We start from the raw sequence: 57671 nt of genomic DNA, 5'->3' as shown, positions 1-57671 counted from the left end.
GCCCGCGCCCTGCGCCGCACCGACATCGGCGTCCTGACCCCCGGCGCCCGCGCCGACCTGGCCCTGCTGGAGGCCCCCAGCCACGTCCACCTCGCCTACCGGCCCGGCGTCCCGCTGGTCTCCGCCGTCTGGCAGCGGGGCGTGCGCGCCGCCTGAGGAACGGGGCGCGGCACCGCCTGAAAACCGGTGCGGCGCCCCGCTCGAACACCCTCGTCCTTTGTCTTCCCTCCATAAGGCCCCGGGCGTACCTTGAGCCACCGATCTGATGTTGCGTCAGTAACTTGTGGTCCGAGGGGAAGACGAAGGTGTCCAACCGGAAACGTTCCACCACGCTCGCACCGGTCCCCGCCCTGCTGTGCGCGGTGGCCGGATCGGCGGCCGCCCTGCTGGCGGCCGCCCCCGCGGCCCACGCCGACGTGGTCGACGTCGCGTACAACTGCCAGACCCCCATCGGGGACAAGTCGGCGGTCTCACCCATCGACGTCAAGGCCGTCAAGGACGGGGACGCCTACAAGCTGACGATGTCCTTCCAGAAGGGCGTCTCCTCCAGCCCCATCGAGCTCGGCAAGGGTGCGATGAACCCCAGCGCCGTCCTGCAGACCGACGGCGCCGAGAAGGTGTCGGTACCGGTCACCGGCCCCGCGAACTCCGAGGCCGTACCCGCCGACACCCCCATCAAGATCTCCGACCTCTCGGGCACCTACACCCCGAAGAAGAGCGGCAAGGTCACCTTCACCGCCGGTGTGCTCACCATCAAGGCGATGGGCACCACCACCACCTGCACCCCCGGCAACAGCCCCAAGCCGTCCCTGGAACTCGACGTGACGGCCGCCGGCGGGGCGCAGCAGGAGCCCGCCCCCGACACCCTCCCGCAGACCGGCCCCGCCGACTCCGCCATCGCGCTCGGCACCCTCGGCGCCACGGTGCTGCTCTCCGGCGCGGCCGGCGTGCTCTGGCTGACCCGGCGGGGCCGGCGGGTCCAGCGGACCCGGCCCTGAACGGAGCGGCCCCGCCCATGCCCGTGCCCCACGCCCGCCGGCCCCGCCGGCCGCTCCCGCCCCGGCGTCGCGCCCCCGGGCGGCTGGGCCTCGCCCTCCTGACGCTGGCCGCGCTGCTCGGCGGGGTGCCCGCGCGGGCCGCCGCCGTAGACGCCGCCGACGGACCCGGCTGGACCGCCGAGCCGGCCGCGGGCCGTGCGGGCGCCGCCGTACGCCCGTACTTCTACCTCGCCGGCGCCCCCGGCACGGTGCTGGAGGACAGCCTGGCACTGGCCAACCCCACCGACCAGGAGCACACCGTCACCCTGCGCGGGGCCGACGCCTACGACACCGCCGACGGGGCGTTCGCCGTACGGCCCGCGGCGAAACCCGGCCCGGACGGCGGCTCCGGCTCCGGCGCAGGATCCTGGATCAGCTTCGGCCGGGGCGCGGCCGTCCGGCTCCCCGCCCGTGCGCGCGCGGTCGTGCCCTTCACGGTCACCCTCCCGTCCGGCTCCCCGCCCGGCGACCACCCGGCCGCGCTGGTCGTCACCGAAGCCACCGAAGCCGGCCAGACCGCCCAAGCCGGCGAAGTCGCCCAAGCGGCCCGAGCCGGCCGCGAGGTGGCCGTACGGGTCCACCTGCGCGTCGGCGGCCCGGCCGTGGCGGCCCTGACCGTCGAGGACGTCGCCGTACGGGGCCGGGCCGGGGCCGAGGTCATCACGTACACCCTGGTCAACCGGGGCAACGTCCCCCTCACCCCCACCCTCGCGGTCCGCGCCGACGGCAGCTTCGGCGAGGTCCCCGGGCGCGCCCCGCACGCCCTCCCCGTGGAACTGCTGCCCGGCCGGCGCATCGGGCTGACCGAACCCTGGCCCGGCGCCCCGCAGTTCGACCGCGTCCGCCTCACGCTCACCGTCACCGCCCCCGGCGCCGCCCGGGCCACCGCAGCCGCCTCCGCGTGGTGCCTGCCCCGTTCCCCCGCCGCCCGAACGGGCCTCGGCCTCCTCGCCCTCGGCGGGACGACCGCGGCCGCCCTGCTCCTCGTACGGACCCGGCGCAACCGCCGGTCGCGGGACCTCCGCGAGGACCCCGCACCCCCACCCCGACCGGACGAGCGGAGCCGACAGTTGACGGGAGCGTCCAGGTGAGCGCCCACGACGGCGGGATGGCCCGCGCCCGGATCACGGCCCTGCTCACGGCGGGGCTGGCGGTGATGGCCCTGGCGCTGCTCCCTGCGGCCGCGCCGGCCGCCGTGGCCGCGGAGGGCAAGCCCGCCGCCGCGCTCTCGCTCCAGGAGGCCGCCAAGGGCGCCGGCCTCACCGTCACCGGCACCGGCTGGCGGGCCGGGACGCTGGTGATGCTGCTGATCTGCGGACAGAACATGATCGGCGGCACCAACAGCTGCGCCAATGCCGACGGGGTGGCCGTCGCGGTCGGCGACGACGGGCACTTCACCGCGCGGCTCCCCGTCGTGGGGCCGCCCAAGCCGTGTCCCTGCGTGGTGAACGTGACCTCCGTCAACGGGGACCAGTCCACCGTCGCCCTGCCGCTCAAGATCACCGACCACCCCGTGGCCGAGCTGCCCGCCGAGTCCGGCACGGGCCGCCTCGCACTGCTCACCGGGGTCCGGCTGGAGGGCGACGACGGGGTCCTGACCTGGTTCGGGGCCCCGCCCACGCGGAAGTTCACGGTCACCGTCGGCAACCTCGGCTCCGCCCCGGTCAAGGACCCGGTCTTCCAGCTCGGCACCTCGCACGGGGTGTACGCGCCCCTGTGGGAAGAGGCCCGTTGGAAGGGCACCATCGCGCCCGGCGGCAAGGCGGAGGTCCGGCTGGACGTGAGCCTGGCCGCGGGTGCGCACGGGGACTACACGGTCTCGCTCAAGTACGGGGACGAGGTGGTGGCCACGCAGCCCTGGGGCGTGGGGCGCCCGTACGGGGTGCTGCTGTTCTGGGCCCTGCTGCTGGTGGTGGTCCCGACGGCCGTCTTCCGCCTCGGCATGGCCGTCGTCGACCGGGTCCGCCCGCGCGGCACGCCGGTCCCGCGCCCCGCCCCGGCCGCCACGGCGGCGGCCGCCGAAGCCCCCACGGCGGTACTGCCGTGGTTCACCCCGGACACCGCGCCGGAAACAGACGCACCACCCGCAGCACCGACACCACACGCACCACACGCACCACGTGCACCGCAGACATCCGCACCGTCTGAGAACAGTCCGACGACGAAGGGACATTCGTGAAGACCCAACGGAGGGTGAGCGCGGCCGCTGTCGCGCTGCTGTTCGGCGGCGCGGGCATCCTGCTGGCGGCCGCCCCCGCCCAGGCGGCCGACGTCTCCTACAAGGTGGAGTGCATCCCGCCCGCGGGCGGTGGGGGCCCGGTCCAGGGCACCACCACCGTCTCCCTCACCGCGCCCGCCACCGCGAAGGTCGGCGACGAGGTCGAGGTGGTGTGGAAGACCGTCAAACCGGCCTCCAACAACACCGACCTCATGGACCTGGGCAAGGACACCGTCAAGCCCACCGGCTACGTGAAGCTCGGCGGCGCGCTCAGCGCGGAGGTCAAGCTGGAGGGGGAGCGGAAGAACCCGCCCATCCCGAAGAAGGCCCCCATGGTCATGTCCGACATGAAGGGCAAGGTCAAGCTGACCAAGGCGGGCGACGTCACCATCACGCCGGGCAAGTACGACGTGGACTTCAGCGGCTTCATCACGAAGTGCTCCCCGCAGGAGGCTGCGGGGGTCGGCGCCACCATCAAGGTCACCGAGGGCGGTGGCGGCACCACGGGCGGCTCGACCACCGGTGGCACCACGACCGGCGGTACGACCACCGGAGGCACGACGGGCGGCTCCACCGCCGGAGGCACCGGAGGTACCGGCGGCCAGACCGACTTCCCCGGCAAGCCCGTCGAAGTGGCCTTCGACTGCGGCGCCGTCGTCCCCGGCGGCATCAAGACCCCGGTCACCGTCAACGCGAAGAAGAACGGCAGCGGCTACGACCTCACCGTCAAGACCGCCAAGGGCGCGATGGCCAGCCCCATGGCCCTCCCGGCGGGCGCCCTCAAGCCCTCGATGGACATCAAGCTCGGCGGGGCCGACAGCGGCACGGTCAAGGTCACCGGCCCGGCCAACGCGGAGCCGATCCCGGACAAGGCCCCGGTCAGCCTCAGCGACATGACCGGCACCTACAAGCCCGGCAAGACCGGCAAGGTGACGCTCAGCCCGGACCAGCTGACGATCGACGTCACGATGGCCCCGGGTGCCACGCCGATCAACGTCCCCTGCAAGGCCACCAGCAGCGGCGTCTCGCTGGAGCTGGACACCACCGCCCAGCCCGGCGGCTCCGGCTCGCCGTCCACCACCGGCAGCACCACCAGCGGCTCCGCCGCCTCGGGCGGCCTCGCCGAGACGGGCGCGGAGGACGGCGGCGGCCTCAAGGCCCTCGGCCTGGTCGCCGGCACGGTCATCCTGCTCGGCGCCGCGGTCTTCACCTTCACCCCCTGGCGCCGCCTGCGCGGCAACCGCTGACCCCGCTGTCCGCCCTTCGTGTCATGCCCGACGGGATCCCTTGGGGGTGATCGTTCCTGCTTGCTAGCGTCCGGTTCGGCGGATATGCGGTTTTCATCCGCCGGACCGGCGAACGAGGGGCAGCTCATGACATTCACGTCCGTGCTCGTGGCGGTGGCCGCCGCTGCTGCGTTCGGCATCGCCGGCGCCGCGCCGGCGGTCGCCGTACCGGCCGTGGCAGCCAAGGGCGCCTGCAAGGCGACCGCCGACATGGACCGCTGGGGCCGCCCCAACGTCACATCGGCCTGCTCGGGACGGCTGCCTTCCGGCGCCCGGCACCGCGCGGTGATCATCTGTGACACGGTCCAGGGCGTCCGCGAGCACGTCGTCCGCCGCACCTACCACAGCCACTGGACCCCGACGGGAAGCAAGGCCAAGGTGGGCTGCGGGTTCAAGTCGTTCCTCGTGGGCTTCAAGTCCGAGACGCAGGGCGCCTGAGCGCCGGAGCGGTCCGGGAAGGCCGAAGGGCCCGGCACACCTTCCGGTGTGCCGGGCCCTCCACGTGCGAGGGAGGGTGCGTCAGCGCACGTCGCCCATGAGTTCCTTGACCTTCTTGCGGTACATGAACACCGCGAGGGCGGCCAGCGTGGCCAAGGTGGCCTCGATCGCCACGGCACCGGTGCCGTTGAGGTCCACGCCGAAGACGGACGGGTCCGACAGGAGGCTGGTGATCGAGTCACCCGCCGTCACCGCCAGGAACCAGACGCCCATCATCTGCGACGCGTACTTGCGCGGGGCCATCTTCGTGGTGACCGACAGGCCGACGGGGGAGATGCACAGCTCGCCGACCGTCTGGATCAGGTAGATGCCCACGAGCCACATCGGGCTGACCAGCTGGCCGTTGGAGGACATGGCGACCGGCAGCAGGAAGAAGAAGAACGAGACGCCGATGAAGAACAGGCCGGCGGCGAACTTCCCGACGGTGGTGGGCTCCTTGCCCTTGCGGTTCAGCCACAGCCAGATCCAGGCGAAGACCGGGGCCAGCGCCATGATGAAGACCGGGTTCAGCGACTGGTACCACGAGGAGGGGAACTCGAAGCCGAGCAGCGAGCCGGAGGCCTTCGTCTCACCGAACGCCTGGACCGTCGAAGCGCCCTGGTCGTAGATCATCCAGAAGGCCGCGGCAGCCACGAAGAACCAGATGTAGCCGGTCATCTTCGACTGCTCGCCGCGGTCCAGTTCCTTGTCCCGCTTGATGCGCACGAGCACGGCGGTCGGGACGATCAGACCGACCAGGGTGAGCGGGATGGTCGCCCACGCCTTGGTGAACATGCCGGCGACGCCGAGGGCGGTGTAGAAGACCGCCACGACGGCGACCGAGACCGCGACCTTGCGCAGCCACGAGGTGCGCTCCTCGGCGGACAGCGGCTTGGGGACGACCGAGCTGACGGGGTTCAGGTGCTTGGTGCCCAGCAGGAAGACGAGGAGGCCGATGCCCATACCGACGGCCGCCATCGCGAAGCCCAGGTGCCAGTTGACCTTCTGGCCCACGGTGCCGATCGCCAGCGGGGCGAAGAAGGCACCCGCGTTGATGCCCATGTAGAAGATCGTGAAGCCACCGTCGCGGCGCGGGTCGTCCGCGTCCTTGTACAGCTGACCGACCATGGTGGAGATGTTGGCCTTGAGCAGGCCCGAACCGATCGCGACGAGCGCGAGACCGGCGTAGAAGGTCGCCTGTCCGGGGAGCGCCAGGATGACGTGGCCGGACATGATCGTCACGGCGGCGACCGTCACGGTCTTGCGCGGACCCCAGACGCGGTCGCCCAGCCAGCCGCCCGGCATGGCGAGCAGGTAGACCATGGAGACGTAGATGGAGAAGACGGCGATCGCCGTGCCCTCGTCCATGCCGATGCCGCCGCCCAGGCTGCCCTTCTTGGCGTCCGGGCCACCCGAGATCAGGTAAACGAGAAGAAGGGCCTTCATGCCGTAGAAGCTGAAGCGCTCCCACATCTCGGTCATGAACAGAGTGGCCAGGCCACGGGGGTGGCCGAAGAAGGTCTTCTCGGCGGCCGGAGCCGCCGATTCCTTCGTCAGGCTGGAAGCCATGGTCGATCCTTGCTTTTGATTCGGGCGCCTGGCTTCGTGAGCTCAACAGCGTCCGGTGGGGGGTGGCCGGCACCGGCGACGGACCGCCCACCCCACGCCTCGGGGTCCCGCCCCACGAAGTGGGAGCGAAGGAAGGTCCGTAACCGGGATCCACGCCCTGCGCGCATCCTTCACGCGAGGGCCCGGCCCCTAGGTCATTCACTTCATCCGGGGCGGACGGGGCACCACTTGACACGTGTACGCATCAAGCTGCCGATCCACCCAGGACAGAAGGGGAGACCCTCGGCCGTTTTCGGCACAAAGGTCCCCTGGGTAGTGCATCAGGCGTCTCGCCACCATACGACACGACACCGCCGCATATGGAAGGACTTGAGACATGGATCACAGGCGGCCCGGGAACCGTTCGACCATATTCGAAGGCGGCCGGTAGTCCATAAGCGCAGATCGGCAGGGGTGTCCGGGCTGGCCCACGATCCGGTCGCCGCGGACTACCATCACCCACATGACGCGTGTACTGCTCGCCGAGGACGACGCATCCATCTCGGAGCCCCTGGCCCGCGCCCTGCGCCGGGAGGGGTACGAGGTCGAGGTCCGGGAGGACGGCCCCACCGCCCTGGCCGCGGGGCTGCAGGGCGGCGTCGACCTCGTCGTCCTGGACCTGGGCCTGCCCGGCATGGACGGCCTGGAGGTGGCCCGACGACTGCGCGCGGAGGGGCACGGGTTCCCGATCCTGGTGCTGACCGCCCGCGCGGACGAGGTCGACACGGTCGTCGGCCTGGACGCGGGCGCCGACGACTACGTGACGAAGCCGTTCAGGCTCGCCGAACTGCTGGCGCGCGTACGGGCCCTGCTGCGGCGCGGTGCGAACGAGGCCTCGCAGACGCCGGCCACCCACGGGGTGCGGATCGACGTCGAGTCGCACCGGGCCTGGATGGGCGAGGAGGAGCTCCAGCTCACCGCGAAGGAGTTCGACCTCCTGCGGGTCCTCGTCCGTGACGCGGGCCGGGTCGTGACCCGCGACCAGCTGATGCGCGAGGTCTGGGACACCACGTGGTGGTCCTCGACCAAGACCCTCGACATGCACATCTCCTGGCTCCGCAAGAAGCTGGGCGACGACGCCGCGAACCCCCGCTACATCGCGACCGTCCGGGGCGTCGGCTTCCGTTTCGAGAAGAGCTGAACGAAGAGCCGGAAGAAGAGCCGAGCGAGAACCGGGTGCGGACCGAGCCATGCGCCGCCGTCTGATCAACTCCACGCTCGCCGTGGTGCTCGTCGTGATCGCCGTGTTCGGGGTCTCCCTGGTCATCGTGGAGACCCGGACCATCACCAGCAGCGCCCAGGACCGCATCGGGTCGGAGGCGCTGCGGCTGGTGGGCATCGTCGAGACGGACGTCCTGGAGGGCAAGCCGGTCGACGCGGACGCGCTGGCCGACCAGCTGGACATGGGCAGGTACGCCCGCATCACCGTTCCCGGCCGGCCGCCCGTCGAGGTGGGAGAGCGGATCCCGGACAGCGTCATCCGCGGCACCGCCCGCGGGGAGCAGGGCGAGGTGGTGGTGGTCGAGGAGTCCCGCTCCACGGTCACCAAGGAGGTCGGACGGACCCTGGTGGTGGTCGGCGCGGTGGCGCTGCTGGCCGTCGTGGCGGCCGTCCTGCTCGCCGTCCGCCAGGCGAACCGGCTGGCCTCACCGCTCACCGACCTCGCCGAGACGGCGGAACGGCTCGGCTCCGGCGACCCGCGGCCCCGCCACAAGCGCTACGGGGTCCCCGAGCTGGACCGGGTGGCGGACGTACTGGACTCCAGCGCCGAGCGGATCGCCCGGATGCTCACCGCCGAGCGGCGCCTGGCCGCCGACGCCTCGCACCAGCTGCGGACCCCGCTGACGGCCCTGTCGATGCGGCTGGAGGAGATCACGGTCACCGACGACCTGGAGACCGTACGGGAAGAGGCGAGCATCGCCCTGACCCAGGTGGAGCGGCTCACGGACGTGGTGCAGCGGCTGCTGACGAACTCCCGCGACCCGCGGACCGGCTCGGCGGTCCCCTTCGACCTGGACGAGGTCGTCAAGCAGCAGGTGGAGGAGTGGCGGCCGGCCTACCGCAGCGCCGGGCGGGCCATCGTGCGCTCGGGCAAGACGGGCGTGCGGGCCGTGGGCACGCCGGGGGCGGTGTCCCAGGTGCTGGCCACGCTCGTGGAGAACGCGCTGATGCACGGTGGCGGCACGGTGGCGCTGCGTACGCGGGTCATCGGCAACCAGGCGGTGCTGGAGGTCACGGACGAGGGCCCCGGCGTTCCGCCCGACCTCGGCAACCGGATCTTCGAGCGGGCCATCAGCGGCCGCAACTCGACCGGTATCGGCCTCGCCGTCGCCCGTGACCTCGCGGAGGCGGACGGCGGCCGCCTGGAGCTGCTCCAGACGCAGCCGCCGGTGTTCGCCCTGTTCCTCAGCCGGACGGCGCCCGCGACGACGGAGCCCGAGCGTCCGGTCCGCTAGCGGATCCCGCGCAGGGCCGGTACCGCTAGCGGACCGGCGTGGCGGCCGGCTCCGGCGCGAGGGGCGCCGCCGGCGTCGCCGGCGTCGCCGTGGCGGGCTGCCCGTCGCGCTGTTCGACGACCAGCGAGGCCGCGGCGGGCGTGGGCAGCGCCTTGAACACCCACGTGCGGTAGGACCAGAACCTGAAGATCGTGGCGATGCCGATACCGGTGAACTTGAAGAAGTTCGTCGCGAGCGAGCCGTCCCAGCCGAGCCCGTAGGTGGCGGTGTACAGCACGCCGTTCTCGATGACCAGGCCGATCACGCTGAACGCGGCGAACAGCGTCAGCTCGCGCGTGCGCGTGTGGCTGCTGTTGTCGGCGCGGTCCCGGTAGGCGAAGTAGCGGAAGCCGAGGTAGTTCGACGCGATGGCCACCACGGTCGCTATGACGCTGGCGCGCACCACCTGGAGGTCGGTCGTGCTGCGGATCAGGTTGAACACGCCCATGTTCACCAGCACGCCCAGCCCGCCGACCGCCCCGAACTTGGCGACCTCCCGGGCCATACCGCGTATGCGTTCGAGGGCGGGGGCGTTCTTCGGCGTGCTCATGTGATGGATCAGTCCTGTCCGTCGTCGCCGCCCTGCGTGCGGGAGGCGTCACTCGTCGTCGACGAACCCACGTCTCGGCGCACAGTCTTCTGCGTCACACGTATCCGTCAACCGAATCTCGTCGCCCGTCCATGGTAAGTGCCGCCCCCCGGCTGCGTCCGCCCCCGGCGCCCCGTGCGACGCACGGCACACGGGGGCCCGGCGAGTCCTCGCCAGGGCTGCGTCCGGATGGCGGAATACCGACGGATACCCTGGAGGAGTGACGTTCCCGGTAGTCGGCATGGTCGGCGGCGGACAGCTCGCCCGCATGACCCACGAGGCGGGTATCCCCCTCGGCATCAGATTCAAGCTCCTCAGTGACACCCCACAGGACTCGGCGGCCCAGGTCGTGAACGATGTCGTCATCGGCGACTATCGCGACCTGGAGACGCTGCGTGCCTTCGCGCGCGGCTGTGACGTGATCACCTTCGACCACGAGCATGTACCCATCGAACACCTGCGGGCCCTGGAAGCGGACGGCATCCCCGTCCGCCCGGGGCCCGACGCGTTGATGCATGCCGCCGACAAGGGGGTGATGCGCGCCCGCCTCGACGAGATCGGCGCGCCCAGCCCCCGCCACCGGATCGTGAGCGATCCGGCGGACGCGGTGGCCTTCGCGGACGAGGTCGGCGGGTTCCCCGTCATCCTCAAGACGGTGCGCGGCGGCTACGACGGCAAGGGCGTGTGGTTCGTCCGCACACCCGAGGACGCGCAGGCCCCCTTCAAGGCGGGCGTCCCCGTCCTGGCCGAGGAGAAGGTGGACTACGTCCGCGAGCTCGCGGCCAACATCGTCCGCTCCCCGCACGGCCAGGCGGTGGCCTACCCCGTGGTGGAGTCCGTCCAGGTCGACGGCGTGTGCGACACGGTGATCGCGCCCGCCCCGAACCTGTCGGAGGAGCTGGCGGGCGAGGCGCAGGCGCTGGCCCTGCGGATCGCGAAGGAACTCGGCGTGACCGGTCACCTGGCCGTCGAACTGTTCGAGACCACCGACGGCCGGATCCTGGTCAACGAACTGGCCATGCGCCCGCACAACAGCGGCCACTGGACCCAGGACGGCGCGGTCACCTCCCAGTTCGCCAACCACGTACGGGCGGTCCTGGACCTGCCGCTGGGCGACCCGCGCCCGCGCGCCCGCTGGACGGTCATGGCGAACGTCCTGGGCGGCGATTACCCCGACATGTACGCGGCCTACCTGCACTGCATGGCCCACGACCCGCAGCTCAAGATCCACATGTACGGCAAGGACGTGAAACACGGCCGCAAGGTCGGCCACGTCAACACCTACGGCGACGACCTGGACGATGTGCTGGAGCGCGCACGTCACGCAGCCGGCTACCTCAGAGGGACGATCACCGAATGAGCACCAGCTCTACCGCAGGCCCCTCGGGCCCCGTCATCGGCATTGTCATGGGCTCCGACTCGGACTGGCCGGTCATGGAGGCCGCAGCCCAGGCGCTGGACGAGTTCGAGATCCCCTACGAGGTCGACGTCGTCTCCGCGCACCGGATGCCGCGCGAGATGATCGCGTACGGGGAGCGGGCCGACGCACGCGGCCTCAAGGCCATCATCGCGGGCGCCGGCGGCGCCGCCCACCTGCCCGGCATGCTCGCGTCGGTCACCCCGCTGCCCGTGATCGGCGTCCCGGTACCGCTCAGGTACCTCGACGGCATGGACTCCCTGCTGTCGATCGTCCAGATGCCCGCCGGGGTTCCCGTGGCCACCGTCTCCGTCGCCGGAGCGCGCAACGCGGGCCTGCTGGCCGTACGGATGCTGGCCGCGCACGACACGGAGCTGCTGGCCCGGATGCGGGACTTCCAGCAGGAGCTGAACGACCAGGCCACCGAGAAGGGCAAGCGGCTGCGTACGAAGGTCGCCGGCACGGAGTCCTTCGGGTTCGGCAAGTGAGCGCCGCGCAGCGCCTGGCCGAGGCGCGCGAGCTGCTGGCCGAGCACCCCGTGGTGGACGGCCACAACGACCTGCCCTGGGCGCTGCGCGAGCAGGCCCGCTACGACCTGGACCGGCTGGACATCGCCGGCGACCAGCGCGGCACCCTGCACACCGACATCCCCCGGCTGCGCGCCGGGGGTGTCGGTGCGCAGTTCTGGTCCGTCTTCGTACGGTCGGACTACGCGGGCGACACGGCGGTCAGCGCCACCCTCGAACAGATCGACGGCGTCGCCCAGCTGATCGCCCGTTACCCCGAGGACTTCGCCCGGGCGCTGACGGCGGACGACATGGAGACGGCCCGCGCCGAGGGCCGGATCGCCTCGCTGATGGGCGCCGAGGGCGGGCACTCCATCAACAACTCGCTCGCCACCCTGCGCGCCCTGCACCAGCTCGGCGTGCGGTACATGACGCTCACGCACAACGACACCATCGACTGGGCGGACTCGGCCACCGACGAGGCCCGGCACGGCGGCCTCACCGGCTTCGGCCGCGAGGTCGTGCGCGAGATGAACCGCATCGGCATGCTCGTCGACCTCTCGCACGTCGCCGAGACGACGATGCGGGACGCCATCGAGGTGTCCACCGCGCCGGTGATCTTCTCGCACTCCTCCGCGCGTGCCGTGTGCGACCACCCGCGCAACGTCCCGGACGACGTGCTGGCGCTGCTCCCGGCCAACGGCGGGGTGGCCATGGCCACCTTCGTGCCGAAGTTCATCCTGCCCGGGGCCGTGGAGTGGACGCTGGCCGCCGACGAGAACCTGCGCGCGCACGGCTTCCACCACCTCGACACCACGCCCGGGGCGATGGCCCTGCACCGGGCCTTCGAGGCGGAGCACCCGCGCCCGGTGGCCACGGCCGCCACCGTCGCGGACCACCTGGACCACATGCGCGAGGTGGCGGGCGTCGACCACATCGGCATCGGCGGCGACTACGACGGCACGGCCTTCACCCCGTGCGGGCTGGACGACGTGGCGGGCTACCCGAACCTGATCGCGGAGCTGCTGACCCGCGGCTGGTCCCGTGCCGACCTGGCCAAGCTGACCTGGTCCAACGCGGTACGGGCGCTGCGCGACGCCGAAGCGGTGGCGCGCGACCTGTCGGCGACCCGCGGCCCCTCCAACGCGGTGATCTAGAGCCGGGACGCCTTGGCGTTCGGGTGCCCGCCCCGCGGTGACACCCGAACGCCACACCCGCCGTGAACCCGGGCGCCCCGCGTGTCACCGTGGCCAGACGAACCCCGCTTCTCTCCCTGCTGCGCCGAGACCGGAGCGAACGCCATGGCCGACTTGCAGGACGAACCCCTTCCGAGCCCCGGCACCGACGTGGGCCCCGGCTCCTTGGGATCCGACGACCTCGCCGCCCAGGGCGCGGCACCCGGGGCCCTGGACCGGGCCATGGAGCTGCTGTCCGAGCACCCCGTCGCCGACGGCTGCAACACCCTGGTCTGGACGCTGCGCCAGAGCCCGTACCACGACATCGACACCCCGGACCTCGGTGTCGACACCGACATCCCCAGGCTGCGCGCCGGCGGGGTCGGCGCCCAGTTCTGGTCCCTGCTGACGCCGAGCGAGGCGCCGGCCTGCGACCAGGTGGTCTCCGAGACCCTGGAGCAGATCGACGTGGCGCTGTCCCTCGTGCGCCGCTACCCCGACAGCCTGTGCCTCGCGCTGACCCCCGGCGACATGGTGGACGCCCGCAACCGGGGCCGGATCGCCGCGTTCCTCGGCCCGGTGCCCGGCCGGACGCTGAGCGGCTCGCTGGGGGCGCTGCGCGCGTTCCACGCGCTGGGCGTACGCGTCCTCGCGCCCGCCGGGGCGCCCTGGGCGCGGGAGGGCCTGACGGTCTTCGGCCACGAGGTGGTCAAGGAGATGAACCGGCTGGGCATGCTGGTGGACCTGGCCGGATGCCCGTCGGCGGTGGCCTGCCAGCTCGCGGGCGCCTCCAAAGCGCCGGTCATCATCTCGAACACCGGGGCCGCGGCCCTCAACCCGCATCCGTCGAACGTGGCCGACGAGGTGCTGCTCGCGCTGCGCGCGGCGGGCGGGCTGGCGATGGTCACCTTCGACACCGAGCGGACCGGGGACTCCCTGCACGCGGTGGCGGACCACGTGGACCACGTACGGGCGCTCGCGGGCCCGAACGGCGTCGGCCTCGGCGCCGCTTTCGGGGCCGAACCCGGCAGCCCCCGCCCGGCCGGCCTGACCGACCCCTCGGGCTACCCGAGGCTGGTCGCCGAACTCCTGGAGCGCGGTTGGACGGAACCCGACCTGGCCCTGCTCACCTGGGGCAACGCCCAACGCGTCCTGCGTGACGCGGAGTTCACCGGCCGCGCGGCCCAACACCGCCGCCCGGCCTAGCCTGCCCGGCCCCGGCGGGCGCCGCGCAGCGCCCGGCCCAGCCGCGCGCTCCCACACGCGCGCCCCGGCCCCGCGCTCCGGCCCCGCGCTCCAGCCGCGCGCTCTAGCCGCGCTCGGCCCGGGCGGGTCCGGGTGTCCGGGCCGGGCCGGGCTCCACGCCTGCGGTGCTGACGGTCGCCTTCCACAGCCGGACGCCGGACCAGACGGTCGCGTAGAGCAGGACGCCGTTGCGGGCGCACAGCAGGAGCGTGCCGAACCAGGTGTTCTGCAGGACGTCGCCGTACCAGACGGGGAACACCAGCGACGTCAGCACCGCGGCGGCGGCCAGCAGCCATGCGACCGGGCGCTGGGTGGTGTGCCTGGAGGTCAGGCAGACGGCCGCGAGGCCGAGCAGCCAGATCATGTACTGGGGGCTGATGACGCGGCTGGTCACGGTGAACACCATGACCGCGCAGAGCGCGGCGTCCAGCGGGGTCGCGGTCGTCCAGCGACGCGCCTTGACCCGCCACAGGAGCAGCAGCAGGAAGCCGGCCACGGTGAGGGCGAGCGAGGCCCGCGCGATGACCGGGACGTACGGGCCGACGTACTCGAAGGCGCCGTACTGGAAGGCGATCTTCCCCGGCCAGACCTTCGTCCTCATGGCGAGCATCAGCGCCGAGCCGCCGACGGACTCGACCTGGACGCCCCGGTCGCCCTGGTTGCCGAGGAAGCCGAGGGAGTCCCGGAAGAGGGCCGCGAAGACGGCGAGCAGCGCCGCGCAGGACAGGGCGGCCGCGACGACGGCCTCCCGCGTGGACCTGCCGCGCGGGGTGCCCAGCAGGGTGAGCAGCGGCCACACCTTGACCATCGCGCCGATGCCCGCGATCACACCGCCGAGCCGGGGGCGGTGGCGCAGGCACAACAGCGAACCGACCGCGAGCAGCGTCACCTGGAGGTCGTAGCGCGCGAACGGCGTCGCCATCAGCAGCGGCAGCGTGACCAGCCAGAGCAGGGCGCCGGCCATGCTGCCGTCACTGCGGCGGGCGGCGCGGACCAGGCCGGCGAGGATGACGCCGTCGCAGAGCACCGTCAGGGCGACGAAGGCCTGGAAGTAGGTGAGGAACGGCAGCAGGTCGGGCGAGAGGAAGATCGCCGCGGCCGCCGGCGGGTACTGCCAGGTGATGTCGTCGTGCGGCATCGACCATGTGATCAGGACTTGGTACCAGGTGTGGTACGTCCCGCTGACGTCCACGCGCACGAGGTTCGAGCTGTGGAAGTCGTGCACGAGCAGCCACAGCATCAGCGCCCGGGTGGCCGACCAGAGGGCCACTACCCCCACGAGGGCGCCGCGTCCCCGCCCGGCTCCCGGGGAGGTTCCCTGCCCGTCGTGCGGGGCCGCCGGGGCCGAGTCGGGGGCGGCCGGGGGGCTGCTGGTAGCGCTCATCGGCCGCCACTCTACCGATCCGCCGCCCCGCGAGGTGCCCGGTGCGGACGGGGTGCGGGCGCTCGGACGCGCGGCGTCCGGCTGAGGCCCCGGACCCTCGGGCGCGCGGCGCCCGGCTGAGGCCCCGGACCCTCGGGCGCGCGGCGCCCGGCTGAGGCCCCGGGCCCTCGGGCGCGCGGCGCCCGGCTGAGGCCCCGGACCCTCGGACGCGTGGCATCCGGCTGAGGCGCGCCCCTTCAGGCGCGCGGCCGCCCCATCGCCCGGTAGGTCCACCCGGCGCCCCGCCACAGGTCGGGGTCGAGGGCGTTGCGGCCGTCCAGGACGAGGCGGTCGGTGACGACCTCGCCCAGCGCGGCCGGGTCCAGCTCGCGGAACTCCCGCCACTCGGTGAGGTGCAGGACGACCTCCGCGCCCCGCGCCGCCGCGACGGCGGACTCCGCGTAGCCGAGGGTCGGGAAGACGCGCCGCGCGTTCTCCATGCCCTTCGGGTCGTAGACGGTGACCTGGCCGCCCTGGAGGTGGATCTGCCCGGCGACGTTCAGCGCGGGGGAGTCGCGCACGTCGTCGGAGTCCGGCTTGAAGGTGGCGCCGAGCACCGCGACGCGCTTGCCGAGGAAGGAGCCGCCGACCGCTTCGCGCGCCAGCTCCACCATGTGCCCGCGGCGGCGCATGTTGATGGAGTCGACCTCGCGCAGGAACGTCAGCGCCTGGTCCGCGCCCAGCTCGCCCGCCCGCGCCATGAACGCCCGGATGTCCTTGGGCAGGCAGCCGCCGCCGAAGCCGATGCCGGCCCGCAGGAACTTGGAGCCGATCCGCTCGTCGTAGCCGATCGCCTCCGCCAGCTTCACCACGTCACCGCCGGCCGCCTCGCAGACCTCGGCCATGGCGTTGATGAAGGAGATCTTCGTCGCGAGGAAGGAATTGGCGGCCGTCTTGACCAGCTCCGCGGTGGGGAAGTCCGTCACCACCAGCGGTGTGCCCTCAGCCATCGGCGTCTCGTAGACCTCCCGCAGCACCTTCTCGCCGCGGTCGCCCTGTACGCCGATCACGATCCGGTCCGGGTGCAGGGTGTCCTGCACCGCGAAGCCCTCCCGCAGGAACTCCGGGTTCCACGCCAGCTCCACGTCCGCGCCCGCCGGGGCCAGCGCCGCCAGCTTCGCCGAGAGGCGCTCCGCGGAGCCCACCGGAACCGTGGACTTGCCCACGACCAGCACGGGCCGGGTCAGGTGCGGGGCCAGCGATTCCAGCGCGGAGTCCACGTACGACATGTCGCAGGCGTACTCACCGTGCTTCTGCGGAGTGTTGACGCACAGGAAGTGGACGTCGCCGAAGGCGCCGACCTCCTCCCAGGAGCGGGTGAAGCGCAGCCGCCCGGACGACCCGGGCAGCCCGGCCACGTGCGCGGCCAGCAGCTCCTCCAGCCCGGGTTCGTACATGGGGACCCGGCCCGCGGCCAGCATCTCGATCTTCTCCGGCACCACGTCCAGGCCCAGCACCTCGAAGCCCAGCTCGGCCATGGCGGCGGCGTGCGTCGCGCCGAGGTAGCCGGTGCCGATCACAGTGATCTTGAGGGGGGCCATGGGTGCTCCAGAGGTGCGGGGCCGTTTGCGGCCACTGAGCATAGTCGGGCCCGCCAGGGGGGACGCTCCCCACGAAGGCACCAGGGGCCCCCGCTGTCACGCAGCTCACGTACGCCGTACATATCGCTGCCCTGACGCCGGAGACTAAGCTTCGGGTTACTTAACGGTAGTTAGCATCACGGATCGCGCGCCGACACCACGCAGCGCGCACCACGCATCACACCTGGGGAGTGAGAGATCTTGGCGGGTTCTGCCGACTTCGACCTGTACCGCCCGGCCGAGGAGCACGACATGCTCCGCGAGTCCGTCCGCTCGCTCGCCGAGGCGAAGATCCTGCCGTTCGCCGCGGCGGTCGACGAGGAGTCGCGCTTCCCGCAGGAGGCCCTCGACGCGCTGGTCGCCAACGACCTGCACGCCGTCCACGTGCCCGAGACCTACGGCGGCGCCGGCGCGGACGCGCTCGCCACCGTGATCGTGATCGAGGAAGTGGCCCGTGTCTGCGCCTCCTCCTCCCTCATCCCGGCCGTGAACAAGCTCGGCTCGCTCCCGGTGATCCTCTCCGGTTCCGAGGAGCTCAAGGCCAAGTACCTCGGCCCGCTGGCCAAGGGCGACGCGATGTTCTCGTACGCCCTCTCCGAGCCCGACGCGGGCTCCGACGCCGCGGGCATGAAGACCCGCGCGGTGCGCGACGGCGACTTCTGGGTCCTCAACGGCGTCAAGCGCTGGATCACCAACGCGGGCGTCTCCGAGTACTACACGGTCATGGCGGTCACCGACCCGGAGAAGCGCTCCAAGGGCATCAGCGCCTTCGTCGTGGAGAAGGGCGACGAGGGCGTCTCCTTCGGCGCGCCGGAGAAGAAGCTCGGCATCAAGGGCTCCCCGACCCGCGAGGTCTACCTCGACAACGTGCGGATCCCCGCGGACCGCATGATCGGCGCCGAGGGCACCGGCTTCGCCACCGCGATGAAGACGCTGGACCACACCCGCATCACCATCGCGGCGCAGGCCCTCGGCATCGCCCAGGGCGCCCTGGACTACGCCAAGGGCTACGTCCAGGAGCGCAAGCAGTTCGGCAAGCCGATCGGTGACTTCCAGGGCGTGCAGTTCATGCTCGCGGACATGGCCATGAAGATCGAGGCCGCCCGCCAGCTCACCTACTCGGCCGCCGCCAAGTCCGAGCGCGTTTCCGCCGGCGGTGACAAGGAGGACCTCACGTTCTTCGGCGCCGCCGCCAAGTGCTTCGCCTCCGACGTCGCCATGGAGGTCACCACCGACGCGGTCCAACTCCTCGGTGGCTACGGCTACACCCGCGACTACCCGGTCGAGCGCATGATGCGCGACGCCAAGATCACCCAGATCTACGAGGGCACGAACCAGGTCCAGCGCATCGTCATGGCGCGCAACCTCCCCTGATCGTCCGCCCGCCCGCCCGGCCGGATCCCCCGGCCGGGCCGGCCCGGCCGGCGCCTTCGTTCCGCCGAGCCGCCCGGGCCGGACACCACGACGGACCTGAACGCCGACGGCCGTCGGGTATCGAATCCGCAACAACGCCACGGGCCTTCCTCCCTTCCCGCGTGCGCGGCCGTCCGGCCCCGACGTCGTCGAGGGTCCCGACCTGCCCCGCGGGCAACGGTGTTCCGCGCCGCAGGCCCCGCGCCCGCCGCCACACGCCCCCGCAGCACGCGCCGCCTCCGGCCTTCGGGCGCCCCCGCATGGGCTAAATTTGAACCTTCGTACGCCTGAACCGGTTGGGGAGAAAGCAATGACGGAAGCGATCCTGCTGGTTGGCGGGCAGGGGACGCGGCTGCGTCCCGTGACGGTGAACACCCCCAAGCCGATGGTTCCGGCCGCAGGTGTCCCGTTCCTCGCACACCAGATAGCCAGGGCCGCCGCCGCCGGTGTCACCCACATCGTGATGGCCACCTGCTACCTCGCCGAGGTCTTCGAGCCCTACTTCGGTGACGGTTCGGACTTCGGCATCAAGCTGGAGTACGTCGTCGAGGACGAACCCCTCGGCACCGGCGGCGCCATCCGCAACGCCGCCCAGCGGCTGACGGGCGGACCGGACGCCCCCGTCCTCGTCTTCAACGGCGACATCCTCACCGGCCTGGACATCGCCGGCCTGGTCGAGTCCCACCAGACGGCCGGGGCCGACGTCTCCCTGCACCTGGTGCGGGTCGAGGACCCGCGCGCCTTCGGCCTGGTCCCGACGGATGCCGAGGGGCGGGTGCTGGCCTTCACCGAGAAGCCGCAGACCCCCGAGGAGATCGTCACCGACCAGATCAACGCCGGCTGCTACGTCTTCCGCCGCAGCGTCATCGACTCCATCCCGGCCGGTCGGCCGGTATCGGTCGAACGCGAGACCTTCCCCGGCCTGCTGGCCTCCGGCGCCAAGCTGCACGGCGTCACCGAGGACACCTACTGGCTGGACCTCGGCAAGCCCGAGTCGTTCGTCCAGGCCTCCGCGGACCTCGTGCGCGGTATCGTCTCCTCCCCGGCGGTCCCCGGCCCGCGCGGTGAGGCCCTGGTGCTCCCGGGCGCCGAGGTGGCGGAAGGCGCCAAGCTGTCGGGCGGTACCGTTGTCGGGGCTGGCGCCCGCATCGGGGCGGGAGCGGTCGTACAGGGCTCCATCGTCCTGGAAGGCGCGATCATCGGTGCGGACACCCACGTGAGCGCCAGCCTGATCGGCGCCCGCGCTTCGGTGGGTTCGCGCACGGTGCTTGACGGCGCGGTCATCGGGGACGGCGCCGTGGTAGGGGCTGACAACGAACTCCGCGCAGGGGCACGGGTGTGGTGCGAGGCAGAGCTGCCTTCCGCATCCGTCCGCTTCTCCTCCGACCGGTGACCAACTCCAGTGAGGCATAACCCTGTGATAGGCGAGCAGCAGACTCCCCGCGCGACCGACGTCGCATCCACGAAGCTCCCCGACAGCTGGGCGCACACCCCGCTCACCGTGGTCATGCCCACGTACAACGAGGCGGGCAACCTGCCGGGCATGGTCGAGCTGCTCATGGGCCTCGACCAGCCGGGCCTGCGGCTGCTGGTCGTCGACGACTCCTCGCCCGACGGCACCGGCAAGATCGCCGACGAGCTCGCCGAGGGTTTCCTCACCAAGGACGGCAAGCCGCGCATGTCGGTCCTGCACCGCACCGCCAAGGACGGCCTCGGCCGCGCCTACGCGGCCGGCATGGCCAAGGCCGTCGAGGACGGCGCCGAGTACGTGCTCCAGATGGACGCGGACGGCTCCCACCCCGCCGCCAAGATCGCCGAGATGCTGGGCGTCGCCCGCTCCACCGGCGCCGGTCTGGTCGTCGGCAGCCGCTACGTCCCCGGCGGCACCCTCTCCGACGCCTGGGGCGCGCACCGCAAGCTGCTCTCCCGCTGGGCCAACGCCTACGCGAGCACCATCCTCGGCACCCGCGTCCGCGACATCACGGGCGGCTTCAACCTGTGGAGCGCCGACGCGCTCAAGGCGATCGACCTCGCGTCGATCGGCAGCGCCGGCTACAGCTTCCAGGTGGAGATGAAGTACAAGGCCCTGCGCCGCGGCTTCCAGGTCATGGAGGTGCCGATCCACTTCGAGGACCGCACCGTCGGCGAGTCCAAGATGAACCTCGCGGTGCAGCTCGAGTCCATCGCCATGCCGTGGAAGCTCCGCGCCCGCGCCGGCAAGTAACGGCTCAGGACGCAGGGAAGGGGGCACCCCCTCGGGGGTGCCCCCTTCGCCGTTTACGCGGACGGTCGGGCGCGCGCCGGGCGGGTCTCCAGCCACTGCCTCAGCAGCTGGGCGGACGGCCGTTCCACGAAGCGCTGGATCAGCCAGGACGCCGCCAGTATCACGGCGACCGCCGACAGCAGCAGCGTCCACGGTTCGACGTCGCGGTGCCATTGGCGCAGCAGGGTGATGCCGATCTGCTGGTGCAGCAGGTACAGCGGGTACGACATCGCGCCGCCGACCGGCAGCCACCGCCAGTCGATCCGGTCGAGCCGGCGCAGGGCGACGGCGGCCATCACGAGGTAGCAGGCGCTGACGACGACCAGGCACGCCTCCCAGGACAGCCGGTCGCCCTTGACGGTGTTCCAGTGGACGATGTCGTTCAGCCAGCGCTGCATCAGCAGCCACGAGAAGCCCAGCAGGGCCCACGGCTCGCCGGCGCGCGGGCCTTCCCGGCGGATCAGGTAGAAGCAGATGCCGGAGACGAACAGCGGTGAGTAGACCGGGTTCGCCAGGGTGTCGAGGACGGGCAGCCCGGACGTCGGCGCCAGGAGCGAGGCCACCGTCCAGATCCAGCAGAAGTTCATCACTTTGCGGTACGTCAGCCCCGTCCGGGCGACCACGGCGAAGAGCAGGTAGAACCGGACCTCGGACCACAGCGTCCAGTACGACATGTCCAGTTGATTGCTCCTGAGCGGCGTCTGGAACATCGTCAGGTTCGTCAGGACCTGACTCAACCCGGGCCCGGCCCCGCCCAAAGGCTCGCCGTCGACGAGCAGGACGGCCGTGGTGACCAGCACGCAGAACCAGTAGGCCGGTCCGAGGCGGACCACGCGGCTGCGCAGGTAGCCGCCGAGCGGCCGTCCCCAGGCCGACATGCAGATGACGAAGCCGCTGATCATGAAGAACAGCTCGACGCCGAGCCAGCTGTAGCGGCCGAACGTCGTCAGCCAGCCGAAGGCGTCGCGCCCCCAGAGTCCCTCGCGCGTGTAGTGGTGGAAGAGCACGGCCACCGCCGCGACGATGCGCAGCCCGTCCAGGACGTGCAGCCGCGGCCCGGACGCGAGCCCGGGCGACGCCCGTCCGGGGATGCCGGGCGGGCTCGCGAGGTGGTCACCGTCTGACTGCGGCCTGGGGAAGGCGCGCGGGGACGGGTGCAGGGACATGGACGCTCCAGAGGGAGGAGGGACGCCCGTCCGGTTCCGTGCCGCACCGAAAGCACGGACTCCCGGACTCCCCCCCGGCGTGTGAGCCGCAACACGTTCTTCGGCAACCTACCGGACCGCTCCCGCACCCCGGCGCACGCCGGCACCCGCGCCGCCGCGCCCCCGCACCGGGTCAGCGGCTCTGTACCGTGACCTTCTCGTCGTTCTGGATCTGCTTCACCAACTGCTGCACCTTGGCCTTGTCCCAGATCAGGTTGCCGCCGCGCTCACCGGAGATGGGCATGTTCATCGACACCCCGTCACCGCCGTTGACGCCCTTCATGGCGAAGAACATCTGCCCCATGTCCCACAGCCCCATGTCCTTGTCCACGATCACGGTGTCCAGTCCTGCGCCCATCACCGGGTACAGGGCGAAGGGATTGAGGATCGTCGACGGCGTCGCCGCCTGACTGGCCAGGGCCGACAGGAACTTCTGCTGGTTCTTCGTCCGTTGCAGGTCGGACTCGGCGAAGGCGTACCGGGTACGGACGAAGGCCAGCGACTGGCTGCCGTTCAGCGTCTGCCGGCCGGCCTTGAAGTCGGCTCCGGACTTCTCGTCCTTGAACCCCTTCTCGATGTCCAGCTCCACGCCGCCCAGCGCGTCCACGATGTTCGCGAAGCCGGCGAAGCCGATCTCGGCGTAGTGGTCGATGCGCAGGCCCGTGTTGAACTCGATCGTGCGCACGAGCAGCTCCGGGCCGTCCTCCGCGTACGCCGCGTTGAGCTTGACCCGGCGGCCCTGGGCGGGGAACTTCTTGCCGGACTGCGAGCCGACGAAGGACGGGACCTCCACGTCCGAGTCGCGCGGCAGCGAGATCATGGTGTTCCCGCTGGAGCACTTCGCCAGGATCATCATCGAGTCGGTGCGCTTGCCCTCGGCCGAGCCGGTGTGGAGCTTCTTCTTCTCCTCGTCGGACATGCCCTCGCGGCTGTCGGAGCCGACGATGAGGTACGTCGTGCAGTCGCCCTCCTTGGGGCGCTCGATGACCTTCGACAGGTCCACCTCGCGGCGCACCTTGGAGTCGGCCCAGAAATAGGTGCCGACCGTGGTGACCACCAGCGCGGAGACCAGGACGATCGAGCCGATCTTGATCCGCTTGCGCCAGTCGACGACGGCGCGGACGGGTACGGGTTCGTCGCCGCCCCGACCCGGGCGCAGAGGGCCGCCGGGCGGCCGCCCGCCCCCGCCGCCCGCGGGCGTGCCGTAGACCTGCCCGGTGTTGTAGCCGCTGTCGTAGGAGCCGGGGCTCTGCACCTGCTGCGGCGGCACGCCGTACGCGGGCTGCCGCACCGGAGGGTCGGCGGGCGGCCGGGGCGGGCCGGGCTGCCGGACGGGCGGCTGCTGCCGCTGGATGTGCCGCATCCGCTGCGGACCCTCGGGCTCGGGCCAGTCATTCATGTGCCCAAGGATGCCTTCCCGGCGGAGCCGCCCGACAGCCCGGTGGGCACTTCGTACCGGTGCTGTTGCAGAGCTGATGCTTCGGGGACGGCTTTAAGGTGTTCGTATGACAGAGATAGCGGGCGATCCGCCGGGCAAGCCGATCTCGGCTTCCCGGACCACCCTCAGCCACATCATGACCGCCAACGACACGAACCTCCTGGGCACCGTCCACGGTGGAGTGATCATGAAGCTGGTGGACGACGCGGCGGGCGCCGTGGCCGGGCGCCACTCGGGCGGTCCCGCGGTCACCGCGTCCATGGACGAGATGGCCTTCCTCGCCCCGGTCCGGGTCGGCGACCTCGTCCACGTGAAGGCCCAGTGCAACTGGACCGGCCGCACCTCCATGGAGATCGGCGTACGGGTCCTCGCGGAGCGCTGGAACGAATCCACCCCCGCCACCCAGGTCGGCAGCGCCTACCTCGTCTTCGCGGCGGTCGACGCCGACGGCAAGCCGCGCGTGGTACCGCCCGTCCTCCCGGAGACGGAGCAGGACGAGCGCCGCTTCCAGGAGGCCCAGATCCGCCGCACCCACCGGCTGGCCCGCCGCCAGGCGATCATGGCACTGCGCGAGGAGCGCGCCGCCCAGGGGTTCGAGGCCTGAGCCCACGCGCGCGTGGAGCGGAACGGCGCGTGTTTCGAATCACGGAACCGCCATCACGTCGTGCGGCGCCGTAAGCCGCCCGTAAGGTTGCGTCAGACGTCGGGGCGTGCGCGCCAGCGGATGCGACGTCGGATCCCGAGCCGGACACATCGCGGAGTCGAGCCCCCATGTCAGCTGTGATACCACCCCCGCCTGTGCTGGATGCCGTGCCCGCGCGAACGGCTCCCCGGGCCGCGGGCGCCGCGCGCCGCCCCCGGCTCTACGTCCTGGACGGACTGCGCCTGATAGCGGCACTCTCCGTGGTCTCCTTCCACTGGGCCGGCGTCAACATCCACCCCGAGGTCTGGGGCTCGACCCCGCGGACGCTGATGCCGAGCGTCCACCGGGTGGCCTCCTACGGGTGGATGGGCGTCCAGCTGTTCTTCCTCATCAGCGGCTTCGTCATCTGCATGTCCTGCTGGGGCCGTTCTCCCCGGGACTACTTCACCTCCCGGGTCGTGCGGCTCTACCCGGCCTACTGGGTCGGCATCGTCATCACCACCCTCGTGGTGAACTTCGCGGCAACCGTCCGCGCCAGCCGCAAACCGATGAGCATCAGCGACGTGCTGACCAACCTCACGATGCTGGAGCGCCCCCTCGGCGTGACCGAGGCCGACGGCGTCTACTGGACGCTCTGGATCGAGCTCCGCTTCTACCTGCTCTTCGCAGTCGTCGCCGTCATGGGCCTGACGTACCGCCGGGTGCTGGCGTTCTGCGGGATCTGGACGATCCTCGCGGTGATCACGCCGAGTGCGGACAGCAAGCTGATGGACACCGTCTTCATGCCGCAGGACGCCCCGTACTTCATCGCGGGCGTCGCGATGTACCTCATCTACCGGTTCGGCGTGAACCCGCTGCTGCTCGGGGTGGTCGCCTTCTCCTGGCTGTTGGCGCAGAACCGGCTGCACATCACCGTGGGCGGCTACGAGTACGAGGTGCACCACACCCTGTCCTGGCCGGTGATGGCCGCCGTCTCCGCCGGAGCCTTCCTGGTCATGCTCGCCGCGGCGATGGGCGCCCTCAACTGGATCCGCTGGAAGTGGCTCACGGTGGCCGGTGCGCTCACCTACCCCGTCTACCTGCTCCACCAGGAGCTCGGCTGGGCGATGATCCGCTGGGGCCGCAACCACGGCATCGCACCGTTCCCGCTGCTGGCCCTCTGTCTGACCGCCGTCCTGCTGCTCTCCTGGCTCGTCCACCGCTTCGCCGAGCGGCCGTTGTCGGCGGCGCTCAAGCGGTTGCTGGACGGGGCGAAGGTCTCGCTGCCCAAGAGCGATCCGCCGGTCCGCTCCAGGTGACGCAGGGCGCCCCCGCAGGGGGAGCCGCCGCGGATTGGTTGCGGCCACGGAGACTGATCTACCCTGGAACGTCGAGCCCGGTCCGGATTTCCCATGCGCCGGCGCACCGCAGCCGTCCCGTGGACCCGGAAGGTACGAGCAGATGACGAGCAGGAGTACGGCTGCCATACCGGAGGCCGGCTCGGTCCGCCGCGTGCCGCACCCGGCGACCGGCGGCGCACCGGCTTCGCGGGCGGCGCGCTTCGACTGGCTGTGGGCGGCGCTGCTGACGCTCGCCGTCACCGTCTACGGAAGCGCCGGAGCGCAGCCCTGGCGCGACGAGCTGGCCAGCTGGAGCGCCGCCTCGCGCAGCACCGGGGACCTGATCGAGACGCTCGGCCACGTGGACGCCGTCTCCGGCCTCTACTACCTGGTCCTGCACTTCTGGATGTCCGCCTTCGGCGACTCCGAGACGATGCTGCGCATGCCGTCGGCGCTGGCCATGGCCGCGGCCGCGGGCTTCGTCGTACTGACGGCCCGTCGGCTCTTCGACCGCCGCACTTCCGTCTTCGCCGGCCTCCTCTTCGCCCTGCTCCCGTCGGTCTCCCGGTACGGGCAGGAAGCCCGGTCGTACGCCTTCGTCCTGCTGGCGGTCACCGCCGCCACCTGGCTGCTGATGCGGGCGCTCGACCGGCCGACCCTGCGGCGCTGGGCCCCGTACGCCCTCGCGGTCGCGCTGGCCGGGCTGTTCCACATCGTCTCGCTGCTGTTCCTGCTGCCCCACGCGCTGATCGTGGTGCTGCGCTGGCGGCGCGACCGCCGTGGCCGCACCGTCGGTGCCTATGCCCTCACGACCGTCGTCGCGCTGGTGCCGGTGATCCCGCTGGTGCTGCTGGGGCAGCGTCAGGTGGGCCGGCAGATCAGCTGGATCAAGACCCCGCACCTGCGGAACCTCGCCGACCTGTGGAGCGCCCTCTACGGCAGCCCGCTCGTCGCCCTCGCCGTCGCGGCGGCCGCGCTGCTCCCCCTCGCATGGGCCCGGGGCCGGCGACCCGCGCTGGAGCTCGGCCTGATCGGAGCGGTCCCCATCGCGGCCGACTTCCTGGTCTCGCAGGGCAGCACCTCCTACTTCATGGACCGGTACCTGCTGTTCACGGTCCCCGCCTGGGTGGTGCTGGCCGCCGCCGGTCTGGCCGCGGTCAAGCCGAAGGCGGTGGGCGTGGCCGGGCTGGCGGCCATCGTGCTCCTGGGCCTCCCCGACCAGCGCCAGTTGCGCACGGAGCTCGTGAAGGTGGGCCTCGACGGCGAGGCGGCCGCGGGGATCATCGCCAAGGGCTACCAGCCCGGGGACGGGTTCGTGCCCGTCCGGGGCTCCGACAGCGTGTACATGATCGACTTCCAGGTGGAGTACTTCCTCCCCGGCCGCGTCAAGCTCCGTGACGTGTTCTCCGAGCGCACCGCGGTGCAGCGCGACGACCTGTTCCCGCGGGAGTGCCCCCTGCCCGTCGCCTGCCTCGACAGCACGCGCCGCATCTGGGTCGTCACCTGGAGCGGGACGGACAACCCGTACCACAAGCTGCCCGGGGCGCAGGCGAAGGCACTGCAGAGCCACTACAAGGTGATCCGCAAGACCAGCGTCCGCGGACTCCAGGTGTCCCTGCTGGAGCGGACGAAGTAGTCCGGGCCGTCACGTGCCGCAGTTGACCTGGTCGCCGGTGGCGACCGCGAAACGGCCCTGGTAGGGGTCGTCCGCGCGGACCGGGACCACCTTCTGGTAGTCCGTACCGGCCGTCACAAGGACCGTGCGGCCCTGGCCCGCCACCGCGCGCAGCTCGCTGCCGGGCAGGGCGGTCGCCACCGTGCGGGCCGAGCGGTCCCAGCGGGGGTCGTAGGTGATCACCGTGCGCTTGACGTCCCGGCGGGCGCCGCCGCCGGGGACCCCGGTGGTGTCGAAGCCGGTGGCGCGCAGCGCGGAGTCCACCCGGCCGCCGAGGCCGTCGATGCGGGTGCCGTTCTCCACCTGGACGCGGATCTGGTCGGGCGGCACGTCGACCGGGACCGCCGCCGGGGGCCGGCCGCCGCCGCCCTGGGCGGGCTGTCCCGGCCGCCCGGCGGGGGCGTCCGCCAGCGGCCGGTCCTCGCGGAGCGACTCGAAGAGCTTGGCCGCCTTCGCCTCGTCCCACTTCACGGTCGAGCCGATCCCCTTGACCTCGTACGCGGTGTCGCCGACCGGGACCGAGGCGAACTCGGACGAGGAGGGGGTGAAGCCGCGCATCGCCTGCCCCAGGGCCAGCATCTGCTCCGAACCGAAGTCCCGGTCGGCCCGCACCGAGCCCAGCAGCGTCGAGCTGACCTGCTTGAACTTCACCGGGTTCAGCAGCACCCCGCTGCTCGTGGCCTGCTTGATCAGGGCCGCGATGAACCGCTGCTGGCGCTGCATCCGGCCGAGGTCCGCGGCCCCGTCGACGTGGCGCGAGCGTACGTACTGCAGGGCCTGGCCCCCCGTGAGCCTGTGGGTGCCGGGCAGCAGCTCCAGACCGGTGTAGCTGTCGCGCATCGTCTTGGCGGTGCAGATCGTCACACCGCCCACCGCGTCGACGGTCTTCATGAAGCTGGTGAAGTCGACCTCCAGGTAGTGGTCGATCTTCACCCGGGTCATGTTCTCCACGGTGCGCACGGTCAGGTTGGGGCCACCCTCCGAGTACGCGGCGTTCAGTTTGACGGGGTGCGCCTTGTGCGGCCGGCCGGTGTTCTGGTCCTGGTGGGCGGGGACCTCGGCGTAGCTGTCCCTGGGCAGGCTGATCACGGTCGCCCGGTCCCGGTCGGCGGACAGGTGCACCAGCATGATCGTGTCCGTGCAGTGGCACGGTGCCCCGCCGAGGCGGTACTCGCGCTTCTCCTCCGGCGTGATCTTGTCCCGGCCGTCGGTGCCGACGAGCAGGAAGTTCATCCCGTGCCCGGCCTGCGGGCGGTTCTTCATGTCCTTGAACGGGTCCACCCGGTCGATCCCGGTGTCCAGACCGGTCATGACGGCGTGCCCGACGGCCCCGCAGGACAGCACCACCACCGCCAGGCCGCCCGCGAACCGCACTCCCCACCGGGGGCCGTCCCCGGGGCGCCGGACCGGGCCGCCACCACCACCGTGCGGCGCGCGCCGGGGCGGCCGTGGCCGGGCGGGACGGGTGGGACGGTGCGGCTGGGGCACGGGGGACACCTCCGCGGGGGAGCAGCGGGGAACGGCGGGAGCGGCGGGAACGGCAGAGAGCGACGGGGAACGGCAGGGGGGCGACAGGGGCGCAAGGCCCGATATCGGAGAGTTTGTCGGCTATGGGGGATTGGCGAATCGTCAGAACAGTAGGCCCATACGATCAGCGTCCGTCCGTACCGCCCGTCCGCCGCGCACCCGGTTCCCCCGTACGCGGTAACGTGACACCGATACCCGACCGTGAAGGACCACATGCCCGCCCAGCAGCCCGCAGTCTCGGTGATCATGCCGGTGCTCGACGAGGAACGCCACCTGCGTGACTCGGTCCAGCACATCCTCGGCCAGGAGTACGCAGGCGAGATGGAGGTGGTGATCGCGCTCGGGCCGTCCACGGACCGCACCGACGAGATCGCCGCCGAGCTCGTACGCGAGACCGCGTCCAACGAACGAGCCCGCGTCCACACCGTCCCGAACCCCACCGGCCGCACCCCGGCCGCCCTCAACGCCGCCATCAAGGCCTCGCGTCACCCGATCGTGGTACGCGTCGACGGCCACGGCATGCTCTCCCCGAACTACATCGCCACCGCCGTCCGGCTCCTGGAGGAGACCGGTGCGCAGAACGTCGGCGGGATCATGCACGCCGAGGGCGAGAACGCCTGGGAGGACGCCGTCGCCGCCGCGATGACGTCGAAGATCGGCGTCGGCAACGCGGCCTTCCACACCGGCGGCGAGGCCGGCCCGGCCGAGACCGTCTACCTGGGCGTCTTCCGGCGCGAAGCGCTGGAGCAGCAGGGCGGCTACAACGAGGAGTTCATCCGCGCCCAGGACTGGGAGCTGAACTTCCGCATCCGCGAGGCCGGCGGACTCATCTGGTTCTCGCCCGAGCTCAAGGTCCAGTACCGTCCGAGGCCCTCCGTGCGGGCGCTCGCCAAGCAGTACAAGGACTACGGGCGCTGGCGCCACGTGGTGGCCCGCTACCACTCGGGCTCCATCAACCTGCGCTACCTCGCCCCGCCGGCCGCCGTCTGCGCCATCGCCGCCGGCCTGGTGGCGGGCGTCGCCGTGACCCCCTGGGCCTTCGCCGTCCCGGCGGGCTACCTCGCGGCGATCACCGCGGGCTCGATCCCGGCCGGCAAGGGGCTCTCGCTCAAGGCCCGGGCGCAGATCCCGGTGGCCCTGGCCACGATGCACATGTGCTGGGGCTTCGGCTTCCTGACCAGCCCGCGCGCGCTGGCGGCCAAGGTCATCGCCAGCCGCCGCCCGTCGGTGCGCCGGGACCCCTCGGAGGTCTGAGCGGCCCGTACGGCAAAAGGGGGTGGCCCCGGTCCGCAGCAGCGGACCGGGGCCACCCCCTTCGCGTTCCCGGCTCAGGTCACCACCGGTAGGGCTTGTACACGTCCATGCACTGGCTGCTGTCCGCGCCGTTGATCGCCTCGGCCGTGTCCGGGACCGATCCGGCCGCCGGGGGAGCCTGCTGCGGGTACGCGGTCCCCTCCCGCCAGTCGGCGCCCACGATCAGCGTGATCCGGGAGACGTCGGCCGACTGCTGCACCGCGGTCGCCGGGATGCCCAGCGCCGCCGCGACGCTCTGCGCCTCGTCGGCCCGGTCCGCGCTCGGGTAGCGGACCACGGTGGTCTTCTCCGGGATCAGCGCGCTGTCCGCCTTGGCCCCGGTGAACCCCTTGCCGACCAGCGCCCCGGCGACCGCGGAGGCCCGCTGCGGCACCAGCGGCATCCCGGCGCCCGTGCCGTTGACCACGTGCACCGTGATCTTGTCGGGCGTGGTGACCGGCTGCTGCGACGCGCCCGCGCCCGGCGCGCTCTGGCTGGGCTGGGCGGCCGGCTGGCCGGGCTGCGGGCTCGCGGAAGCCTGCGGGTCGCCGTTCTTGTCGAAGGCCACGTCCTTGCGGACCATCGTCCACAGCTTGTCGGCGTCGCCCTGGTTGACGATCAGCCGGTCACTGTCCCGGGGGTCCTGGAGCGTCGGCATCGTCGTCATCGTGATGCGGTTGACCGGCACGTCCTTGAGCTGCATCGTCAGGCCGTACAGCTTCTTGACCGAGCCGATCTCCTCGGAGACCTCCAGCGCCTTCGTACCCGCCTCCGCCAGGGCCGTGATCCTGCCGACGTCGGTGAAGGCGTTCTGGCCCTTCAGCTCGCGCATCATCGAGTTCATGTACATGTGCTGGGCCTGCGCCCGGCCCAGGTCGCTGCTGAACGCGTGCCGGGTGCGCAGCCACTGGAGCGCCTGCTCGCCCTTGATCTTGGTGACGCCAGCCTTGAGCTTGAGGCCGGAGCCGCCGCTGGAGGTGGGCAGGGGACGGTCCCAGACGTTGTCCTTCACGCAGACGTCGACGCCGCCGATCGCGTCCGCCATCTGCACGACCCCGGAGAAGTCGATCATCATCCAGTGGTCGATGTAGACGTTGGTCAGCTTCTCCCAGGTGGCGAGGGTGCAGCCGGGGCCCCCGCGCCCGAGGGACTCGTTGATCATGGCGTGCGTCTTCTTGAACTTCTCGCCGCTCTTCGGGTCCGTGCACTCGGGTACGTCCACCACGGTGTCGCGCGGAATGCTGACCACCGAGGCGTTCTTGCGGTCCGCGGAGACGTGCAGGAGCATCTGTACGTCGGCCAGCGGAGGCGCCCCGATGCTGTCCCGGCCCCCGCCGAGTTCGACGTTCTCCGGCTTGTTCCGGCTGTCCGAGCCGAGCAGCAGGATGTTCAGCGGACGCTGGCCCTTGGCGTTCGCCTCGGACTTGGCCACACCGCTCTCACCGCTCAGTCGCTGGCCGCTGCGGATGTTGCCGTCGAGGTGCCGGTAGTAGAGGTACCCGGCCCCCGACGTCGCGAGGACCAGGAACGCCAGCACCGAGGCCACCCAGAACAGCGCCCGCCGCCGGCGACGGCGGACGGGCCGCCCGCGGCGCCCCGGGGGCCGGGCCCCCGCGGAACCCGACCGCGGTGGGGGCACGACGCCGGTCGTGCCCCCGCCGCCGCCGGGTATGCCGTCGCCGGTGGCCTGGTCGGGCGCCCCCTCCCCACGCACGCTGCTGTGCCTCACGCGTACCCCCCTCAAGATCACATCGGTCAGAGTGCTGCCGGGCCTACCGGCTGCCGGCCGCGGTTCAGCGGCCGGTCGACGAGCAGGGCGGATGACCGCCCGACGAGCAGGGCGGATGACCGCCCGAGGAACAGGGCGGATGACCGCCCGACGAACACGGCGGCTCGGCGCCGCCCCCCACGACGCCCTGGGGCGCCGTTACTTGGCGCAGATCGCCTTGTCGGCCTCTACCCGCTGGAGCCCCTCCGGCGCCTGCTCCGGCACCGGGCCCGAGATCGGGACACCCGGCTCCTTGAAGTCGGCGCCGAGCGTCAGCTTCATCGGGGTGCGCGGCGCGGCGTCCGCCGGGCCGACCTTGAGGGCCGAACCCGCGAGCCCCATCATGTCCGCCAGCGCCCGGGCCTGGTCGGCCTGGTTGGGCGCGTACTCCAGCTGCGTGGTGTCGACCTTCACCGGAGCGTTGCCCAGGTTGCTGGCCTTGCCCACGCCCTTGCTGTTCTGCAGCCAGGTCAAGGTGGTCGAGGCCGACCCGGCCGGACCGCCGCCGTTGAGGACGTTCACCCGGACGTCCGCCGCGGGCGCGCGGTTGCCCTGGAGCTGCGCGTCCTGCTTGTTCTTGGCGTCCTGCGCCGCCGCCTTCTCCTTCTGCTCGACCTCCGTGAGCGAGACGTCGCCCCGGATCATCCGCAGCAGCGGATCGGCCTGCGAGGGGTTGGGTACGACGGTGATGTGCTTGCCCGGGGGGTCGTTCGGGTTGTCGACCACCGGCAGCGTCGTGAAGGTGATGTTCTTGAGGTTTATGTTCTTCAACTCGCCCGCGAGCGAGGTGAGCTGCTTGATGGACCCTATTCCCTGATCGACGCTCAGCGACTTGGTGGCCGCCTCGGCCAGGGAGAGGAACTTCTTCGGACTGGTCAGCGTCTCCTTGGACTTCATCTCGCGCATCATCGAGCCGAGGAACTGCTGCTGCGTCTTGATGCGGTCCAGGTCGCTCGCGTTGCCGAAGGCGTGCCGGGTGCGTACGAAGGCCAGCGCCTGCTCGCCCTGCAGCCGGCTCTCGCCCGCCGGCAGGTCGAGTTTGGAGTCCTTGTCGTGGACGGCCTTCTCCACGCACACCGGGACACCGCCGACGGCCGTGCTCAGGTTCTTCACCGCGTTGAAGTCGACCATCATGAAGTGGTCGACCTGGATGCCGGTGATCTGCTGCACCGTGCGCATCGTGCAGCCCGGGTCGCGGCCCTCTTGGCCCAGGCTCTCGTTGAACCGCACCGCGTGCTGGCCGGGAATGTCCTTGACCGCCCCGTCCTGCTTCGTCGGGCACACCGGGATGTTGGTGATCAGGTCGCGCGGGATGGACAACGCCGTCGCGTTGCTGCGGTCCTTCGAGACGTGGAACAGGATCGTCGTGTCCGCGTGGCCGACGCTGTTCGCGTCCCCGTAGCCCTCGTTGCCCTCACCGCTGCGCTTGTCGGTTCCGATGACCAGGATGTTGATGGGCTGGTCCTTCTTGAAGCCGCCCGTGCCCGCCGAACCGGTGTCGATGACGTTCAGGTTGCTGTTGAGGTGCTCGTAGTACAGGTACGCGCCCAACGAACCGGCGACGAGCACGAACGCGAGGGTTCCGCCGCCGACGACCAGCGCCTTCCTGCCACGGAACGGGGGCTTCCCGCCGCCGCCCTTGCGGGAGCGCCCGGGCCGGCGCCCGCCGCCCCCGGGCGGGGCGTCGCCGCGCCGGGGTCCGGGAACCGCCGGGGAGGCGGGGGAGGTGGCGGGGGGAGCCGTACGCGAGGTGCGCGCTCTGCGGGGGGAGGCGACGGACGGCTGCTGCGCAGCGGAATCGCCCAGTCGCAATTCGTAGTTGCCGGTGCGGGGGTTGAGAACCCACTGGTCAGCGGGGTCGATTTCGTCCGCCCGCCCACGGCTTTGCGCATCCACGGTTGCTCGAATCCTCCGTCGGTGCCTCGCGACGCGCCTCCCCCAAGGCGCACGGTCAACGTCCGGCTGCTGGTGCCCGGCGTCCTTAGCGGCCTGGGCACCGGATCGCTCACCTTATCCGGCCATGTCGGCCGCAAACCATGGCGGTGACGAAACCCACCCCCCGCATAACGCCCAAAACGCCCAACCCGTGCGGTTAACCCGTGGCTTTTTGGATTGCTTTACCGGCATCCCGGGGTGTCCGCCGTGGTGCCGGTGAAAGTGGGGACGGGTGAGGGGGGCGCACCGGTTCCGACCAGCCACGGGTAGACGGTCCGCGGCCCGTCCGTCGGGGACGGTCCCGCGGGCGGCTGCGGAGCCGTCGGCGAGGGCGGGACGACCGTCAGCGGCTGGTCCGCCCGCAGTTGACTGAAGAGCCGGTCCGCGTCCGGTTCGACGAGTTCGTCCCGGTTCGGGTCGGCGGCGTACGGGCGGCGCGGCACCGTGAGGAACATGACCTGGTCACTCGGTACGTCCCTCACCCCGCGTACCAGTTCGTACAGGCCCCGCAACGAGGCCAGCTCCGGGTCCGCGGTCACCGACGACGTCGCCGCGTCCAGCAGCGGGTAGAGCCGCCCCGGATTCAGCAACACCCCGTTGCTCTGCACCTTCTGCACCAGGGCGCCCAGGAACTGCTGCTGGCGCCGCATCCGTTCGGTGTCGCTGCCGTCGCCCAGGCTGTAACGGGCGCGCACGAAACCGAGGGCCTGCTCCCCGTGCAGCAGCTGGCGGCCGGCCGGCAGCCGCAGCTTCGCCTCCGGGTCGTTCATCGGCTGCTGCACGCACACCTCCACGCCGCCGACCGCGTCGACCATCTTCTTGAACCCGCCGAAGTCCAGCACCATGTGGTGGTCGACCCTGATCCCGGAGAGCTTCTCCACCGTACGGATCGTGCAGGCCGCCCCGCCCCACTGGTACGCCCAGTTGAACTGCGCCCGCTGCGCCTGCGTGCGGCTCCCGTCCGCCGTCAGGCAGGCCGGGATCTCCGTCACCAGGTCACGGGGTATCGACACGGCCGTCGCGCTCTTCCGGTCCGCCGGCAGGTGCAGCAGGATCGCGGTGTCCGAGCGCTGGGTGCCCTTGTCCCGGCCGTAACGGGCGTTGTCCTTGCCCGAACGGGTGTCCGAGCCGATGAGGAGGATGTTCTGGGCTCCGTCGGTGAGGTGCCTCGGGCGGTCCCGCTCGTAGCGCTCCAACTCGGCGGCGACGGAGGCGTCCGCCCGGATGTTGCCCTCCAGCTTCCGGTACAGCCACCAGCCGGCAGCCGCCCCAGCCAGCACCAGCAGGGCCAGCCCGAGCGCGATCCAGCGCAGCAGACGGCGCCGGCGGTCACGCGCAGGCGCCAGAACGCCTGCGGGCCCTCCGGTGCCGCCTCGTATGCCCGCGCTGCCCCTCAACTTCCGCACCGTCCCCTCACCCGTACCGATCGGCCGCACGGGTGGGTACGGCCTGTGCCGATCCTGCCCCCGGGCGGCCGGGGCGGCCCGGGGGCAGGGCCTTGTAAAGGGCCGTACGGGTGACAAATAGCGGTAGTGCGGGCGGTAAGGGCCCGGCGCCGGTCAGGCGGTGTGCGTGACCCGCTCGCTCTCGACCCGCTGCGCCAGCCCGGCCTCCGTCAGCCGGTCCAGGTTCCGGCACAGCACCACCGAGCCGCCCGAGGCGAGAGCGGCGAAGAGCCCCGCCGAGAGCCCCTCCCAGGTGTCGTAGCCCAGCCCGGACAGCACCCGTGACCCCTCGCCGAGGCCCCGCCGGGCCGCGTCCTCGCGGGCACGCGCGACGACCTGGGCGTACGAGAGCTCCTCCCCGCCCACCACCAGCCCGGGGGCGTCCGCGTCGACCGGCTGGAACGGTGCGAACCGGTCGCCCTGCCCCGGCACCTCCACGGCGTAGTCCGCGAACCCGGCCGGCGGCTGCGGGAAACGCCCGCCCAGCGGCCGCAGCGCGAGCGCCACCCGCTCCCCGGAGCACGCGGCGGCCTCCTCCAGGGTGTCCGGCCCGCTCACCACCACATCGGCGTCGGCCGGATCCCCGCCCACCTCGGCGACGACCCCGACGGAGGCGCAGGCGAGCAGCCACACCGCGCTCTGCCAGTGCGCGGGGAGCAGCAGCGCGAGCCGGGTATCGGGCTCGGCGCCCAGGTCGCCCTGGAGCAGATTGGCGGTCTTGGCCACCCAATTGGCGAAGGTGGCGACGGACAATTCGACGCGCTCGCCGGTGGCGTCGTCGTAGAAGGTGACGAGCGGGCGGCCCGGATCGGCGGCGAGCGCGGATCGCAGCAGGTCGGCAGGGGTGCGGTCAGTGGCGTTCACCCGCCACAGGGTACGCGGGGCCCTCCGCCGTACGGCGGCCCGCGGCTCCCCCGTACGGGGGAGGGGTATCCGTGATCCAGCGGACGGGCCGTCAGTTCCCCGATGGCGGTTCGGGATGAGCGTGTCCAGCATTTTTCCATGCGTGGATTCCTTGCTTCCTCGATCGGCGTCGCGACGGCTGCCGCACTGGCCCTGCCGCTCGCCCTGACCACTCCGGCCCTGGCGGCCGTGCCCCTCGGCGCGGCCGCCCCCGTGAACCCAGCCGGGTCCACCCAGTCGCTGCCGCTGGTCCCCCTGGGACGGGCGGCGGACCGCACCCCCGGCGTCCCCGGCATGAGCGCCGCCCCGCGCCTGCCCGAGACCCGCGGCCTGACGGCACGCGAGGTCAAGACGTTCTCGCTGGTCGGCGTCGTCTGGGACGACGCGCACACCCGGCTCCTCGGCCGCGTACAGGTCCGCACCCGCTCCGCCCGGACGGCGACCTGGTCCGACTGGCAGGACATCGAGACCCACAACGGCGATCACGCGGCCGACCCCGACGCGGCCGAACGCGGCTCCGGACGCGTACGCGGCAGCACCGCCCCGCTGTGGGTCGGCGAATCGGACGGCGTCGAGGTCCGCGTCCAGGCCGAACAGGGCACCCGGGCGACCTCGCCGCTGCCGTCGGGCATGCGGCTCGAACTGGTCGACCCCGGTACGCAGACCCGTACGACGGTCGCCGACGGCAAGAACCCCGGCGGGACCGGCCGGCGCGCGCCGGGGCGTCCGCAGGACGACGACAAGGGCGACGCGGAACCGGCCCCCGGCATGACCATGGAGATGACGGAGTCCTCCGCCGCGAACGTCCCGCTGGCCGCGCTCGGAGCCGACGAGATCACGGCGCTGGACAAGGCCGACTCCACCGCCGACGCGATCGCCGCGAGCGACGGCGGCCTCACCGCCGCCGCCCGCCCCTACATCGGGCCGCGGCCGCGGATCGTCACCCGCAAGGGATGGGGCGCGGACGAGGGCCTGCGCGAGTCCGGCTTCGTGTACACGAGCACGGTGAAGGCGGCCTTCGTCCACCACACCGCCTCCGGCAACAACTACGCCTGCGAGGAGGCCCCGTCGGTCCTGCGCAGCCTGTACCGCTACCACGTGCTGAGCGAGGGGTGGCGCGACATCGGCTACAACTTCGCCGTCGACAAGTGCGGCACGGTGTACGAGGGCCGGGCGGGCGGAGTCGCCAAGCCGGTGCTCGGCGCGCACACCATGGGCTTCAACACGAACAGCATGGGCGTCGCGGTGATCGGCACCTTCACCAACACCACCCCGCCGGCCGCGGCGGTCAAGGCGGTGGCCGGTCTGACGGCGTGGAAACTCGGCCTCTTCGGCGTCGACCCCCGCGCGAAGACGACCCTCACCTCGGGCGGCGGCAACCGGTTCAAGAAGGGCACCAAGGTCCGGATGAACGTCATCTCGGGCCACCGCGACGGCTTCGCCACGGAATGCCCCGGCCGCCGCCTCTACGACGAACTCCCCCCGACCCGCACCACCTCGGCCAAACTCCAGGGCCGCTGACCCCCACCGCGCCCCGGGCCCGCACCAGCCTCGCCGGCGAGTGGGGCCCGCACGACCCGCCCGCCCCCGTGTGAGGCCCGGGCCCGCTAAATCAGCCCGCCGCCGTGTGAGGCCGGGCCCGCTAAATCAGCCTCGCCGGCGTTTGAGGCGCGGGGTCCGGGGCGGAGCCCCGGAAGCCCGGCGCAGCCGGGGCCGCTCGCGCAGCGGCGCCGCACCCGCCCCGCCCCGGGGCTCGGCCCCACCGCCGGGCCCGGGGCGCCCGGGTCGGCAAGACCGGCCCCGCCGCCGGGCCACGGCCCCCGCACGGCCGACCACCCCCCGCCCCCGGGATACGCTCAAGGCGTGGCCGCCCGCTTCGACCCCCTCACCCCCACCGCCGCCCGCGGCGGCCGCACCGGCGTGCCCGCAGGCCCCGGCCGCCCCGCCGGAGCCGGCGCCCGCAGCCGCGTCTGGGCCCCGCCCGGCCCCGTCGACCTCGGCCTCACCCTCGGCCCCCTGCGCCGCGGCCCCGCCGACCCCACCTTCCGCACCACCCCCGACGGCTCCGTCTGGAAGACCAGCCGCACCCCCGACGGCCCCGCCACCCTCCGCCTGGCCGCCGCCGCCCACGAGGTCCGGGCCGAAGCCTGGGGCCCCGGCGCGGCCTGGGCCCTCGACACGCTGCCCGCCCTGCTCGGGGCCGACGACGACCCCGCCGCCTTCGTCCCCCGCCACCGCCTCCTGCACGCCAGCCACCGCCGCCGGCCGGGCCTGCGCCTGACCCGGACCGGTCTGGTGCTGGAGTCCCTCATCCCGACGGTGCTGGAGCAGAAGGTCACCGCCGACGAGGCCTACCGCGCCTGGCGCCGCCTGGTCCGCCAGTACGGCGAGCCCGCCCCCGGCCCGCGCCAGGACCTGTACGTGATGCCCTCCGCCCGGACCTGGACCCTGATCCCCTCCTGGGACTGGCACAAGGCCGGCGTCGACATGAAGCGCTCCGCCACCATCCTGCGCGCCGCCCGCGTCGCGAACCGGCTGGAGGAGGCGGCGTCCATGGCCCCCCTGGCGGCCGCGCAGCGCCTGGAGGCGGTCCCCGGCATCGGCCCCTGGACCTCCGCCGAGACCCTCCAGCGCAGCAACGGCGACCCCGACGCCGTCACCACCGGCGACCTCCACCTGCCCGGGATCATCGGCTACGCCCTCGCCGGGGACCGGGACGCCGACGACGCCGTCATGCTGGAGCTCCTCGCCCCGTACGCGGGCCAGCGCCACCGCGCCGCCCGTCTCGTCCTCCTCGCCGGCCACGCCCCGCCCCGCCGGGCCCCGCGCATGTACCGCACGGACATCGGCAAGATCTGACGCCGGCTGCGTCACCGGACCTCGATGAAGGCCTCCGCCTCCCGCGCGGGCCGCTCCGCCGGGGCCGCGGCCGGGTGGCCCACCGCCACCGCCCCCATCGGGTCCCAGCCCTCGGGCAGCGCCAGCACCTTGCGCACGACGTCCCGGCAGAACATCGTCGAGGAGACCCACGCCGAGCCCAGCCGCTCCCCGGCCAGCGCGACCAGGAAGTTCTGGACGCCCGCGCCCATCGCGACCACGAACATCTCCCGCTCGGCCGCGTCCCGCCGCGCGTGCCCGTAGTCGTGCGCACCGTCCGTCACCATGCACGGCACCACCAGGTAAGGGGCGCCGCGCAGGACATCGCCCCGCCGGACCCGCTTGGCGATGGACTCCTCGGACTTGCCGTCGCGCCGCAGGTCCTCCACCCACGCGTCCCGCATCGCGTCGAGCAGCTCCAGCCGAGCCGCCGCCGACTCCAGCAGCACGAACCGCCACGGCGTCGTGTGGTGCGGCGCCGGTGCCGTCACCGCCGCCGCCACCGCGCGCCGGACCGCGCCCGGGTCCACCGGCTCCGCCGTGAAGGCCCGTACGGTACGGCGCTGCGTCACGGCCTCCCGTACGGCCTCCGAGGTGCCGAGCCGGAACATGTCGTCGCCCGCCGGCCGGACCAGGTCCGCCGCCGAGGAACCCTCACCGAGGAGGTGGGGCAGTCCGCGCACGACGGCCACCGGCAGCCCGGCCGCCTTGCCCTTGACGAGGTCGCCGGCCGCGGCGAGTTCGTCCGCGGTGGCGACGACCGTCGCGCTCAGCGGGTTGCCGTGCGCGTCGGAGCCGCCCCGCAGGTCGTCCAGTACGCGCACCCCCGCCGCGCCGATCGCCACGTCGGTGAGCCCGGTGCGCCAGGGGCGCCCGAAGGTATCCGTCACGATGACGCCCACGTCTACCGCGAGCGCCTCCCGCAGCCCTTCCCGGATCGCGGCCGCGGAGGCGTCGGGGTCCTCGGGGAGCAGCAGCACCGTGCCGGGCCCGGTGTTCGAGGCGTCCACGCCGGCGGCCGCCATCACCAGGCCCCGCCGGTCCTCCACGATCCGCAGGGCGCCCCGGCGGGCGACCACCCGTACCGTCTCGGCGTCTATCGCCTCCTCGCGCGAATCGGCGCGGACGATCCGTCCCTCCGCCTTGGAAACGATCTTGGACGTGACCAGCAGGACGTCGCCGTCCCGCAGCCCCGGCCCGGCGGCGGCGATCAGGCGGGCGAGGTCGTCACCGGGCCGGACCTCCGGTATCCCGGGGACGGCGCGCACCTCGTACGAGGGGGCACTCACCGGGAGGCCTCCGCCAGCTCCAGCGCGGCGCGGGCCATCGCGGCCGTGGCAGCGGTGTCGGTCATCATCAGCGGTACCGCGCGGCAGGCGATCCCGGCGGCCTCCACCTCGGCGACGGCGTCCGCGTCGGCGGTGTCGACGAGCCAGCCGTCGAGCAGCCCGGTCCCGTAGTGCAGGGCGACCGCGGCGGCGGTGGACTCGACGCCCACGGCGGCCAGCACCTTGTCCGCCATCCCGCGCACGGGGGCGCCCCCGACGATGGGGGAGAGGCCGACGACCGGCGCCCCGGCGGCGGCCACGGCCTCCCGGATGCCGGGCACGGCGAGGATGGTGCCCACCGACACGACGGGGTTGGACGGCGGGAAGATGATCACGTCGGCGGCGGCGATGGCCTCCAGCACGCCGGGCGCCGGCTTGGCCTGTTCGGCGCCGACGGGCACCACGGCCTCGGCGTCGACGCAGGCGCGCATCCGGACCCAGTACTCCTGGAAGTGGACGACCCTGCGCTCGCCGGTCTCGGGGTCGTTGAGGGCGACGTGCGTCTCGACGCGGTCGTCGGACATGGGCAGCAGCCGTACGCCGGGCTGCCAGCGGTCGCAGAGGGCCTCGGTGACGGCGCTGAGCGGGTAGCCGGCGCCGAGCATCTGCGTGCGGACGATGTGGGTGGCGAAGTCGCGGTCGCCGAGGCCGAACCAGGCGGGCCCGACCCCGTACGCCGCGAGTTCCTCCTTGACGGTGAAGGACTCGTCGGTGCGGCCCCAGCCCTGGTCCTCGTTGATGCCACCGCCGAGGGTGTACATCACCGTGTCCAGATCGGGGCACACCTTGAGCCCGAACAGGTGAATGTCGTCACCGGTGTTGCCGATGACCGTGATGTCCGCTTCGGGGACGGCGGACTTGAGTCCGCGCAGGAAACGGGCGCCGCCGATACCGCCGGCCAGAACAACAATGCGCATGCGGCCAGTCTGTCAGCCGGCCGCGCGCCGTCGCCCCGGGGTGGCGGCGCGGCGGCCGCGGGGCGTCAGGCGCCCACCGGGGCGTCGGCGAGGGCCTCGGGCCGGGCCGGGGAGCAGCTGTGCATGGGCATCTCGGTCAGGCCGGGGTAGTAGACGTGCAGGCTGACGGCTCCGTCGAGGGTGTCGTTGACGACCTCGTGGGCGTAGCCGGGGGCGAAGACGCGCTGGGCCCCGGCGGTCAGGGTGAGCGGGCCGCGCCGGCCGTGCTCGGTGAGCTCGCCCTCCAGCACGGTCAGCACGCCGGAGGAGTCACCGTGGTCGTGCAGGCCGCTGCCCTGCCCGGGGACCCAGCTGAGCAGCCACACCTCGTAGCCGGGTCCGGTGCGCAGGCGGTGGTACCAGCGGGTGGTGGCGTCGTAGCGCACCAGGTGCTCCCACTGGGTGCGGTCGGCGGCGATGGAGCGGGCGAGGCCCACGAACTCGGCGACGGTGGCCGGGTGTTCGCGGGCGGGCTGGAGCAGGTGCTGCACGGAGAGGATGTCGCCGGCGATCTGGAGGTCGCTCTCGACCACGGCGGGGGCGGCGGCACCGGTCGCGGGGGCGGCGGCGCTGTGCTGGGAGGTGCTGTTCATCGGGGGAGTCCTCGACGGATGTCAGTCGTGCTGGCGGTCGCTGTGGGGGTAGCCGGTTGCTCGGAGGAGGCGGGGCTCCTGAGGCATCAACAGCTGCAACAGCGACAGCGAACCTGGGCAGCGCACAGGAACCCACGAATGGGGGTCCGGGTGGCGGCTGCGGGCGCTGACATGCGTACAAGGAGAACGGTTAGGGCGTCGGACTGTCAACCCAATGTCGGCAATGGCCGAAAAGATTCACCTCATCCGGTTACCCGGCGCGGAGAAAGGTTTGTGCAGTGCCGACCAGGGCATGTGGCGCTGGGTATGGCCCTTCCGACCGATCTCAAACCTCATGGCGTCATCGTGACCGGAATGTGATCCGCACCGCATCTTCGGCCGGATCGCAACCACACCCCCGAGTGACGCGTGGGTTCAGGGTGAGGGCGGGAGCTTCGCGGCACCTGTGGCATGTGTCGCGATTTTTGGCGATATGAACACTTACGGCATTCGCTTGGTTCCGCAGAGTGAATAAGGGGCCCAATAGCAGACCCCGGCTTGACTGCTCCGGAGCCGCGCACTTGTAATTTCACTCGTGTCGTTACGTAGCGATGAGTAACGACAACACCACGGGGACGCACAGACAGAGCGAGGGGCGCACATGACCGAGCTGTTTCAGGAACTGCTGGTCGAGGAGGCGGACGAGGAGCTCGGATGGCAGGAGCGCGCTCTGTGCGCCCAGACCGACCCCGAATCCTTCTTTCCCGAGAAGGGCGGCTCCACCCGCGAAGCCAAGAAGGTCTGCCTCGCCTGCGAGGTCCGCTCCGAATGCCTTGAGTACGCCCTCGCCAACGACGAGCGATTCGGCATCTGGGGCGGTCTCTCAGAGCGCGAGCGCCGCCGCCTGAAAAAGGCAGCCGTCTGAGCCTGCTCCAGGCAAGGACGGACAGACCCAACCGCATAGCGAACCAAGCCGACGGTCCGCCTCCCGCACCTTCCCCGCAGGAGGCGGACCGGCGCGTTCCGAGCCGTTAGTGTGGCGCTGTCCAGCAGCCTCCGAGGGCACACCACCCCCGGACCTTCCCCCAGGACCCGTCCCGGGGGAACCCCCACGGTCGGAGGGCCCGTTCCGCGATGTCCCTGCACAGCAGCTCGACGGCCTCCCACCAGGCGGCCGGCACCCCCGAGTTCCCCCGGCACGTCGTCACCGCGGTCCTCGTCGCCCACGACGGCGCCCGCTGGCTGCCCCGTACCCTCGCCGGCCTCCTCGCCCAGGAACGCCCCGCACAGCAGTACGTCGCCGCCGACACCGGAAGCTCCGACGACTCCGCGCGACTGCTCGCCGAAGCCCTCGGCCCCGACAAGGTCCTCCACCTCGCCCGCCGCACCGGATTCGGCACCGCCGTGGACGAAGCCGCCCGCACCGCCGGCGCACTGACCCCCGAGGACCTGCCCTACCTCAAGCGCCCCAGCGGCTGGGACCCCGTCAGCCGCACATGGCGCGACGACACCTACGACCTCCCCGAACTCCCCCACGGCGAACCCGTCCAATGGCTCTGGCTGCTCCACGACGACAGCGCCCCCGAAGCCGACGCCCTCACCGAACTCCTGCGCGTCGCCGACGAGAACCCCGACGCCGCCGTCATCGGCCCCAAACTCCGCGGCTGGTACGACAAGAAGCAGCTCCTCGAAGCCGGCGTCACCATCGCCCGCAGCGGCCGCCGCTGGACCGGCCTCGACCGCCGCGAACAGGACCAGGGCCAGCACGACCAGATCCGCCCCGTCCTGTCCGTCTCCACCGCCGGCATGCTCGTGCGCCGCGACGTCTACGACGCCCTCGGCGGCTTCGACCGGCGCCTGCCCCTCATGCGCGACGACGTCGACCTCTGCTGGCGCGCCCACAGCGCCGGCCACACCGTCCTCGTCGCCCCCGACGCCGTTATGCGGCACGCCGAGGCCGCCGCCCGCGAACGCCGCACCGTCGACTGCGCCGGCCGCTCCTCCGTCAGCCCCCACCGCGTCGACAAGGCCGGCGCCGTCTACACCGTGCTGGCCAACTCCTCCGGCCGCGCCCTGCCCTACGTACTCCTGCGCCTGATCGTCGGCACCCTGCTGCGCACCCTCGGCTACCTCCTCGGCAAAGCCCCCGGCCAGGCCGTCGACGAGTTCACCGGCCTCCTCGCCACCCTGCTGCGGCCCGGCCGGATCCTCGCCGCCCGCAAGGCCCGCCGCCGCCCCGCCGTCCCCGCCGCCGAACTGCGCCCCCTCTTCCCGCCCCCCGGCTCCACCCTGCGCGCCAACGCCGAACAGCTCGCCGGGTACTTCGGCGCGGACGGTGACACCGACACCGCCGGCGCGAGCCGGCACGGCGCCGTCACCGGCCCCCTCGAACCCGGGTCCGAGGACGCCGACTACCTGGAGGGCGAACAGTCCGGACGGCTCAAGCGGATCGCCCGCAACCCCGCCCCCGCCCTGTTCGCCCTCCTCCTGCTCGTCTCCCTCATCTCCTGCCGCGCCCTCCTCTTCGGCGGCTCCCTCATGGGCGGCGCCCTGCTGCCCGCCCCCGACCGGGCCCTGGACCTCTGGCGCACCTACACCTCCGACTGGCAGCCCGTCGGCCCCGGGACCACCGCCGGCGCCCCGCCCTACCTCGCCGTCCTCGGCGCCGTCGCCACCTTGCTGTTCGGCTCCGCGCCGGCCGCCGTCGCCCTGCTGCTCGTCTGCTCGGTGCCCCTCGCCGGGCTCACCGCCTACTTCGCCTCCCGGCCGCTCGTCGAGTCCCGGCTGCTGCGCGCCTGGGCCGCCGTCGCCTACGCCTTCCTGCCCGCCGTGACCGGAGCGCTCGCCGGCGGCCGCCTCGGCACGGCCGTCCTCGCGATCCTGCTCCCCCTCATCGCCCGCTCCGCAGCCACCGCCTTCGGCCTCGGCGCGCCCGCCGGCTCCCCCGACGGCAGCTGGCGCGCCGCGTGGACCACCACCCTCCTGCTGACCCTGGCCACCGCCTTCACCCCCGTCGTCTGGCCGCTCGCCGCAGTCCTCGGCGCCGCCGCCCTCCTCACGCGCCCCGCACGCCGCGCCGCGTACGCGCTCCGGCTCCTTGCCGTCCTCGCCGTACCGCTGCTCGCACTCGCCCCCTGGTCCCTCGGCCTGTTCACGCACCCCGACCGCTTCCTGCGCGAGGCCGGCCTGCCCTACGGATCCGGCTCCGCCACCGCCCTCGACCTGCTCGGCGCCGGTCCCGGCGGCCCCGGCACCACCGGCGGCACGCTCCTGCTCGGCGTCGTGCTCGCCGCCCTCGCGGCCCTGCTCCGCCCCGACCGGCGGTTCGCCGTCCGCGCCGCCTGGACCACCGCCCTGGCCGGCCTGAGCCTCGCCGTCCTCCTCAACCACGGCGCCTGGGCCGGCCCCGCCACCCTCGTGTACGGCCTCGGCCTGCTGGCGGCCGCCGTGGTCGGCGCGGACGGCGCCAAGGAGCGCGTGGCCGCCCGCAGCTTCGGCTGGCGCCAGCCCCTCGCCGCCCTCATCGCGCTGGGCGCCGCCACCGGCCCCCTCATCGGCGCCGCCGCCTGGATGGTCTCCGGCGCAGACGGACCCCTCCAGCGGCGCGACCCCGTCCAGCTCCCCGCCTTCGTCGCCGCCCAGGCCGACGACAGCAACCGCAGCCGCACCCTGGTCCTCGGCGGAACCTCGCCCGCCACCGTCTCCTACGCGCTGATCCGTGGCTCCGGGGCGCGCCTCGGCGACGCCGAACTCCTCGCCGGGGCGGGCGCCGAACCGCGCCTGGCGAAGGTGGTGTCCAGCCTGGTCTCCGGCTCCGGCGCCGACCAGAGCGCGCAGCTGGGCGGCTTCGCCGTCCGCTACATCGTCCTGCCCGCCGACGGGCCCCGCCGGTTCCGCCAGGTCCTCGACGCCACCCCCGGCCTCAAGTCGGGCCGCCAGGACGACGGCACCGCCGTCTGGGAGGTCGAACGCTCCCTCGCCCGTGCCGTCATCGTCCCCGGCAAGCCGGGCCAGGCACCCATCGCCGTCGAGGCGGAACCCGTCGAGGCCCACACCAAGATCCCCGCTGGGGAGGAGGGCCGGGTGCTGCGGATCGCCGACCGGGCCGCCCCCGGCTGGAAGGCCACCCTCGACGGCAAGCCCCTGAGGCCGAGGACCCTGGACGGCTGGGCCCAGGGCTTCGAACTGCCCGCCGCGGGCGGCCGCCTGGACCTCACCTACCAGGACTCCCTCGCCCGCGACGCCTGGCACTGGGCGCAGGGCCTGCTCGCCCTGCTCCTCCTCGTCCTGGCCCTCCCCGGCCGCCGGGCCCGGCTCGACGACGACCTCCCCGAGGAGGCGGCCGCCGTCCCCGAGCAGCCCGGCCCGGGCGAGGGCCGCCGCGCCCGCCGCCTGCGCGCCGAAGCGGAGGCACAGGGCGGGGCCCCCGCGCCCGCCGAAGCGGCCGCCGCCGACCCGTACGCGCAGATCCCGGCCCAGCCGTCCTACGGGGAACAGCCCTACGGGCAGCAGGCCTACGGGGACGGGACGTACGGGGAGGAGACGTACGCCTACCAGGCCTACCCGTACGAGCAGCCGCAGCAGCCGTACGCCGAGCCGTACCCGTACCAGCAGCAGCCGTACGACCCGTACCAGCAACCACCGCAGCAACAGCCACAGCAGGAACCGCCGTACACCTACGGACAGCACGACCCGCGTCCGGACGGGAGCACCCAGCAGTGAAGCAGCGCGCCCCCCTCACGCTGGCGGCCGTCGCGGCGGCGCTGGCGGCCCTCACCGCCGTCGCCTCCCTCACCGCCCCGGCAGCCGCCCCCGCCGACGCGAAGAAGACGGCCGGCACCCGGATGCCGGTGGAACAGTCCGTACTGGCGTGCCCCGCGCCCAGTTCCTCCGACATCGCCGAGACCACGTACACCTCGCTCACCCCCGGCACCGCCGGCGGCAAGGGCTCGGCCCGGCTCTCGGCCAAGGACGGCAAGACGGTCCTGGAGCCGAAGGAACCGGGCAAGCCCGTCGGCGCGACCGCCTCCGGCGCCGAGGCACCCGCCCTCACCGGTGTCGCCTCGGGGAACCTCGCACCGGGCTGGACCGCCCAGCAGACCACGAAGGTCGCGGCGGGCCAGGCGCGCGGCCTCCTCGGGGTCGGCTGCACCGCGCCCGGCACCGACTTCTGGTTCCCCGGGGTCAGCACCGCCAAGGGCCGCCAGGACTACATCCACCTCACCAACCCCGACGACACCGTCGCCGAAGTCGACATCAAGCTCTACGGCCCCGACGGGCTGCTCAAGGACAAGCCGGGCACCCCCGACCGCGTCATCCAGGTCGACCCCCACTCCACCGCCCGCGTCCTGCTCTCCCCCCTCGTCCCCGACACCCAGGTCGCCGACGTCACCGCCCACGTCACGACCGGCTCGGGACGGGTCGGCGCCTCCGCGCAGATCTCCGAAGACGGCGTCGGCGCCGACTGGCTGCCGGCCTCCACCGACCCGGCCGGGTCGCTGGTCCTGCCGGGCATCCCCGCCGACGCCACCTCCGTACGGCTGGTCGCCTACGCGCCCGGCGACGACGACGCCGAACTGAACCTCCGTCTCGCGGGACCCGGCGGCGCCATCACCCCCGCCGGCAACGAGCAGTTGCACGTCAAGGCCGGTATGATGGCGAGCGTGGACCTCAAGGACGTGACCCGTGGCGAGACGGGCTCGCTGCTGCTGACCCCGGCGGACGCGAAGAAGCCCGTACCGGTCGTCGCGGCGGTACGGGTGGTGCGCGGCAGCGGGGCGAAACAGGAGCTCGGCTTCCTCCCGGCGACCTCCCCGGTCGGCGCGAGGGCGACGGTCGCCGACAACCGCACCGACGACAAGGCGACCGCGCTGGCCCTCACGGCGGTCGGCGCCGACGCGAGGGTACGCGTCACGGCCTCACCGGGCACCGAGGGCGGCCAGGCGGCCGTCCGGGAACTCACCGTCAAGGCCGGCACCACCCAGGCCCTTTCCCCCGCCCCCGCCCCGACCGGCGGCAAGGGGGCGTACGCCCTGACCATCGAGACCCTCTCCGGCGGCCCGGTCCACGCCTCCAGGACCCTGACCCTGCCGCAGGACGGCATCCCGATGTTCACGGTCCAGCCGTTCTCGGACGACCGTTCGACGGTGGCGGTACCGAAGCCGTCCCAAGACCTCGGGGTCCTCTTCTGAAAGAGGGGGCTCTCCGAAAGGGTTCTCTCCGAAAGGGGCTCCCTCCAAGGAGGGCCTGATCCCGGGCTAGTCCTGTCCGTAGCGCGGGTCCACGATCTCCGGGGAGAGCCCCAGCAGGTCCGCCACCTGCTCCACCACGACCTCGTGGACCAGCAGCGCCCGCTCGTCCCGCGACTTCGCCCGGATCTCCACCGGCCGCCGGAACACCACGATCCGGGCCGGCCGGCCCTCGCCCGCGTCCGTCAGCCCGCCGAGCGGGACGGCCTCGTCGTTCCAGCCGCCCTCCGGGCCACCCGGGGGCCCCGGCACGTCCGCGATCACGAACTCCACCTCGGCCAGCTGCGGCCACCGCCGCTCCAGCCGCTCCACCGAATCCCGCACCAGGTCACCGAAGAGCTCCGACCGGCTCGCCGCCAGCGGAACCTGAGGGGGCGCCACCGGCCCCCGCATGCCCCGCCCGTGCCGGTCACGGCGACGGGGCCGCGGCTCGGAGGGCGGGGGAAGGGGGCCTGCGGAGGAGGGGCCGGGAGGGCTCGGGGGAGTCAGCGGGCTGTCCGTCACCCCCGCAGGGTAGCCCCGACCCGGCCGCCGGGCGGGGGCGCGGCCCGGTCACGGACCGATGTCGTACCGCGAACGATCCGGCCAAGGTTCCCGGGCGTTCGGGGCGACACGGCCGGGTGGCCGACGGCGGAGTCGTCGCGGCCCGGTCAAGAGTGCGGTACCGTCCAACGTCGTGAGCCTTGTACGTCGCTGTTCGCGCACCGCGTGCGGCCGCCCTGCCGTCGCCACACTGACGTACGTCTACGCCGACTCGACCGCAGTTCTCGGCCCGCTCGCCACCTACGCCGAACCCCACTGTTACGACCTGTGCGCCGAGCACTCCGAGCGCCTGACCGCCCCCAGGGGCTGGGAAGTCGTACGCCTGACGGACGGCGGCCCCCCTTCGCGCCCCAGCGGCGACGACCTCGAAGCGCTGGCCAACGCCGTGCGCGAAGCGGCCCGTCCGCACGACCGGGCCCCCGAGGGCGGCAAGTCCGTACCGGGACCCCAGTCCAGCGGCGAGACCCGCCGGGGACACCTGCGCGTCCTGCGCTCGCCCGAATCCTGACGCCCGCCCGCCACCCGCCTCATCTGAAGGGCGGTACTCCGTTCAGGGTAGGTTTGCTCCACCGCACAGAACCTCAGGAGGGGCAGGCAGTGGCCGCAGATCTTTCGAACATCGTCAAGGCGTACGACGTACGAGGCGTCGTGCCGGACGAGTGGGACGAGCCGCTGGCCGAACTGTTCGGTGCCGCCTTCGTCGAGGTGACCGCAGCGACCGCGATCGTCGTCGGGCACGACATGCGTCCCTCCTCGCCCGGCCTGTCCGCCGCCTTCGCCCGCGGCGCCGCCGCCCGCGGGGTCGACGTCACCCTGATCGGTCTGTGCTCCACCGACCAGCTGTACTACGCCTCCGGCAAGCTGGACCTGCCCGGCGCGATGTTCACCGCCTCCCACAACCCGGCCCAGTACAACGGCATCAAGCTGTGCCGCGCGGGCGCCGCACCCGTGGGACAGGACACCGGCCTCGCCACCATCCGCGAGCTGGCGGAGAAGTGGTCGGACGAGGGTGCCCCGGAGATCCCCGCCGGCACCGTCGCGGGCACCATCACCGAGCAGGACACCCTCACCGGGTACGCCGAGCACCTCAAGTCCCTGGTGGACCTGCGCGGCATCCGCCCGCTCAAGGTGGTCGTGGACGCGGGCAACGGCATGGGCGGCCACACCGTCCCCACCGTCTTCGAGGGCCTGCCGCTGGAGCTCGTCCCGATGTACTTCGAGCTGGACGGCACCTTCCCCAACCACGAGGCCAACCCCCTCGACCCGAAGAACATCGTGGACCTCCAGGCACGCGTGAAGGCCGAGGGCGCCGACCTGGGCCTCGCCTTCGACGGCGACGCCGACCGCTGCTTCGTCGTGGACGAGCGGGGCGAGGGCGTCTCCCCGTCCGCGATCACCGCCCTGGTCGCCGCCCGTGAGCTCGCCCGCAACGGCGGCAGCGGCGTCGTGATCCACAACCTGATCACCTCCTGGTCCGTCCCGGAGGTCGTCAAGGAGAACGGCGGCACCCCCGTGCGCACCCGGGTCGGCCACTCCTTCATCAAGCAGGAGATGGCCACCTCCGGGGCCATCTTCGGCGGCGAGCACTCGGCGCACTACTACTTCAAGGACTTCTGGAACGCGGACACCGGCATGCTCGCCGCGCTCCACGTCCTGGCCGCCCTCGGCGGCCAGGACGGCACCCTCTCCGAGCTGGTGTCCTCCTACGACCGGTACGTCGGCTCCGGCGAGATCAACTCCACCGTCGCCGACCAGGCCGCCCGCACCGCCGCCGTCAAGGACGTCTACGCCCCCCAGGACGGCGTCAGCGTCGACGAACTCGACGGCCTCACCGTCACCACCGCCGACTGGTGGTTCAACCTGCGCCCCTCCAACACCGAGCCGCTGCTGCGCCTCAACGTCGAGGCCCGCGACCTGGCGACCCTCGCCAAGGTCCGCGACGAAGTCCTCGCCCTGGTCCGCGCCTGAGCCACCCCGTCGTCACCGTCACGGCCGGGCCGCGGGACAAGCGGCCCGGCGGTACGCTGACCTCGCCCAAACCGCATGTTCGAAGGGAAGCGCACCATGCCGCTCGAAGCCGGCCTTCTGGAGATCCTCGCCTGCCCCGCCTGCCACTCGCCCCTGGAGGACAAGTCGGCCGACGCGGACGCACCCGAGCTGATCTGCACCGGCCAGGACTGCGGTCTCGCCTACCCGGTCCGCGACGGCATCCCGGTCCTCCTCGTGGACGAGGCCCGCCGGCCCGCCTGAGCCACCCCCGCGCAGACGCCGAGACCGGTTCCGTCCCCCCGGGTCCGCCCCCGGGGTCCGTCCACCACACAGCCGGAGGCCGCCATGCTCGACGAGTCCATCCTCGACGCACCGGAGGAACTCGCCCTCGCCGACCGCCGTGGCCTCCTGCGCGGCGCCGCCGAAGCCGGGGCCCGCGTCCGCACCGCCGCCCGGCACGCCACCGAAGCCGGCCTCGGCGACCTGCGGCCCGAAGGCCGGCCCCGCGCCGTACTGATCGCCGGCCCCGGCACCGCGGCCACCGGGGTCGCCGACCTGCTCGGCGCCCTCGCCGGAGCCTCCGCCCCCGTCGCCCGCCTGCACCCCACCGGCGTCGCACACGCCGCCGGGGCACTGCGCTGGACGCTGCCCGGCTGGGCCGGCCCCGTCGACCTGCTGCTCATCGCCACCACCGACGGCACCGAGCCCGGCCTCGCCGTCCTCGCCGAGCAGGCGTACCGGCGCGGCTGCACCGTGGTGGCCGTCGCACCCGAGCGGTCACCGCTGAACGAGGCCGTGGACGGCGCCCACGGAGTCCTCGTACCGATGGCCAAGGCCCCGTACCAGGAGTACGACGAGTCGGCCGCCGCCGGCCCCGGAGCGCTGTGGGCCCTGCTCACCCCGCTGCTGGTACTGCTCGACAAGGTCGGCCTCATCGACGCCGCCCCCGGCTCCCTCCAGCTCGTCGCCGACCGGCTCGACCGCACCGCGGAGCGCTGCGGGCCCGCGATCGCCACGTACTCCAACCCGGCCAAGACCCTGGCCACCGAACTCGCCGACTCGCTCCCCCTCATCTGGAGCGAGGGCGCCGCGGCCGGCCCGGCAGGACGCCGCTTCGCCGCCACCCTCGCCGAACTCGCCGGCCGGCCCGCCCTGTCCGCCGAACTCCCCGAAGCGCTGCCCGCCCACGGCGTCCTGCTCGCCGGGGCGTTCGCCGCCGGCGCCGACCCCGACGACTTCTTCCGCGACCGCGTCGAAGAACCCCAGGCCCTGCACGCCCGCGTCGTGCTGCTGCGCGACCGGCCCACCGGCGGCCTCAGCGCCGCACCAGCGGCCCGGGAACTCGCCCTGAGCCACGACACGGCCATCAGCGAACTCGAACCGGAGGCAGGCGGCGAGCTGGAACAGCTCGCCGAACTCCTCGCCGTCACCGACTTCGCCACCGCCTACCTCGCACTGGCCTCCAGGGCACACGGCTGAGGCCCCGCCGGCGCCCGCACAGAACCAGATCCACATCCAGGAAGACGACGATGGACCGCCTCACGAACCCGATCCGCCCCTACGCCTGGGGTTCCACCACCGCGATCCCCGCCCTCCTCGGGGTGGAACCCACCGGTGAGCCCCAGGCCGAGATGTGGATGGGCGCCCACCCCGGCGCCCCCTCCCGCCTCGACCGCGGCGCGGGCGAGACCACCCTCGCGGAGGTCATCGCCGCCGACCCCGAGCGCGAGCTCGGCGCGGCCGCCGTCGCCAAGTTCGGGCCCCACCTGCCCTTCCTGCTCAAGATCCTCGCCGCGGGCGCGCCGCTCTCCCTCCAGGTCCACCCCGACCTCGCCCAGGCCAAGGAGGGCTTCGCGGACGAGGAGCGCCGGGGCATCCCCGTGGACGCGAGCCACCGCAACTACAAGGACGCCAACCACAAGCCCGAGATGATCTGCGCGCTGACCCCCTTCGACGGCCTGTGCGGCTTCCGCCCGCCGCTGGAGGCCGCGAAGCTCCTCGACGGCCTCGGCGTGGACTCCCTCAAGCCGTACGTCGACCTCCTCTCGGCCCACCCGGAGGAGGCGGCCCTGCGCGAGGTGCTCACCGCCGTACTGACCGCGGACCGCGCCGAGATGGCCCGTACGGTCGCCGAGGCCGGCGCCGCGATCGAACGCCTCGGTGGCGCGTACGCCCCGTACGCCTCGCTCGTCCACCACTTCCCGGGCGACCCGGGTGTGATCGCGGCGATGCTCCTCAACCACGTACGACTCCAGCCGGGCGAGGCCATGTTCCTCGGCGCCGGCGTCCCGCACGCCTACATCGAGGGCCTCGGCGTGGAGCTGCTGGCCAACTCCGACAACGTGCTGCGCGCCGGGCTCACCCCCAAGCACGTGGACGTGCCCGAGCTCCTGAGGGTCGTACGGTTCGAGCCGGGCGACCCGGCCGTGCAGCGCCCCGAGGGCAACGGCGAGGAGGTCTACGAGACCCCCATCGACGAATTCCGGCTCTCCCGCTTCGCCCTGGCCCCCGGCGCGGCCCCGCACCCGCTCCCGGACGCCGCCCCGCAGATCCTGCTCTGCACCGCGGGACGGCCCAAGGCCGGCGAAGTGACGCTGGCCCCCGGGGAGTCGGTCTTCGTCCCGGCGGGCGAAAAGGTCGAACTGTCCGGAACGGGCACCATCTTCCGCGCCACCGTCTCCCTCTGAGGTGGCGCCCGGGGCCACGGCTGCAACAATGTGCCGCCGTGGCGCGGCGCTTCCGTCAGGGTCGCCGTACTGAGGAAGGGACTTCAAGAAACCCATGAGCGCGTCGGGCGGTACCAGGGCGATCGTGGCGGCACTCGCCGCCAACCTCGCCATCGCTGCAGCCAAGTTCGTGGCCTTCGTCTTCAGCGGCTCCTCGTCGATGCTCGCGGAAAGCGTCCACTCGCTGGCGGACTCCGGCAACCAGGGGCTCCTGCTCCTCGGCGGCAAGAAGGCCCAGCGCGAAGCCACGCCCCAACACCCCTTCGGGTACGGGCGGGAACGCTACATCTACGCCTTCCTGGTCTCCATCGTCCTGTTCACCGTCGGTGGCATGTTCGCCATCTACGAGGGCTACGAGAAGATCAAGGAGCCGCACGAGATCGAGGCCTGGTACTGGCCGATCGGCGTGCTCGTCTTCGCGATCCTCGCCGAGGGCTTCTCGTTCAAGACGGCGATCAAGGAGTCGAACGAGCTGCGCGGCAAGCAGACCTGGGGCCAGTTCATCAAGCGGGCCAAGGCCCCCGAACTCCCGGTCGTCCTCCTCGAAGACGCCGGCGCCCTCGTCGGTCTCGTCCTCGCCCTGGCGGGCGTCGGCCTCGCCCTCGCCACCGGCAACGGCATCTGGGACGGCATCGGCACGCTCTGCATCGGCGTCCTGCTGATCGTCATCGCCCTCGTGCTCGCCGCCGAGACCAAGTCCCTGCTGCTCGGTGAGGCCGCGGGCCCCGAGCAGGTCGAGAAGATCCTGGCGGCCGCCGTCGACGGCGACGTCGTCACCCGCGTGATTCACATGCGTACCCTGCACCTCGGGCCGGAGGAGCTCCTGGTGGCCGCCAAGATCGCCGTCCAGCACGACGACACGGCCACCGAGGTGGCCAACGCCATCGACGCCGCCGAGGCCCGTATCCGCGAGGCCGTCCCGATCGCCCGGGTGATCTACCTGGAGCCGGACATCTACCACGCCGAAGGCGGGCGGCCCGAAGCCGGTCCCCGCAAGAGCCTCTGACACCGGCCCTCGCTTCGCCGCCCGTCCCGTCCGCCGTCCCGTTCGCCGTCTTGTTCCCCGTCCCACTGGGGTCCACCGCACTGATCGGGTAGATTCGTCATCAGTGTCAGGCGTCGCTGCTGATGGCGGTCGGGCGGTCCTTGCGGCCGGCCGAGGGGAGAGAGGGCCCCCGACGGACTGTGCTCAGTGCTCTGGTGCGCCAGCGCACGGCCCAGCCGTACCCACCCTCTCGAACCATGAGGAGCAGCACCCATGGACTTCAAGGTCGCAGACCTCTCCCTCGCCGCCTTCGGCCGCAAGGAGATCACCCTGGCCGAGCACGAGATGCCGGGCCTGATGTCGATCCGCAAGGAGTACGCCGAGGCGCAGCCGCTGGCCGGCGCCCGCATCACCGGCTCCCTGCACATGACCGTGCAGACCGCCGTGCTCATCGAGACCCTCGTCGCCCTCGGCGCCGACGTCCGCTGGGCCTCGTGCAACATCTTCTCCACCCAGGACCACGCGGCCGCCGCCATCGCCGTCGGCCCGAACGGCACCCCGGAGAACCCGCAGGGCGTCCCCGTCTTCGCCTGGAAGGGCGAGACGCTGGAGGAGTACTGGTGGTGCACGGAGCAGGCGCTGACCTGGCCGAACACCCCCACCGGCGGCCCGAACATGATCCTCGACGACGGTGGTGACGCCACCCTCCTCGTCCACAAGGGCGTCGAGTTCGAGAAGGCCGGCGCGGCCCCCGACCCGGCGACGGCGGACTCCGAGGAGTACGCCCACATCCTCACCCTCCTCAACCGCACCCTCGGCGAGACCCCGCAGAAGTGGACGCAGCTCGCGTCCGAGATCCGCGGTGTGACGGAGGAGACCACGACCGGTGTCCACCGCCTGTACGAGATGATGGCCGAGGGCAACCTGCTGTTCCCGGCGATCAACGTGAACGACGCGGTGACGAAGTCGAAGTTCGACAACAAGTACGGCTGCCGGCACTCGCTGATCGACGGCATCAACCGGGCCACCGACGTGCTGATCGGCGGCAAGGTCGCGGTCGTGTGCGGTTACGGCGACGTCGGCAAGGGCTGTGCGGAGTCGCTGCGCGGCCAGGGCGCGCGGGTGATCGTGACGGAGATCGACCCGATCTGCGCGCTGCAGGCGGCGATGGACGGCTACCAGGTCGCGACGCTGGACGACGTGGTGGAGACCGCGGACATCTTCATCACCACGACCGGCAACAAGGACATCATCATGGCCTCGGACATGGCCAGGATGAAGCACCAGGCGATCGTGGGCAACATCGGTCACTTCGACAACGAGATCGACATGGCCGGTCTGGCGAAGATCGAGGGCATCGTCAAGGACGAGGTCAAGCCGCAGGTCCACACGTGGAAGTTCCCCGACGGCAAGGTCCTGATCGTGCTGTCGGAGGGGCGTCTGCTGAACCTGGGCAACGCGACCGGTCACCCGTCGTTCGTGATGTCGAACTCCTTCGCGGACCAGACGCTGGCCCAGATCGAGCTGTTCACCAAGCCGGAGGAGTACCCGACCGACGTGTACGTGCTGCCCAAGCACCTGGACGAGAAGGTCGCCCGCCTCCACCTCGACGCGCTGGGCGTCAAGCTCACCACCCTGCGCCCGGAGCAGGCCGCCTACATCGGCGTGAAGGTCGAAGGCCCGTACAAGCCCGACCACTACCGCTACTGATCCACCGCTGCCGATCCGCACGGATCTCGCGGCACGCAGCACGCAGCACCCCAGGCAGGCCCCCGGCACACCCGCCGGGGGCCTGCCCCGTACCCGAGACGCCCGCCACCGGGCGCCTCCCCTTCTCCCAGGAAACTGCGCCCATGCCCCGCGGCCGCTACTCGCTCCACGACCCGCACGACCACACCCCGCTCGGCGAGGAGCACTTCCACTGCGCCCCCGGTCCCTCCGGCTGGCGCTACGTCTCCCAGCTGACCGCTCCGAACGGCGACCACCGCGGCTCCGTGGACCTGGCCGTCGACGGACTGGGCCGGCCCATCCGCCTGGAGGTCAACGCAGCCGGCTGGCAGGTCCGCGGCGCCGCGATCGACGGCGTCACCTGGGTCCGCACCGACCCCGCCGGCACCGAAGCCACCGAAGGCAACGTCCACGCGCCGGGCTTCACCGGCACCTCGCCCGCCTTCCTCGTCGCGACCACCCGGCTGCTGCGCCTCACCCCGGGCGCCCCCGCCACGCGCGTACGTCTCGTCGCCCTCACCGACCCGGTCCTGGCACCGCGGACCGTCGACCAGGCCTGGGCCCTGACCGGCCGCACGGAACACGCCACCGACAGCGGCCCGCTCCAGGTGGACGAGTACCGGGTCAGCGCGCTGGACACCGGCGAAGTGCACACCCTGCACATCGCCGGGGACGTGGTCCTGTCCGCCCCCGGCATCGAGCTGGAGCACCTGGAGACCCCGCCCTCCACCTTCGGGGACGTCGGGGAAGGCGGGGACGTCGGGGAATTCGAGGACTGACCGGCTCAGGCGGGCGGCGCGAACCCGGTCCCTCCGCCGCTGGACGCGGGCGGCGCCGTGGGCGGGACGTACGGGGCGGGGGCCGCGTAGGTCATGGGCCCCTGGGCGGGCGGGGTCGCGACGGGGGCCGGGGGAGCGTACGCCGGGGCCGGGGGACCGTACGGCGCGGCGGTCCCGAACGCCTTGGCCGCGTCCCGCGTCTGCCGCTCGTGCACCACCGCCATCAAGAACGCGGCGGCCGGCACCCCGGCCGGCGGCGGAGTCCCCGTCCGCGCCACCACCTCGTCCGCCAGCTTCGCCGCCATCGCGGCGCCCGTCGCCGGGTCCAGCTGGTTCATCCGCGTCAGGTACTGGCGTACCGCCAACCACAACCCGTCCGGCACCCCCGACAGGTCCAGCCCCGAGAACCGCCCGGCCAGCCACGGCGGCGGCGCGGGCACCGGCACCACACGCGCCCCGGGCACGCGCTCCCGTATCACCAGGGTCCCCGCGAACACGTCCCCGAGCCGCCGCCCCCGCTCCGACACCAGCGAGGCGATGCACGCCACCGTCCCGAAGGTCATCTGCAGCTCCACGACCCCCATGGCCCCCCGCACCAGCGCATGCCGGAACCGGATCGGGCCGCCGTCCTCCCGCACCACCCGCAGCCCGCAGGCCAGCTTCCCCAGCGACCGGCCGTGGCTCAACGTCTCCACCGCGATCGGCACACCGACCAGCACCAGCACGAACATGCCCACCTGCACGGCCGCCCGCGCCGCCTCGTCCAGCGAAGCCGTCGCGAACACCACCCCGAGCGACACGACCAGGTACCCGACGACGTAGACGACCGCGTCCAGCATGACCGCCAGCGCCCGGCTCGGCAGTCTCGCCGGCCGCAACCCCAGGACGACCGCGTCCCCCGTCACCAGATCGCTCACTGATGCGCACCCTTCCCATGACCTGACTGACCTGACCCGCCCCTGTGCCCGGTCAGTCTGCCAAGCTGACCACGGCAGCAGTAGTCAGCAGCGGTGGCCAGGGGCAGGGGAGCGGTAAACCGAATGGATGTCGACGTCTT

General features: G+C 72.6%; 49 protein-coding genes (2 of these 49 only partly in view). 33 read left to right on the top strand and 16 right to left on the bottom strand.

Annotated features, from left to right (window positions below):
- The 6 genes from hutI to OHA81_RS13255 form a co-directional block, all read left to right on the top strand.
- On the top strand, positions 1 to 156 hold the 3' end of the coding sequence (gene hutI, locus OHA81_RS13280) for an imidazolonepropionase (RefSeq protein WP_329195779.1). The gene continues 1038 nt to the left of window position 1, outside the view; the window shows 156 of its 1194 coding nt (coding positions 1039–1194); its start codon lies beyond the left edge, outside the window; its stop codon occupies positions 154 to 156.
- Positions 157 to 305: 149 nt separating this feature from the next.
- Positions 306 to 998, top strand: coding sequence for an LPXTG cell wall anchor domain-containing protein (locus OHA81_RS13275; RefSeq protein WP_329195777.1), 693 nt, complete (start codon positions 306 to 308; stop codon positions 996 to 998).
- Positions 999 to 1015: 17 nt separating this feature from the next.
- Positions 1016 to 2128, top strand: coding sequence for a hypothetical protein (locus OHA81_RS13270; protein WP_329195775.1), 1113 nt, complete (start codon positions 1016 to 1018; stop codon positions 2126 to 2128).
- Positions 2129 to 2145: 17 nt separating this feature from the next.
- On the top strand, positions 2146 to 3216 hold the full coding sequence (locus OHA81_RS13265; protein ID WP_329202237.1) for a hypothetical protein: 1071 nt from the start codon (positions 2146 to 2148) through the stop codon (positions 3214 to 3216).
- Positions 3217 to 3230: 14 nt separating this feature from the next.
- Positions 3231 to 4502: a hypothetical protein gene (locus OHA81_RS13260; protein WP_329195773.1), complete on the top strand. Its 1272-nt coding sequence runs from the start codon at positions 3231 to 3233 to the stop codon at positions 4500 to 4502.
- Between the two features lie 126 nt (positions 4503 to 4628).
- On the top strand, positions 4629 to 4979 hold the full coding sequence (locus OHA81_RS13255; RefSeq protein WP_329195771.1) for a hypothetical protein: 351 nt from the start codon (positions 4629 to 4631) through the stop codon (positions 4977 to 4979).
- 81 nt (positions 4980 to 5060) lie between these two features.
- Here OHA81_RS13255 and OHA81_RS13250 read toward each other — a convergent pair whose 3' ends face one another.
- Positions 5061 to 6587, bottom strand: a complete 1527-nt coding sequence (locus OHA81_RS13250; RefSeq protein WP_329195769.1) for a peptide MFS transporter — start codon at positions 6585 to 6587, stop codon at positions 5061 to 5063.
- Positions 6588 to 7089: 502 nt separating this feature from the next.
- Here OHA81_RS13250 and OHA81_RS13245 point away from each other — a divergent pair.
- Positions 7090 to 7767 carry a response regulator transcription factor gene (locus tag OHA81_RS13245; protein WP_329195768.1) on the top strand — a complete coding sequence of 226 codons (678 nt, stop codon included), beginning with the start codon at positions 7090 to 7092 and terminating at the stop codon, positions 7765 to 7767.
- A 49-nt stretch (positions 7768 to 7816) separates the two neighbouring features.
- Positions 7817 to 9082 (top strand): ATP-binding protein, encoded by a 1266-nt coding sequence (locus OHA81_RS13240; protein WP_329195766.1) that lies wholly within the window; start codon positions 7817 to 7819, stop codon positions 9080 to 9082.
- 25 nt (positions 9083 to 9107) lie between these two features.
- Here OHA81_RS13240 and OHA81_RS13235 read toward each other — a convergent pair whose 3' ends face one another.
- On the bottom strand, positions 9108 to 9671 hold the full coding sequence (locus OHA81_RS13235) for a GtrA family protein (protein ID WP_329195764.1): 564 nt from the start codon (positions 9669 to 9671) through the stop codon (positions 9108 to 9110).
- A 259-nt stretch (positions 9672 to 9930) separates the two neighbouring features.
- Between OHA81_RS13235 and OHA81_RS13230 the strand changes: the two genes are divergently transcribed.
- The 4 genes from OHA81_RS13230 to OHA81_RS13215 all read left to right on the top strand — a co-directional run bounded on the left by OHA81_RS13230 (position 9931) and on the right by OHA81_RS13215 (position 14014).
- Positions 9931 to 11070, top strand: coding sequence for a 5-(carboxyamino)imidazole ribonucleotide synthase (locus tag OHA81_RS13230; RefSeq protein ID WP_329195760.1), 1140 nt, complete (start codon positions 9931 to 9933; stop codon positions 11068 to 11070).
- On the top strand, positions 11067 to 11615 hold the full coding sequence (purE, locus tag OHA81_RS13225; RefSeq protein WP_329195758.1) for a 5-(carboxyamino)imidazole ribonucleotide mutase: 549 nt from the start codon (positions 11067 to 11069) through the stop codon (positions 11613 to 11615). The genes OHA81_RS13230 and purE overlap by 4 nt, the downstream gene beginning before the upstream one ends.
- Positions 11612 to 12790 carry a dipeptidase gene (locus tag OHA81_RS13220; RefSeq protein ID WP_329195756.1) on the top strand — a complete coding sequence of 393 codons (1179 nt, stop codon included), beginning with the start codon at positions 11612 to 11614 and terminating at the stop codon, positions 12788 to 12790. Before purE ends, OHA81_RS13220 begins: the two co-directional genes overlap by 4 nt.
- Before the next feature lie 144 nt (positions 12791 to 12934).
- Entirely contained in the window at positions 12935 to 14014 is a 1080-nt protein-coding gene (locus OHA81_RS13215; RefSeq protein ID WP_329195753.1) for a membrane dipeptidase, read from the top strand.
- A gap of 103 nt (positions 14015 to 14117) precedes the next feature.
- Here OHA81_RS13215 and OHA81_RS13210 read toward each other — a convergent pair whose 3' ends face one another.
- A complete protein-coding gene (locus tag OHA81_RS13210) occupies positions 14118 to 15437 on the bottom strand; it encodes a glycosyltransferase family 87 protein (RefSeq protein ID WP_329195751.1) in 1320 nt (439 codons plus the stop codon).
- Between the two features lie 236 nt (positions 15438 to 15673).
- Positions 15674 to 17017: a UDP-glucose dehydrogenase family protein gene (locus OHA81_RS13205; protein ID WP_329195749.1), complete on the bottom strand. Its 1344-nt coding sequence runs from the start codon at positions 17015 to 17017 to the stop codon at positions 15674 to 15676.
- A gap of 240 nt (positions 17018 to 17257) precedes the next feature.
- Between OHA81_RS13205 and OHA81_RS13200 the strand changes: the two genes are divergently transcribed.
- From OHA81_RS13200 to OHA81_RS13190, 3 genes are all read left to right on the top strand, one after another.
- The gene (locus OHA81_RS13200; protein ID WP_329195747.1) at positions 17258 to 18430 is read left to right on the top strand and encodes an acyl-CoA dehydrogenase; all 1173 of its coding nucleotides are present in this window, start codon (positions 17258 to 17260) and stop codon (positions 18428 to 18430) included.
- A 349-nt stretch (positions 18431 to 18779) separates the two neighbouring features.
- Positions 18780 to 19862: a nucleotidyltransferase family protein gene (locus tag OHA81_RS13195; RefSeq protein WP_329195746.1), complete on the top strand. Its 1083-nt coding sequence runs from the start codon at positions 18780 to 18782 to the stop codon at positions 19860 to 19862.
- A gap of 24 nt (positions 19863 to 19886) precedes the next feature.
- Positions 19887 to 20693 (top strand): polyprenol monophosphomannose synthase, encoded by an 807-nt coding sequence (locus tag OHA81_RS13190; protein WP_399279464.1) that lies wholly within the window; start codon positions 19887 to 19889, stop codon positions 20691 to 20693.
- Positions 20694 to 20746: 53 nt separating this feature from the next.
- On the opposite strand, the gene OHA81_RS13185 is transcribed toward OHA81_RS13190, so the two are convergent.
- Together OHA81_RS13185 and OHA81_RS13180 are read right to left on the bottom strand one after the other, a co-directional pair.
- Positions 20747 to 21898: an acyltransferase family protein gene (locus OHA81_RS13185; protein WP_329195744.1), complete on the bottom strand. Its 1152-nt coding sequence runs from the start codon at positions 21896 to 21898 to the stop codon at positions 20747 to 20749.
- Between the two features lie 172 nt (positions 21899 to 22070).
- The gene (locus tag OHA81_RS13180) at positions 22071 to 23336 is read right to left on the bottom strand and encodes an LCP family protein (RefSeq protein ID WP_329195742.1); all 1266 of its coding nucleotides are present in this window, start codon (positions 23334 to 23336) and stop codon (positions 22071 to 22073) included.
- 106 nt (positions 23337 to 23442) lie between these two features.
- On the opposite strand from OHA81_RS13180, the gene OHA81_RS13175 reads away from it, so the two are divergent.
- From OHA81_RS13175 to OHA81_RS13165, 3 genes are all read left to right on the top strand, one after another.
- Positions 23443 to 23979 carry an acyl-CoA thioesterase gene (locus OHA81_RS13175; RefSeq protein WP_329195740.1) on the top strand — a complete coding sequence of 179 codons (537 nt, stop codon included), beginning with the start codon at positions 23443 to 23445 and terminating at the stop codon, positions 23977 to 23979.
- A 206-nt stretch (positions 23980 to 24185) separates the two neighbouring features.
- Entirely contained in the window at positions 24186 to 25316 is a 1131-nt protein-coding gene (locus tag OHA81_RS13170) for an acyltransferase family protein (protein WP_329195738.1), read from the top strand.
- Between the two features lie 142 nt (positions 25317 to 25458).
- A complete protein-coding gene (locus OHA81_RS13165) occupies positions 25459 to 26973 on the top strand; it encodes a glycosyltransferase family 39 protein (protein WP_329195736.1) in 1515 nt (504 codons plus the stop codon).
- A 9-nt stretch (positions 26974 to 26982) separates the two neighbouring features.
- Here the strand turns inward: OHA81_RS13165 and OHA81_RS13160 are convergent, their stop codons facing one another.
- Positions 26983 to 28500, bottom strand: a complete 1518-nt coding sequence (locus OHA81_RS13160) for an LCP family protein (protein ID WP_443056525.1) — start codon at positions 28498 to 28500, stop codon at positions 26983 to 26985.
- A gap of 252 nt (positions 28501 to 28752) precedes the next feature.
- Between OHA81_RS13160 and OHA81_RS13155 the strand changes: the two genes are divergently transcribed.
- A complete protein-coding gene (locus tag OHA81_RS13155; RefSeq protein WP_329195734.1) occupies positions 28753 to 29793 on the top strand; it encodes a glycosyltransferase family 2 protein in 1041 nt (346 codons plus the stop codon).
- Positions 29794 to 29872: 79 nt separating this feature from the next.
- Here OHA81_RS13155 and OHA81_RS13150 read toward each other — a convergent pair whose 3' ends face one another.
- The 4 genes from OHA81_RS13150 to OHA81_RS13135 all read right to left on the bottom strand — a co-directional run bounded on the left by OHA81_RS13150 (position 29873) and on the right by OHA81_RS13135 (position 35844).
- Positions 29873 to 31561, bottom strand: coding sequence for an LCP family protein (locus tag OHA81_RS13150; protein ID WP_443056524.1), 1689 nt, complete (start codon positions 31559 to 31561; stop codon positions 29873 to 29875).
- Between the two features lie 198 nt (positions 31562 to 31759).
- Positions 31760 to 33496, bottom strand: a complete 1737-nt coding sequence (locus OHA81_RS13145; protein ID WP_329195732.1) for an LCP family protein — start codon at positions 33494 to 33496, stop codon at positions 31760 to 31762.
- A gap of 221 nt (positions 33497 to 33717) precedes the next feature.
- Positions 33718 to 34932: an LCP family protein gene (locus OHA81_RS13140; protein ID WP_443056764.1), complete on the bottom strand. Its 1215-nt coding sequence runs from the start codon at positions 34930 to 34932 to the stop codon at positions 33718 to 33720.
- A 162-nt stretch (positions 34933 to 35094) separates the two neighbouring features.
- Positions 35095 to 35844: a TIGR03089 family protein gene (locus OHA81_RS13135; RefSeq protein WP_329195731.1), complete on the bottom strand. Its 750-nt coding sequence runs from the start codon at positions 35842 to 35844 to the stop codon at positions 35095 to 35097.
- A 138-nt stretch (positions 35845 to 35982) separates the two neighbouring features.
- On the opposite strand from OHA81_RS13135, the gene OHA81_RS13130 reads away from it, so the two are divergent.
- Complete coding sequence (locus tag OHA81_RS13130; RefSeq protein WP_329195729.1) at positions 35983 to 37404, top strand: peptidoglycan recognition protein family protein; 1422 nt, start codon at positions 35983 to 35985, stop codon at positions 37402 to 37404.
- Positions 37405 to 37746: 342 nt separating this feature from the next.
- Positions 37747 to 38742 (top strand): DNA-3-methyladenine glycosylase family protein, encoded by a 996-nt coding sequence (locus OHA81_RS13125; RefSeq protein WP_329195728.1) that lies wholly within the window; start codon positions 37747 to 37749, stop codon positions 38740 to 38742.
- Between the two features lie 11 nt (positions 38743 to 38753).
- Here the strand turns inward: OHA81_RS13125 and OHA81_RS13120 are convergent, their stop codons facing one another.
- The 3 genes from OHA81_RS13120 to OHA81_RS13110 form a co-directional block, all read right to left on the bottom strand.
- Positions 38754 to 40049, bottom strand: a complete 1296-nt coding sequence (locus OHA81_RS13120) for a coenzyme F420-0:L-glutamate ligase (RefSeq protein WP_329195726.1) — start codon at positions 40047 to 40049, stop codon at positions 38754 to 38756.
- Positions 40046 to 41005, bottom strand: a complete 960-nt coding sequence (gene cofD, locus OHA81_RS13115; RefSeq protein WP_329195724.1) for a 2-phospho-L-lactate transferase — start codon at positions 41003 to 41005, stop codon at positions 40046 to 40048. The genes OHA81_RS13120 and cofD overlap by 4 nt, the downstream gene beginning before the upstream one ends.
- 65 nt (positions 41006 to 41070) lie before the next feature.
- Complete coding sequence (locus OHA81_RS13110) at positions 41071 to 41637, bottom strand: cysteine dioxygenase (protein ID WP_329195722.1); 567 nt, start codon at positions 41635 to 41637, stop codon at positions 41071 to 41073.
- 640 nt (positions 41638 to 42277) lie between these two features.
- Here OHA81_RS13110 and OHA81_RS13105 point away from each other — a divergent pair.
- The 3 genes from OHA81_RS13105 (at position 42278) to OHA81_RS13095 (ending at position 47807) form a co-directional block, all read left to right on the top strand.
- Positions 42278 to 42541 (top strand): WhiB family transcriptional regulator, encoded by a 264-nt coding sequence (locus tag OHA81_RS13105; protein ID WP_003983763.1) that lies wholly within the window; start codon positions 42278 to 42280, stop codon positions 42539 to 42541.
- 209 nt (positions 42542 to 42750) lie between these two features.
- On the top strand, positions 42751 to 46338 hold the full coding sequence (locus OHA81_RS13100; RefSeq protein ID WP_329195720.1) for a glycosyltransferase family 2 protein: 3588 nt from the start codon (positions 42751 to 42753) through the stop codon (positions 46336 to 46338).
- Positions 46335 to 47807 (top strand): DUF5719 family protein, encoded by a 1473-nt coding sequence (locus OHA81_RS13095; protein WP_329195718.1) that lies wholly within the window; start codon positions 46335 to 46337, stop codon positions 47805 to 47807. The genes OHA81_RS13100 and OHA81_RS13095 overlap by 4 nt, the downstream gene beginning before the upstream one ends.
- A 66-nt stretch (positions 47808 to 47873) precedes the next feature.
- Here OHA81_RS13095 and OHA81_RS13090 read toward each other — a convergent pair whose 3' ends face one another.
- Entirely contained in the window at positions 47874 to 48257 is a 384-nt protein-coding gene (locus OHA81_RS13090; protein WP_329195716.1) for a metallopeptidase family protein, read from the bottom strand.
- 283 nt (positions 48258 to 48540) lie between these two features.
- On the opposite strand from OHA81_RS13090, the gene OHA81_RS13085 reads away from it, so the two are divergent.
- The 8 genes from OHA81_RS13085 to OHA81_RS13050 all read left to right on the top strand — a co-directional run bounded on the left by OHA81_RS13085 (position 48541) and on the right by OHA81_RS13050 (position 56614).
- On the top strand, positions 48541 to 48915 hold the full coding sequence (locus OHA81_RS13085; RefSeq protein ID WP_329195714.1) for a DUF3499 domain-containing protein: 375 nt from the start codon (positions 48541 to 48543) through the stop codon (positions 48913 to 48915).
- A gap of 89 nt (positions 48916 to 49004) precedes the next feature.
- Positions 49005 to 50375 (top strand): phosphomannomutase/phosphoglucomutase, encoded by a 1371-nt coding sequence (locus OHA81_RS13080; protein WP_329195712.1) that lies wholly within the window; start codon positions 49005 to 49007, stop codon positions 50373 to 50375.
- Positions 50376 to 50471: 96 nt separating this feature from the next.
- Entirely contained in the window at positions 50472 to 50657 is a 186-nt protein-coding gene (locus OHA81_RS13075; protein ID WP_136217718.1) for a Trm112 family protein, read from the top strand.
- An 84-nt stretch (positions 50658 to 50741) separates the two neighbouring features.
- Positions 50742 to 51875, top strand: coding sequence for an SIS domain-containing protein (locus OHA81_RS13070; protein ID WP_329195708.1), 1134 nt, complete (start codon positions 50742 to 50744; stop codon positions 51873 to 51875).
- A gap of 50 nt (positions 51876 to 51925) precedes the next feature.
- Positions 51926 to 53083 (top strand): mannose-6-phosphate isomerase, class I, encoded by a 1158-nt coding sequence (gene manA, locus OHA81_RS13065; protein ID WP_329195706.1) that lies wholly within the window; start codon positions 51926 to 51928, stop codon positions 53081 to 53083.
- 94 nt (positions 53084 to 53177) lie between these two features.
- Positions 53178 to 54128 carry a cation diffusion facilitator family transporter gene (locus OHA81_RS13060; RefSeq protein ID WP_329195704.1) on the top strand — a complete coding sequence of 317 codons (951 nt, stop codon included), beginning with the start codon at positions 53178 to 53180 and terminating at the stop codon, positions 54126 to 54128.
- Between the two features lie 252 nt (positions 54129 to 54380).
- Positions 54381 to 55817: an adenosylhomocysteinase gene (gene ahcY / locus OHA81_RS13055; RefSeq protein WP_329195702.1), complete on the top strand. Its 1437-nt coding sequence runs from the start codon at positions 54381 to 54383 to the stop codon at positions 55815 to 55817.
- A 143-nt stretch (positions 55818 to 55960) separates the two neighbouring features.
- A complete protein-coding gene (locus tag OHA81_RS13050) occupies positions 55961 to 56614 on the top strand; it encodes a hypothetical protein (protein ID WP_329195700.1) in 654 nt (217 codons plus the stop codon).
- Between the two features lie 5 nt (positions 56615 to 56619).
- Here OHA81_RS13050 and OHA81_RS13045 read toward each other — a convergent pair whose 3' ends face one another.
- Positions 56620 to 57531 (bottom strand): RDD family protein, encoded by a 912-nt coding sequence (locus OHA81_RS13045; protein ID WP_329195698.1) that lies wholly within the window; start codon positions 57529 to 57531, stop codon positions 56620 to 56622.
- A gap of 123 nt (positions 57532 to 57654) precedes the next feature.
- Here OHA81_RS13045 and OHA81_RS13040 point away from each other — a divergent pair, with 123 nt between their 5' ends.
- A protein-coding gene (locus tag OHA81_RS13040) for a stage II sporulation protein M (protein ID WP_329195695.1) crosses the window boundary here: on the top strand, positions 57655 to 57671 show its 5' portion. 991 nt of this gene lie beyond the right edge of the window; only the first 17 of its 1008 coding nucleotides appear in the window; it begins with the start codon at positions 57655 to 57657; its stop codon lies beyond the right edge, outside the window.

Origin of the sequence: Streptomyces sp. NBC_00667, assembly GCF_036226825.1 — a bacterium.
Classification (GTDB): domain Bacteria; phylum Actinomycetota; class Actinomycetes; order Streptomycetales; family Streptomycetaceae; genus Streptomyces.
The sequence above is the reverse complement of the archived record's forward strand: the minus strand, read 5'-3'. Positions and strand labels throughout refer to the sequence as shown.

Coding starts and splice junctions, on each gene's coding strand:
- OHA81_RS13075 (WP_136217718.1), top strand. CDS start 50,472: ATGCCGCTCGAAGCCGGCCTTCTGGAGATCCTCGCCTGCCCCGCCTGC.
- OHA81_RS13195 (WP_329195746.1), top strand. CDS start 18,780: ATGACGGAAGCGATCCTGCTGGTTGGCGGGCAGGGGACGCGGCTGCGT.
- OHA81_RS13175 (WP_329195740.1), top strand. CDS start 23,443: ATGACAGAGATAGCGGGCGATCCGCCGGGCAAGCCGATCTCGGCTTCC.
- purE (WP_329195758.1), top strand. CDS start 11,067: ATGAGCACCAGCTCTACCGCAGGCCCCTCGGGCCCCGTCATCGGCATT.
- ahcY (WP_329195702.1), top strand. CDS start 54,381: ATGGACTTCAAGGTCGCAGACCTCTCCCTCGCCGCCTTCGGCCGCAAG.
- OHA81_RS13255 (WP_329195771.1), top strand. CDS start 4,629: ATGACATTCACGTCCGTGCTCGTGGCGGTGGCCGCCGCTGCTGCGTTC.
- OHA81_RS13210 (WP_329195751.1), bottom strand. CDS start 15,437: ATGAGCGCTACCAGCAGCCCCCCGGCCGCCCCCGACTCGGCCCCGGCG.
- OHA81_RS13050 (WP_329195700.1), top strand. CDS start 55,961: ATGCCCCGCGGCCGCTACTCGCTCCACGACCCGCACGACCACACCCCG.
- OHA81_RS13060 (WP_329195704.1), top strand. CDS start 53,178: ATGAGCGCGTCGGGCGGTACCAGGGCGATCGTGGCGGCACTCGCCGCC.
- OHA81_RS13155 (WP_329195734.1), top strand. CDS start 28,753: ATGCCCGCCCAGCAGCCCGCAGTCTCGGTGATCATGCCGGTGCTCGAC.
- OHA81_RS13215 (WP_329195753.1), top strand. CDS start 12,935: ATGGCCGACTTGCAGGACGAACCCCTTCCGAGCCCCGGCACCGACGTG.
- OHA81_RS13165 (WP_329195736.1), top strand. CDS start 25,459: ATGACGAGCAGGAGTACGGCTGCCATACCGGAGGCCGGCTCGGTCCGC.
- OHA81_RS13240 (WP_329195766.1), top strand. CDS start 7,817: ATGCGCCGCCGTCTGATCAACTCCACGCTCGCCGTGGTGCTCGTCGTG.
- OHA81_RS13185 (WP_329195744.1), bottom strand. CDS start 21,898: ATGTCCCTGCACCCGTCCCCGCGCGCCTTCCCCAGGCCGCAGTCAGAC.
- OHA81_RS13110 (WP_329195722.1), bottom strand. CDS start 41,637: ATGAACAGCACCTCCCAGCACAGCGCCGCCGCCCCCGCGACCGGTGCC.
- OHA81_RS13250 (WP_329195769.1), bottom strand. CDS start 6,587: ATGGCTTCCAGCCTGACGAAGGAATCGGCGGCTCCGGCCGCCGAGAAG.
- OHA81_RS13100 (WP_329195720.1), top strand. CDS start 42,751: ATGTCCCTGCACAGCAGCTCGACGGCCTCCCACCAGGCGGCCGGCACC.
- OHA81_RS13130 (WP_329195729.1), top strand. CDS start 35,983: ATGCGTGGATTCCTTGCTTCCTCGATCGGCGTCGCGACGGCTGCCGCA.
- OHA81_RS13245 (WP_329195768.1), top strand. CDS start 7,090: ATGACGCGTGTACTGCTCGCCGAGGACGACGCATCCATCTCGGAGCCC.
- OHA81_RS13070 (WP_329195708.1), top strand. CDS start 50,742: ATGCTCGACGAGTCCATCCTCGACGCACCGGAGGAACTCGCCCTCGCC.
- manA (WP_329195706.1), top strand. CDS start 51,926: ATGGACCGCCTCACGAACCCGATCCGCCCCTACGCCTGGGGTTCCACC.
- OHA81_RS13205 (WP_329195749.1), bottom strand. CDS start 17,017: ATGGCCCCCCTCAAGATCACTGTGATCGGCACCGGCTACCTCGGCGCG.
- OHA81_RS13105 (WP_003983763.1), top strand. CDS start 42,278: ATGACCGAGCTGTTTCAGGAACTGCTGGTCGAGGAGGCGGACGAGGAG.
- cofD (WP_329195724.1), bottom strand. CDS start 41,005: ATGCGCATTGTTGTTCTGGCCGGCGGTATCGGCGGCGCCCGTTTCCTG.
- OHA81_RS13090 (WP_329195716.1), bottom strand. CDS start 48,257: ATGCGGGGGCCGGTGGCGCCCCCTCAGGTTCCGCTGGCGGCGAGCCGG.
- OHA81_RS13270 (WP_329195775.1), top strand. CDS start 1,016: ATGCCCGTGCCCCACGCCCGCCGGCCCCGCCGGCCGCTCCCGCCCCGG.
- OHA81_RS13180 (WP_329195742.1), bottom strand. CDS start 23,336: ATGAATGACTGGCCCGAGCCCGAGGGTCCGCAGCGGATGCGGCACATC.
- OHA81_RS13235 (WP_329195764.1), bottom strand. CDS start 9,671: ATGAGCACGCCGAAGAACGCCCCCGCCCTCGAACGCATACGCGGTATG.
- OHA81_RS13265 (WP_329202237.1), top strand. CDS start 2,146: ATGGCCCGCGCCCGGATCACGGCCCTGCTCACGGCGGGGCTGGCGGTG.